Source organism: Hydrogenophaga sp. (assembly GCF_011390835.1).
Classification (GTDB): domain Bacteria; phylum Pseudomonadota; class Gammaproteobacteria; order Burkholderiales; family Burkholderiaceae_C; genus Hydrogenophaga.
The window spans coordinates 1-57,671 of record NZ_JAABRQ010000004.1 but is presented as its reverse complement, the minus strand read 5'-3'; the positions used below and the strand labels follow the sequence as shown (position 1 = coordinate 57,671).

General features: G+C 66.0%; 43 protein-coding genes (1 of these 43 running past the window's edge). 22 read left to right on the top strand and 21 right to left on the bottom strand.

What is annotated here, in order from left to right; genetic code table 11:
* Window positions 1-596, top strand: partial view of a carboxyl transferase domain-containing protein gene (locus tag GPT34_RS04200; protein ID WP_363356298.1) — the end only. The gene continues 1,243 nt to the left of window position 1, outside the view; the window shows 596 of its 1,839 coding nt (coding positions 1,244-1,839); its start codon lies beyond the left edge, outside the window; it ends in the stop codon at window positions 594-596.
* Between the two features lie 41 nt (window positions 597-637).
* Here GPT34_RS04200 and GPT34_RS04195 read toward each other — a convergent pair whose 3' ends face one another.
* From GPT34_RS04195 to GPT34_RS04185, 3 genes are read right to left on the bottom strand one after another with little or no spacing between them, the layout of a single operon-like run.
* Entirely contained in the window at window positions 638-1,123 is a 486-nt protein-coding gene (locus GPT34_RS04195) for a response regulator (RefSeq protein WP_291009991.1), read from the bottom strand.
* Window positions 1,123-4,962 (bottom strand): PAS domain S-box protein, encoded by a 3,840-nt coding sequence (locus GPT34_RS04190; protein WP_291009989.1) that lies wholly within the window; start codon window positions 4,960-4,962, stop codon window positions 1,123-1,125. Before GPT34_RS04190 ends, GPT34_RS04195 begins: the two co-directional genes overlap by 1 nt.
* 51 nt (window positions 4,963-5,013) lie before the next feature.
* The gene (locus GPT34_RS04185; protein WP_291009987.1) at window positions 5,014-6,516 is read right to left on the bottom strand and encodes an FAD-linked oxidase C-terminal domain-containing protein; all 1,503 of its coding nucleotides are present in this window, start codon (window positions 6,514-6,516) and stop codon (window positions 5,014-5,016) included.
* 221 nt (window positions 6,517-6,737) lie between these two features.
* Between GPT34_RS04185 and GPT34_RS04180 the strand changes: the two genes are divergently transcribed.
* The gene (locus GPT34_RS04180; RefSeq protein ID WP_291009985.1) at window positions 6,738-7,160 is read left to right on the top strand and encodes an Hsp20/alpha crystallin family protein; all 423 of its coding nucleotides are present in this window, start codon (window positions 6,738-6,740) and stop codon (window positions 7,158-7,160) included.
* Between the two features lie 177 nt (window positions 7,161-7,337).
* On the opposite strand, the gene GPT34_RS04175 is transcribed toward GPT34_RS04180, so the two are convergent.
* A complete protein-coding gene (locus GPT34_RS04175) occupies window positions 7,338-8,207 on the bottom strand; it encodes a LysR substrate-binding domain-containing protein (protein WP_291009983.1) in 870 nt (289 codons plus the stop codon).
* Between the two features lie 109 nt (window positions 8,208-8,316).
* Window positions 8,317-9,165: a formyltetrahydrofolate deformylase gene (gene purU, locus GPT34_RS04170; RefSeq protein ID WP_291009982.1), complete on the bottom strand. Its 849-nt coding sequence runs from the start codon at window positions 9,163-9,165 to the stop codon at window positions 8,317-8,319.
* 107 nt (window positions 9,166-9,272) lie between these two features.
* Between purU and GPT34_RS04165 the strand changes: the two genes are divergently transcribed.
* On the top strand, window positions 9,273-10,613 hold the full coding sequence (locus GPT34_RS04165) for an aminotransferase class III-fold pyridoxal phosphate-dependent enzyme (RefSeq protein ID WP_291009980.1): 1,341 nt from the start codon (window positions 9,273-9,275) through the stop codon (window positions 10,611-10,613).
* 24 nt (window positions 10,614-10,637) lie between these two features.
* On the opposite strand, the gene GPT34_RS04160 is transcribed toward GPT34_RS04165, so the two are convergent.
* Complete coding sequence (locus GPT34_RS04160; protein WP_291009978.1) at window positions 10,638-11,441, bottom strand: ChaN family lipoprotein; 804 nt, start codon at window positions 11,439-11,441, stop codon at window positions 10,638-10,640.
* A 107-nt stretch (window positions 11,442-11,548) separates the two neighbouring features.
* Between GPT34_RS04160 and GPT34_RS04155 the strand changes: the two genes are divergently transcribed.
* The gene (locus tag GPT34_RS04155; RefSeq protein WP_291009976.1) at window positions 11,549-12,619 is read left to right on the top strand and encodes an AbrB family transcriptional regulator; all 1,071 of its coding nucleotides are present in this window, start codon (window positions 11,549-11,551) and stop codon (window positions 12,617-12,619) included.
* Window positions 12,620-12,755: 136 nt separating this feature from the next.
* On the opposite strand, the gene GPT34_RS04150 is transcribed toward GPT34_RS04155, so the two are convergent.
* The 3 genes from GPT34_RS04150 to GPT34_RS04140 form a co-directional block, all read right to left on the bottom strand.
* The gene (locus tag GPT34_RS04150) at window positions 12,756-13,040 is read right to left on the bottom strand and encodes a DUF3567 domain-containing protein (protein WP_291009974.1); all 285 of its coding nucleotides are present in this window, start codon (window positions 13,038-13,040) and stop codon (window positions 12,756-12,758) included.
* A gap of 161 nt (window positions 13,041-13,201) precedes the next feature.
* Entirely contained in the window at window positions 13,202-14,470 is a 1,269-nt protein-coding gene (locus GPT34_RS04145) for a DUF3108 domain-containing protein (RefSeq protein ID WP_291009972.1), read from the bottom strand.
* Window positions 14,467-15,357 (bottom strand): IclR family transcriptional regulator, encoded by an 891-nt coding sequence (locus GPT34_RS04140; RefSeq protein WP_291009970.1) that lies wholly within the window; start codon window positions 15,355-15,357, stop codon window positions 14,467-14,469. The genes GPT34_RS04145 and GPT34_RS04140 overlap by 4 nt, the downstream gene beginning before the upstream one ends.
* Window positions 15,358-15,596: 239 nt before the next feature.
* Between GPT34_RS04140 and GPT34_RS04135 the strand changes: the two genes are divergently transcribed.
* The gene (locus GPT34_RS04135; RefSeq protein ID WP_291009968.1) at window positions 15,597-16,610 is read left to right on the top strand and encodes a fumarylacetoacetate hydrolase family protein; all 1,014 of its coding nucleotides are present in this window, start codon (window positions 15,597-15,599) and stop codon (window positions 16,608-16,610) included.
* Window positions 16,611-16,623: 13 nt separating this feature from the next.
* On the opposite strand, the gene GPT34_RS04130 is transcribed toward GPT34_RS04135, so the two are convergent.
* The 4 genes from GPT34_RS04130 to GPT34_RS04115 all read right to left on the bottom strand — a co-directional run bounded on the left by GPT34_RS04130 (window position 16,624) and on the right by GPT34_RS04115 (window position 19,367).
* Complete coding sequence (locus GPT34_RS04130) at window positions 16,624-17,781, bottom strand: ABC transporter substrate-binding protein (RefSeq protein WP_291009966.1); 1,158 nt, start codon at window positions 17,779-17,781, stop codon at window positions 16,624-16,626.
* A 230-nt stretch (window positions 17,782-18,011) separates the two neighbouring features.
* A complete protein-coding gene (locus GPT34_RS04125; RefSeq protein WP_291009964.1) occupies window positions 18,012-18,455 on the bottom strand; it encodes a VOC family protein in 444 nt (147 codons plus the stop codon).
* Window positions 18,456-18,503: 48 nt separating this feature from the next.
* Window positions 18,504-18,953 (bottom strand): hypothetical protein, encoded by a 450-nt coding sequence (locus GPT34_RS04120; RefSeq protein ID WP_291009963.1) that lies wholly within the window; start codon window positions 18,951-18,953, stop codon window positions 18,504-18,506.
* 27 nt (window positions 18,954-18,980) lie between these two features.
* Window positions 18,981-19,367 carry a TraR/DksA family transcriptional regulator gene (locus GPT34_RS04115; RefSeq protein WP_291009961.1) on the bottom strand — a complete coding sequence of 129 codons (387 nt, stop codon included), beginning with the start codon at window positions 19,365-19,367 and terminating at the stop codon, window positions 18,981-18,983.
* A gap of 135 nt (window positions 19,368-19,502) precedes the next feature.
* Here GPT34_RS04115 and GPT34_RS04110 point away from each other — a divergent pair, with 135 nt between their 5' ends.
* From GPT34_RS04110 to GPT34_RS04100, 3 genes are read left to right on the top strand one after another with little or no spacing between them, the layout of a single operon-like run.
* Complete coding sequence (locus GPT34_RS04110; RefSeq protein WP_291009959.1) at window positions 19,503-20,342, top strand: enoyl-CoA hydratase/isomerase family protein; 840 nt, start codon at window positions 19,503-19,505, stop codon at window positions 20,340-20,342.
* Between the two features lie 49 nt (window positions 20,343-20,391).
* Window positions 20,392-21,531, top strand: coding sequence for a PhaM family polyhydroxyalkanoate granule multifunctional regulatory protein (locus GPT34_RS04105; protein ID WP_363356225.1), 1,140 nt, complete (start codon window positions 20,392-20,394; stop codon window positions 21,529-21,531).
* 42 nt (window positions 21,532-21,573) lie between these two features.
* Window positions 21,574-22,887: an FIST N-terminal domain-containing protein gene (locus GPT34_RS04100; protein WP_291009957.1), complete on the top strand. Its 1,314-nt coding sequence runs from the start codon at window positions 21,574-21,576 to the stop codon at window positions 22,885-22,887.
* A gap of 23 nt (window positions 22,888-22,910) precedes the next feature.
* Here the strand turns inward: GPT34_RS04100 and GPT34_RS04095 are convergent, their stop codons facing one another.
* Together GPT34_RS04095 and GPT34_RS04090 are read right to left on the bottom strand one after the other, a co-directional pair.
* A complete protein-coding gene (locus GPT34_RS04095; RefSeq protein WP_291009955.1) occupies window positions 22,911-23,678 on the bottom strand; it encodes a ProQ/FinO family protein in 768 nt (255 codons plus the stop codon).
* 208 nt (window positions 23,679-23,886) lie between these two features.
* A complete protein-coding gene (locus GPT34_RS04090) occupies window positions 23,887-24,618 on the bottom strand; it encodes a helix-turn-helix transcriptional regulator (RefSeq protein ID WP_291009953.1) in 732 nt (243 codons plus the stop codon).
* A 291-nt stretch (window positions 24,619-24,909) separates the two neighbouring features.
* On the opposite strand from GPT34_RS04090, the gene GPT34_RS04085 reads away from it, so the two are divergent.
* Window positions 24,910-26,868 carry an MFS transporter gene (locus tag GPT34_RS04085; protein ID WP_291009951.1) on the top strand — a complete coding sequence of 653 codons (1,959 nt, stop codon included), beginning with the start codon at window positions 24,910-24,912 and terminating at the stop codon, window positions 26,866-26,868.
* Between the two features lie 667 nt (window positions 26,869-27,535).
* Entirely contained in the window at window positions 27,536-33,955 is a 6,420-nt protein-coding gene (locus GPT34_RS04080; RefSeq protein ID WP_291009949.1) for a hypothetical protein, read from the top strand.
* Window positions 33,956-33,994: 39 nt separating this feature from the next.
* Here the strand turns inward: GPT34_RS04080 and GPT34_RS04075 are convergent, their stop codons facing one another.
* Window positions 33,995-35,056 (bottom strand): NAD(P)-dependent alcohol dehydrogenase, encoded by a 1,062-nt coding sequence (locus GPT34_RS04075; RefSeq protein WP_291009947.1) that lies wholly within the window; start codon window positions 35,054-35,056, stop codon window positions 33,995-33,997.
* Window positions 35,057-35,258: 202 nt separating this feature from the next.
* On the opposite strand from GPT34_RS04075, the gene GPT34_RS04070 reads away from it, so the two are divergent.
* Entirely contained in the window at window positions 35,259-36,557 is a 1,299-nt protein-coding gene (locus tag GPT34_RS04070; protein ID WP_291009945.1) for an FAD-binding oxidoreductase, read from the top strand.
* A 176-nt stretch (window positions 36,558-36,733) separates the two neighbouring features.
* Here the strand turns inward: GPT34_RS04070 and GPT34_RS04065 are convergent, their stop codons facing one another.
* Complete coding sequence (locus tag GPT34_RS04065; protein ID WP_291009943.1) at window positions 36,734-37,687, bottom strand: alpha/beta hydrolase; 954 nt, start codon at window positions 37,685-37,687, stop codon at window positions 36,734-36,736.
* 55 nt (window positions 37,688-37,742) lie between these two features.
* Here GPT34_RS04065 and GPT34_RS04060 point away from each other — a divergent pair, with 55 nt between their 5' ends.
* Together GPT34_RS04060 and GPT34_RS04055 are read left to right on the top strand one after the other, a co-directional pair.
* Window positions 37,743-38,543 carry a FadR/GntR family transcriptional regulator gene (locus GPT34_RS04060; RefSeq protein WP_291009941.1) on the top strand — a complete coding sequence of 267 codons (801 nt, stop codon included), beginning with the start codon at window positions 37,743-37,745 and terminating at the stop codon, window positions 38,541-38,543.
* Between the two features lie 203 nt (window positions 38,544-38,746).
* Window positions 38,747-39,730, top strand: coding sequence for a tripartite tricarboxylate transporter substrate binding protein (locus GPT34_RS04055; RefSeq protein ID WP_291009939.1), 984 nt, complete (start codon window positions 38,747-38,749; stop codon window positions 39,728-39,730).
* Here GPT34_RS04055 and GPT34_RS04050 read toward each other — a convergent pair whose 3' ends face one another.
* Window positions 39,731-40,543 (bottom strand): alpha/beta hydrolase, encoded by an 813-nt coding sequence (locus GPT34_RS04050; RefSeq protein WP_291009937.1) that lies wholly within the window; start codon window positions 40,541-40,543, stop codon window positions 39,731-39,733. It lies immediately after the preceding gene.
* The gene (locus GPT34_RS04045; RefSeq protein WP_291009935.1) at window positions 40,540-42,138 is read right to left on the bottom strand and encodes a benzoate-CoA ligase family protein; all 1,599 of its coding nucleotides are present in this window, start codon (window positions 42,136-42,138) and stop codon (window positions 40,540-40,542) included. The genes GPT34_RS04050 and GPT34_RS04045 overlap by 4 nt, the downstream gene beginning before the upstream one ends.
* Before the next feature lie 81 nt (window positions 42,139-42,219).
* On the opposite strand from GPT34_RS04045, the gene GPT34_RS04040 reads away from it, so the two are divergent.
* The 4 genes from GPT34_RS04040 to boxA all read left to right on the top strand — a co-directional run bounded on the left by GPT34_RS04040 (window position 42,220) and on the right by boxA (window position 48,020).
* Window positions 42,220-43,143, top strand: a complete 924-nt coding sequence (locus GPT34_RS04040) for a helix-turn-helix transcriptional regulator (RefSeq protein WP_291009933.1) — start codon at window positions 42,220-42,222, stop codon at window positions 43,141-43,143.
* Window positions 43,144-43,254: 111 nt separating this feature from the next.
* Window positions 43,255-44,937: a 2,3-epoxybenzoyl-CoA dihydrolase gene (boxC, locus tag GPT34_RS04035; protein ID WP_291009931.1), complete on the top strand. Its 1,683-nt coding sequence runs from the start codon at window positions 43,255-43,257 to the stop codon at window positions 44,935-44,937.
* 92 nt (window positions 44,938-45,029) lie between these two features.
* Window positions 45,030-46,457, top strand: a complete 1,428-nt coding sequence (gene boxB, locus GPT34_RS04030; protein WP_291009929.1) for a benzoyl-CoA 2,3-epoxidase subunit BoxB — start codon at window positions 45,030-45,032, stop codon at window positions 46,455-46,457.
* A 288-nt stretch (window positions 46,458-46,745) separates the two neighbouring features.
* The gene (boxA, locus tag GPT34_RS04025) at window positions 46,746-48,020 is read left to right on the top strand and encodes a benzoyl-CoA 2,3-epoxidase subunit BoxA (RefSeq protein ID WP_291009927.1); all 1,275 of its coding nucleotides are present in this window, start codon (window positions 46,746-46,748) and stop codon (window positions 48,018-48,020) included.
* Between the two features lie 185 nt (window positions 48,021-48,205).
* Here the strand turns inward: boxA and GPT34_RS04020 are convergent, their stop codons facing one another.
* Together GPT34_RS04020 and GPT34_RS04015 are read right to left on the bottom strand one after the other, a co-directional pair.
* On the bottom strand, window positions 48,206-48,832 hold the full coding sequence (locus GPT34_RS04020; RefSeq protein ID WP_291009925.1) for a ZIP family metal transporter: 627 nt from the start codon (window positions 48,830-48,832) through the stop codon (window positions 48,206-48,208).
* 161 nt (window positions 48,833-48,993) lie between these two features.
* On the bottom strand, window positions 48,994-49,503 hold the full coding sequence (locus tag GPT34_RS04015; RefSeq protein ID WP_291009924.1) for a DUF1269 domain-containing protein: 510 nt from the start codon (window positions 49,501-49,503) through the stop codon (window positions 48,994-48,996).
* Window positions 49,504-49,798: 295 nt separating this feature from the next.
* On the opposite strand from GPT34_RS04015, the gene GPT34_RS04010 reads away from it, so the two are divergent.
* The 5 genes from GPT34_RS04010 (at window position 49,799) to fdhF (ending at window position 57,384) form a co-directional block, all read left to right on the top strand.
* Complete coding sequence (locus tag GPT34_RS04010) at window positions 49,799-50,254, top strand: hypothetical protein (protein ID WP_291009922.1); 456 nt, start codon at window positions 49,799-49,801, stop codon at window positions 50,252-50,254.
* 1 nt (window position 50,255) lies between these two features.
* Complete coding sequence (gene asd / locus GPT34_RS04005; protein ID WP_291010096.1) at window positions 50,256-51,107, top strand: archaetidylserine decarboxylase; 852 nt, start codon at window positions 50,256-50,258, stop codon at window positions 51,105-51,107.
* 361 nt (window positions 51,108-51,468) lie between these two features.
* A complete protein-coding gene (pcaF, locus tag GPT34_RS04000; protein ID WP_291009920.1) occupies window positions 51,469-52,677 on the top strand; it encodes a 3-oxoadipyl-CoA thiolase in 1,209 nt (402 codons plus the stop codon).
* A gap of 4 nt (window positions 52,678-52,681) precedes the next feature.
* The gene (locus tag GPT34_RS03995) at window positions 52,682-54,478 is read left to right on the top strand and encodes an NADH-ubiquinone oxidoreductase-F iron-sulfur binding region domain-containing protein (protein ID WP_291009918.1); all 1,797 of its coding nucleotides are present in this window, start codon (window positions 52,682-52,684) and stop codon (window positions 54,476-54,478) included.
* On the top strand, window positions 54,475-57,384 hold the full coding sequence (fdhF, locus tag GPT34_RS03990) for a formate dehydrogenase subunit alpha (RefSeq protein ID WP_291009916.1): 2,910 nt from the start codon (window positions 54,475-54,477) through the stop codon (window positions 57,382-57,384). Before GPT34_RS03995 ends, fdhF begins: the two co-directional genes overlap by 4 nt.
* Window positions 57,385-57,671: the final 287 nt, after the last annotated feature.

Below are 57,671 nucleotides of genomic sequence, written 5' to 3'. Positions count from 1 at the left end.
CGGTTGGCCTCCTGGCCAACAATCCGTTGCACCTAGGGGGTGCGATCGATGCCGACGCGGCCGACAAGGCGGCGCGCTTCATGCAACTGTGTGACGCGCATGGCCTGCCGCTGGTGAGCCTGGTGGACACGCCGGGCTTCATGGTCGGTCCCGACATCGAGGCGAAAGCCCAGGTGCGCCATGCAAGCCGGCTGTTTGTGGTGGCGGCGCACTTGCGCGTGCCGGTGTTTGCCGTGGTGCTGCGCAAGGGCTACGGCTTGGGCGCCATGGGCATGACCGCGGGTGGCTTTCACGCGCCCATGTTCACGGTGGCCTGGCCCACCGCCGAGTTTGGAGCCATGGGGCTGGAAGGCGCGGTGCGCCTGGGCTTTCGCAAGGAGCTGTCGGCCCTGCCCGAAGGTGCAGAGCGCGATGCGCTGTTTCAGCGGCTGGTCGCCGAGCAATACGCCCGCGGTGCGGCCATCCCGATGGCAGAGGGGCTGGAGATTGATGCGGTGATCGACCCAGCAGACACGCGCCAGTGGCTGGCCCGGGGGCTGGCGTCGGCCAGTCATTCCAGCGGTGTTTGCGGGGACCGCTTCATCGATCCCTGGTGAGTGGGAAGGGCCGACGGCGTGATGGCGGTTAGTCTGCGTGCTCAGGTCAGTTCGCCGAAGCCTGACACCCTTGCGGCTGCGCTGGGCGACTGCGGAGCGGTCTGGTTGATGTTCAGCCAGAATTCGCACACATGCTTCATCGCGCTGAGAAATTGCGAGAACTCAGTTGGCTTGGCGATGTAGGCATTGGTGCCTGCCTCGTAAGCGCGAAGCAGGTCGCTGGGCTCGGTGGACGAGGTGAGCACCACGACCGGGATGTTGCGCAGCTGATCTGAGCCCTTGATTTCCTTGAGCACGCCGATGCCATCAAGCAGTGGCATCTTGAGATCGAGCAGGATCAGCGTGGGATTACCCCCGGCGCGGTTGGCAAAACCGTCGCGGCGATAGAGGTAGTCCAGCGCCTGCATGCCGTCGGACACGTGCGTCACGCGTCCGTCCAGGCCATGGCGGGCCAACGCGAGCCGGGTGAGCTCGGCGTCGTCAGGGTTGTCTTCAACCAGGAGAATGGTGTCGGCGTTCTTGTTCATCAGGTGAGCGCTCCATACCCCGATTCACGCACAAAATCGGCGGATTGGAAACTTTCAAAAGGTAGCGAAAAGTAGAAAACACTGCCCTCACCCGGTTGGCTTTCCGCCCAGATGCTGCCGCCGTGCCGCTCGACGATCCGGCGTGCAAGCGCCAAACCAATCCCAGTTCCTTCAAACTCGGTCGCACGGTGCAGGCGCTGGAAGACGCCAAACAACTTATGTGAGTATTTTGTATCAAAACCGACCCCGTTGTCACGCACGAAAAATGTGTAGCCCACGGCGGGATCCACGCTCCAGCCCACCTCGATGCGGGCCCGTTCGCGCGGTCGGCTGTACTTGAAGGCGTTGCCGAGCAGGTTGGCCCAGATTTCGCGCAGCAACAGCGCATCGCCCTGAACCACTGGCAGATCGGGCGCCACCACCCAGTCAACCACCCGGCCTTCGGTGTCGTGCGCCAACTGGGCCACCACCGTGCCTACGAGGAGATTGAAGTCCACCGGCGTGATGTTGACAGCAGCACGGCCGAGGCGCGAAAACGCCAGCAGGCCGTCGATCAGCTGGCTCATGTGGCGCGCCGAATTGCCGATTGTGCCGAGGTAGCGCGAGGTGACCTCGTCGCTTGCTTCGCCTAAATGCTCCTGGAGCAGGCTGACGAAGCTGGAAATGTGGCGCAAAGGCGAGCGCAGATCGTGGGAGACCGAGTAAGAAAAAGATTCTAGATCCTTGTTGGCGGCCAGAAGCTGCTCGGTGCGCTCGGCGACCCGGTTTTCCAGCTCGTCGTTGATGTTGCGCATGAGGTCGTCCAGCCGCTTGGTGTCGCTCATGTCGCGGTTGATCTTGGCAAAACCACGCAACTCACCGTCGTCATCGCGCAACGCGATCAGCAACGAATGGGCCCAATAGGTGGAGCCGTCTTTGCGCTGATGCCAAGTGTTGACTTCATGCTGGCCGCGTGAAGCGGCCAGGCGAAGCAGCTTCTCGGCTTGATCGCGTCCGCCACCGGGGTGCTCGATTTCAAACAGCACACCGTAGTGCTGCCCCAGCATTTCTGTGGGGGAGAAGCCGTCCATGCGCTGAGCGCTGTCGGTCCAGTCGGTGATCTGGCCCCCGGCATCGAGGAAAAACACCGAGTACTCGCGCAAGTTGTCGACCATTAGCCGGAAGCGCTGCTCGCTTTCGAGCAACTCGGCCGAGCGCTCGCGGATGCGCACCTCGAGCTCGGCATTGAGCTCGTTCACCCGTTCTTCGATGCGCTTGCGCTCGGTGATGTCGACAATTTGAACAAAGATGCCCTTGACTTGGTCCTCGAGCACATCGGGAATGTAGTTGGCGCTGATGAACATGGGCTGGCCATCTACCGTCTTGCGCCAAGCTTCGAAATGTTGTGGCTCACCCGCCAGGGCGGCCCGCAAGCGAGGTGCGACGTCTTGCCACATCTCGGCCGTCACACAGTTGCGCAGATGCTGACCCATGATCTTGGCCGGGTCCATGCCGTAGATCCTCAGGTGCTCAGCATTGGCAAAGCGGAACCTGAGCTCGGTGTCGAGGTAGGAGATCAGGCCGGGCACGTGGTCGGTGACGGCTTGCACGAAGCGCTCATTGGTCCGCAGGGCCCTCTCGGCAGCGACGCGGTCGGTGATATCGACCACCGTGGTGTTGCTGTGCAGGTAGTTGCCATTCGCGTCCCGCACAGCTGTGGAGGACACCAGCGCCGGGAAGACACTGCCGTCCCGACGGCGCATCTCGTATTCGGCTGGCTCGACCACGCCATGGCTCATCAGGCGCTGTAGGCGGCCTTTCAGCAACTCTGCGTTCTTCGGCGCCATGAGATCCTGGTAGGTCATCTTGCCGACCACTTCGTCCCGCTCATAGCCCAGCCAGGCCAGCTCCGTGTCGTTGATGGCCACATAGACGCCACTGGGATCCACGGAGTGGTAGCCGCACGGCGCCTGGTTGTAGAGCAATTGAGACTCTGCCAGTGCCGACTCCAGCGCCCGGTTGGCCCGAGACACTTGGTCTTCCGAGGCTTTACGGCCGCTGATGTCCAGCATCTGGATGAAGATGCCTTGCACGGCGCCGTCTTGCCAGTAGGGCGTGTACTCAATACTGGCGTAAAACGGCGGCCCGCCCGGGAAGGCGCGTTCGCCCTCGAAACGCTGTACCTCGCCGCCCAGCGCGGCCTTGAGATGAGGCAGGGCGCTGGCATAATTTTCTGGCCTGGCGATCTGGCTGAGGTGCAGACCGATCAGGCGTTGCGGATCTTGGTTGAGCCAGCGCCCGTAGCTGGCGTTGGCAAAACGGCAGATCAGGCCGCTGTCAAAAAACGCCAGCTGCACCGGCACACTGTTGGTGATGGTTTGCAGGAAACTGCGTTGTGCGGACAGCGCCGCCTCGGCGCTATGGCGAGCGGTGATGTCCACCAGGGTGTTGTTGGTGTGGAGAAACCGCCCCTGCGCATCGTGCACGGCGGTGCTGCTGAGCAGCGCAAAAAGGATGCCGCCACCGCGCCGGCGCAAGCGAACCTCGATCGGGTCGAGTGCTTCGCCCTGCTTTAGCTTGCTCAGGCGCTGCTTGACAGTCTCAACCTGGTCGGCCATGACCATATCTCGGAAACGCAGGCGCCCGAGGACCTCTTCGCGCTGGTAGCCCAGCCAGTCGAGTTCAGTCTGGTTGATGCGCACGAACAGGCCCTCGCCGTCCACCGAGTGGTAGCCGCAGGGCGCTTGGTTGTAGAGCGACTGCGCATCGTCCAGGGTTTCGCGAATGCGCTGGTTGGCCAGCGCCAGTTCTTGGGTGCGCTGCTGTACCCGTGCTTCCAGCCCCTCGTTGAGCGAGCGGATTTCTTCTTGTTGGCGGTGCCGCTCGCTGATGTCTCGTGATACCACCAGCAACATCACGGTCTGGCCATCCGCGTTGCGGATCGGGGTGATGGCGGTGTCCCACCACTTGGGCGTGCCCTTGAAGGTCGGACCGTAGGCGACAAAGCGGGTCATCTCGCCACGCGCCGCCGTCTGGAGTGCGGTGCGCGCCTGGGACGTGCCTTCGTCTGGCCACCACGCGGTCCAGTCGCTGTGGCGCACCGCTTCAAAATCGTCGACCTCCACCAGCTGGCAACCTTGTGCCGTCATCTGGAGCACGCGTCCCTGCAGGTCGAGCACCTTGGTGCAGTCGGGGCTGTTGGCGATGATCTGGCGGTTGAGTTCTTCCTTAAGCTTGGCATCGGCCTCAAGTGCACGCAACTCGCTGATATCCTGCACGAATCCGATCTGGCCGGTAAGCAGACCCGCCGGGTCATGGGTGGGCGTGTTGCGCACCAGCAAATTGGCCACCGCACCGTCGGCGCGCTGCAGACGGAACTCCAGGCTTTGTGACTCGTCGCGCAAGACCGCTTCTGCCCAGCGCTGCTGAACCATGGCCCGGTCGTCGGGGTGCACCGCCTTCAGCCAGCCGAAGTTCGCGAAGCCGGAGCGAGGCAACCCCATGATGCGCTGCAGGCCGTTGTCCACATGTGTGAGCAAGCCCGCTGAATCGGTGCGAAACACACCGATCGGAAACACCTTGCCGAGGGCGGCCAGCAGGCCGTCGTACTCCACCTTGGAGGTCGTGTGTTCGCCGCCGCTGTTCCCGAAGTCAAATTCGATCGGCAGCCCGCCAAAATTCGCTTCGGCCTCGGCGCCTGGGGATCTCGTGAGCTGCCTGGCCAGTGCTAGGCGCAGATGCTCGTTCTCGGCTCTCAGTTCTTCCAGCGCTTTGCGCAGATCCGGCTCGCGTGCAGAATCGCCCACCTCAGGCGGGTGGACAGCACGCAGGCTGGCGCTGAACGGGCGGGAAAAACTCATCGTTCCCCACTGTACCGCAGGGACCCGAAGGGTCTGCGTGAAATATGACCCTCAAAAGCGGGGCAGTTCCGGGTGTGCCAGACGACCGCCGCGCACCAGCATCTTGCCGTACTCAGCACATCGTTGCAGTGTCGGGATCACCTTGCCCGGGTTCAGTAGCTCTTTGGTATCAAAGGCCCGTTTCACGCCGAACATCAAGGCGTTTTCCGCTGCGGAAAACTGCACGCACATGCTGTTGAGCTTTTCCACGCCTACGCCATGTTCTCCGGTGACGGTACCCCCCATCGCCACGCTGGTCTCCAGGATGTCTGCACCAAACAGCTCGCAGCGGTGCAGTTGATCCGGGTCGTTGGCATCGAACAGGATCAGCGGGTGCAGATTGCCATCGCCCGCGTGGAAGACGTTGGCGCAACGCAGCTGGTATTTTTTCTCCATCTCGCCAATTGCGATCAGGATGTCTGCCAGGCGCTTGCGGGGAATGGTCGAGTCCATGCACATGTAGTCGGGGCTGATGCGGCCAGAGGCAGGAAAAGCGTTTTTGCGCCCGCTCCAGAAACGCAGGCGCTCCGCTTCATCCTTGCTCACCGCGATCGCGGTGGCTCCGCACGCGCGCAGCACATCGCTCATGCGACCAATCTCTTCTTCCACCTCCTCCGGCGTGCCGTCGCTCTCGCACAGCAGGATGGCGGCGGCGTTCAGATCGTAACCGGCGTGCACGAAGTCTTCCACCGCCGCGGTCATGGGCTTGTCCATCATCTCCAGTCCGGCCGGGATGATGCCGGCGGCGATGACCGAGGCCACCGCGTCTCCGGCTTTCTGGATGTCGTCGAAGCTGGCCATGATGCAGCGCGCCAGCAGCGGCTTGGGCACCAGCTTGACCGTGACCTCGGTCGTGACGGCCAGCATGCCTTCGCTGCCGATGACGAGTGAGAGCAGGTCCAGCCCTGCGGTGTCCAGCGCATCGCCACCCAAGGTGATGGCTTCGCCTTCGATGGTGTAGCCACGCACCTGCAGAACGTTGTGCACCGTAAGGCCATATTTCAGGCAGTGCACACCGCCGGAGTTCTCGGCCACGTTGCCACCAATGGTGCAGGCGATCTGGCTGCTGGGGTCGGGCGCGTAGTACAGGCCGTGCGGCGCGGCGGCCTCGGAGATCGCCAGGTTGCGCACGCCGCCTTGCACCACCGCCGTGCGGGAGCGCGGGTCGATCGACAGGATGCGGTTGAACTTGGCCAGCGACAAGGTCACCCCCATGGCGTGGGGCATGGCACCTCCCGACAGGCCGGTGCCCGCGCCGCGCGCAACCACCGGGACCGACATCGCGTGGCAGGTGCGCAGCACCGCCGCCACCTGGGCTTCGGTTTCCGGCAGGGCCACCACCAGCGGACGCTCGCGGTAGGCGGTCAGGCCGTCGCATTCGTAAGGCACGGTGTCCTCCGATTGCCACAACAGGGCGTGCGCAGGCAGCTCGGCTTGCAGAGCAGCGACCACCTCGGCCTGTCGCGTGGCGCGGCTCAGCTGGGCGGTCTGGATGGAGGTGGCGGGTGCGTTCATGGCGGGCGTCCGGAGGGTCGTCAGGGTCGATACGGGCAAGGCACCAGATCGACGATCCAGTGTAGGCCAACACGCCTGGCGCTGCATGAAGAAACTTGCAGCAAGCTGTGAGCTCACCTGCATGGAGCGACAAAGCTCTCTTGAAATTGAGGGCCATCACCTCCAACTTCTGGTCAGGGCGCAATGCTCGCCCCCATTCACATCATCCAAGGAGTATTGTCATGAACAATCTGATTGCCCGTTCCGGTTTGTTTGACGACTTTTTCAAGGACGTCGCCCCCGGCTTTTACGTCAAACCCCTGCACGGCGACCCGCTGCCCGCGCAGATCAAGGTCGACGTGAAAGAGACGCCCACGGCCTACACCGTGCTGGCGGAAGTGCCCGGCGTACCCAAGGAAGACATCCATGTGACCGTCGAAGGCAACGTGGTCACTTTGCGCGCCGAGATCAAGCAGGAAGACCGCCAGAGCGAAGGCGAAAAGTTGCTGCGCAGTGAGCGCTATTTCGGTACCGTTTCTCGCAGCTTCCAGATGCCGGTCGATATCGACGATGCCGCGGCCAAAGCCAAGTGCGAGAACGGGGTGTTGCACCTCACACTGCCCAAGAAGGCGGCCGTGGCAGGCCAGCGTTTGACCATCGAGTGATCGCCGCCTCCCTCCTGCGACGCTGAGGGCTGCGACCCGCGTAGCGGCGGAGCCGCGCGTCACATCGGCAAGATGTGCTCGCGAGGGGGCAGCGATCTGGCGCTGGGCCGTCCTAAGCCGGATCAGCCCCCCGGAGCAGCGACCCGCGCAGCGGCGGACCGTAGGGACGCAGTTTCCTCAGCCCACCGCCTTCTTGAGCCAGTCCGAAAACGCAGTGCATTCCCAGCGCTCCATGGTGCCGGTGCGCCAGCACAGATAGTGGGCGTGCGGACTGGGCACGTGGCGGTCGTACAGCGGCACCAGTCGTCCGCTCTCCAGCCAGGGCGCGGCCAGCTTCAGCCGCGCTAGCGCCACGCCCATGCCGCCTGCAGCGCCGTCGCTGAGCAACCCCATGTCGTTGAACTGCGACCCATCCACCGGCTCGGGCCAGTCCTGGCCGTGGGCGGCAAACCAGGTGCGCCACGGCTCCAGCGGGCTGCGCAGCAGTGGCACGCCTTCCAGGTCTTCGGGCGTCTCAAAGGGGCCGTGCTCGCGGGCGAAGCCGGGTGAGGCCATGGGCGTCACCTCGTCCTTCATCAGGCACAGGTGCTCCACATCGGCATAGCGCCCAGTCCCGAAGCGGATCATGAGGTCGGCGTCTTCGGCCACCACGTCCAGCAGCGGGATGCTGACTTGCAAGGTGATGTCGATTTCGGGGTAGGCCTCGTTGAACTGCTTCAAGCGAGGCAGCAGGATGGAGCGCGCAAATGTGGGCGTGACCGCCAGGCGCAACTTACGGCGCCCCGGCGCGGCATCGCTGCTAGGAAACTTCTGCAGTGTGGCCAAGCCTTCGCGCACATGGGCCAGGTACTCGCTGCCATCGGTGGTGAGGGAAAAATCCGCCCGGCCGAACAGCTTGGTGCCGAGAATCTGCTCGAGCTGCTTGATCCGGTGGCTAACCGCGCTGGGCGTGACACACAGCTCTTCGCTGGTCTGCGTGACGCTGCGAAGCCTCGCCAGTGCCTCGAAAGTCAGCAGGCACTGGATGGGGGGGATGCGCAAGGTCATGGGCAGAGAGTAGGGAGGATACGGCCGGCCGCCGGGCAGCCCCAAGGCAGGCCCAGCCCCCTCGGGGGGCAGCGATCCGCGCAGCGGCGGAGCGTGGGGGCCACATCCATCACTTAAAAACCACCGTCTTGTGCCCGTTGAGCAGCACGCGGTGCTCGCTGTGCCATTTAACCGCGCGCGCCAGCACCTGGCTTTCGGTGTCCCGTCCCCGTGCGGTCAGGTCCTCCACCGCATCGGTGTGGTCCACGCGGGCCACATCCTGCTCGATGATCGGGCCTTCGTCGAGGTCGGTCGTTACATAGTGCGCGGTGGCGCCGATCAGTTTGACGCCACGGTCGTGCGCCTGATGATAGGGCTTCGCGCCCTTGAAACTGGGCAGGAAGCTGTGGTGGATGTTGATGGCCTTGCCTGCGAGCTCGTGACAAAGGCCGTCGCTCAGGATCTGCATGTATCGAGCCAGCACCACCAGCTCGGCGCCTTCGCTGCGAATGACTTCGAGTTGCCGCGCCTCTGCCTGCGCCTTGGTGGCGGCGGTGATCGGAATGTGGTGAAACGGCACGTTGTAGCCAGCCGCGAGCTGGTAGAAGTCGCGGTGGTTACTGACGATGGCTCGGATGTCCAGCCGCAGCAAGCCGCTCTTCCAGCGGAACATCAGGTCGTTCAGGCAATGGCCGTCCTTGCTGACGAAGATCACTGTGGGCATGGGCTGGGCCAGTGGGTGCAGGCTCCACTGCATGGCCATCGGCTCGGCGAACAGACGCAGGTGGATGCGCAGATCGTCGGGCGTCAGCTGGCTGCAGGTGAACTGCACCCGCAGAAAAAACAGGCCGGTGCCGTGGTCGTTGTACTGGGCGGCTTCTTCGATGTTGCCGCCGCGTTCGAGCAGAAAGCCCGAGACGGCGTGCACGATGCCCGGGCGATCAGGGCAGCTCAGGGTGAGGACATAGCTGTGGTTCATAGCGAGGGCATTGTCGCAGGTGGGCCGGTGCGCGGCTGCTGCAGTGGCTCCTGCCCTCGGGCGGACGAAGTGACAAAATCCAGGGTCAGCCCTCTAGGAGACGCCGCATGGCCTACAACGACCTTCGCATGGACAACCAGTGGTTGCCCTTCACGCCCAATCGCACGTTCAAGGACGACCCGCGCATCTTTGTCGCCGCCGACGGCATGCACTTCACCACGCACGACGGGCGCCAGGTGATCGATGGCATTTCCAGCCTGTGGTGTGTGGGCGCAGGCCACAACCGACGCCCGATCAACGAAGCGATCAAGCAGCAGCTTGACACGCTGGACTACGCCACCGCTTTCAACGTCAGCAACGACCAGGCGTTTCGCGCTGCCGAGAAAATCGCGGCGCTGGCGCCGGGAGACCTGAACAAGGTGCTGTTTTGCAACTCGGGCTCGGAGGCGGCCGACACCTCGCTCAAGGTGGCGCTGGCCTACCATCGGGCGCGTGGTGAAGGGCACCGCAACGTCTTCATCGGCCGCGAGCGCGGCTACCACGGTGTTGGCTTCGGTGGCATGAGCGTGGGCGGCATTCCGGCCAACCGCAAGGTGTATGGCACGGCGCTGCTGCCGCGCGTCGATCACCTGCGGTTCATTCACGACCCGGTCCACCATGCCTACATCCACAACGCCGAGCCGGTCTGGACCGAAGACCTGTTGCTGGAGCTGGAAAACCGCATCCTGCCTCTGCATGACCCGAGCAACGTCGCGGCCGTCATCGTCGAACCCGTGGCCGGTAGCGCGGGCTGGTACATCCCGCCCCAAGGCTACCTAAAGCGTCTGCGCGAGATCTGCGACAAGCATGGCATCCTGCTGATCTTCGACGAGGTCATCACCGGCTTTGGCCGCCTGGGCACCCCGTTTGCATCCGATTTCTACGGCGTGCAGCCCGACATGCTGAACTTCGCCAAGGCGGTGACCAATGGCGTGATCCCGCTGGGTGGCGTGGTCTGCAGCGATCGCATTTACGACGCGATGATGGGCGCGCATGGCAGCGCGCCTGGCCACGCGATCGAGTTCTTCCACGGCTACACCTACTCTGGTCATCCGGTCGCCTGTGCGGCGGCCCTGGCCACGCTGGAGTTGTTCGAGCAGGAGCAGCTGTTTGAACGGGCCGGCCAAATGGGCACGGTGCTGGGCGACGCCATGCACAGCGCGCTCAAGGGTTTGCCCAACGTGGTGAGCATCCGCAGCCTGGGCCTGGCGGCAGCTGTCGAGCTGGCGCCGGTGGCGGGGCAGCCTGGCAAGCGCAGCTTCGACATCTTCATGGAGTGTTACCACCGCGGCGTGCTGGTGCGCAACGCAGGCGAGAACCTGGTGTTTGCGCCGCCCTTCATCGTCGAGGCCTCGCACATTAATCAGATGGTCAGCGTGCTGGCCGACGCGATCAAGAAACATGCCTGAGGCCTGGCGCGTGGCCAGCCGGCCTCAGCGCTTCATCTGCTGCTTGAACTCGGCGCAGTAATCGCGCGGCGCGCGCGGCGGGCTGATCCAGACCCGGTCGGCGGGACTGGCTGGCGTTGCGCTGGCATCGGCATCCGCCACCGCCATCAACACCCGCGTCTCCAGCCCGGAGCTCAGGTGCACCGGCACGCCCAGGTCGCGGCGCACATGCTGGTTGCCGGCGATCAGAACCGCGACCCGGCGCGGATGGGCCGCGTTGGCCAGGGTGCGCGCCATCGTGAGATCGCGAGCGATCTGCACGCGGGTCATGGGCGCCATCTGGCTTTCGGGCAGCAGACCACAGTGACCGTCCCGCATATTGTCTTGCTGTTGGCGCAGGGCTTCTGCGGGCAGCCGTGGGTCGAGCGACGCGTCCTGCATCGCGCTGCGCACTTGCGAAGCGGGCAGGTTGCCTCCCAGCACCGGCACGCCGCCGCGCACCGCTGCCATGATGCTTGGCCCGTAGGCCGACCAGGGCCATTGCTGCGGGTTCTGTTGCCACTGCAGGCGCGCCTGTACCTCGTCCTCGCTGGCCCCTACTGAGAGGCCCTGTGTGGTCTGGCCGGCGTCCGCCATTTCCAACACCAGAGCGCCCAACCGGCCGGCCTCTGCTAGCTGGCGCACCAGCTCGGTCTGCAAGGCCTGGTGCTCGGGCGCGTCGTGCTGCTCCCCCACCAGCAGCAGCGTGGCGGGCAAGAGCTGCTGCAGTGCCTGGCGGGCCTCATCGGCCACCGGTCTGGGCGTAGCCGGCACCGCGCAGCCGGCCAGCGCTGCGGCGCAGAGGGTCATGCTGGCGACAGAGCGCCTGAAAGCGGTTCGACAATTCATCGCAAGATACTAGGTCTTCTTCGGCGCTCCGCACTGTGGCGCTGCCCATACCTGACTGGTTCACCCCTTTGCCCACCGCTGACGCCTGGCGCCGGATCGCGCTGACTCTGCTGCTCTCGTTGGCCGCCGCTGGCCTGTGTGTCTGGCTGGGCACGCCCGTGCCCTGGATGATCGGGCCCTTGCTCGCCACCTCGCTGCTGTCGCTGGCAGGCGCGCCCGTGGAGAGCTGGGTACTGCTGCGAAACACCGGCCAATGGGTGATCGGGGCGGCGCTGGGCCTGTATTTCACGCCCGAGGTGGGTCACCTGGTGGTGGGCCTGTGGTGGGCAATTGCGCTGGCCATTGCCTGGGCCTTGCTGCTGGGCGTGGTTTTCGGCGCCTGGTTGCGGCGCGTGCACGTGGGGCGTATCGCGGGTCTGACGCCCGCCCAGGTGGGTAGCACCATGTTCTTCGCTGGCGCCATCGGCGCTGCGTCCGAGATGACGCTGATTTCGGAGCGCCATGGCGCGCGCACCGATCTCGTGGCTGCCGCGCACAGCCTGCGCCTGCTGCTCGTCACCTTGACGATTCCGTTTGCCTTGCAAGCCTGGGGCGTGCACAGGCTGGAACTGGGACTGGCGGGCGTGCAGACGGTGCAGCCCCTGGGCTTGGCGGCGCTCGCTGCGGCAACGCTGGCGGGCGTGGTCGTCATGCTGCGGCTGGAGCGGGCGAATCCGTGGTTCATCGGCTCGCTGGTGGTGGCCATGGTGCTGACGCTGTTGGGCCAGACCTGGTCGGCGATCCCCGGCTGGATGACGGCTGCTGCGCAGCTGGTGATCGGCGTGAGCTTGGGCGTGCGCTTCACACCCGCTTTTCTTCATACCGCGCCGCGATGGCTGATCTCGGTGGCGCTGGCCACCGTGTTCATGATGGCGGTGAGCGCGGTCTTTGGCTGGGGCATGGCCCAGCTCACCGGCCTTCACCTGGCCACGCTGGTGCTGGGCACGGCACCTGGCGGCATCGCCGAAATGGCGATCACCGCCAAGGTGCTGCAGCTCGGTGTGCCGGTGGTGACCGCGTTTCAGGTCTGTCGCCTGGTCGCGGTGCTGGTGCTGGTGGAGCCCCTCTACCGCTGGCGGCTGCGCCCGGCCCCTGCCTGAAGCGCGCACAAAAAAGCCTGGCGATTGCCAGGCTTTTGATCAGAGGGGAAGTGATCCAGAACGCCGCGGAACCGGCTTTGCCGGGCCGCCAGCACTGCCCTCTGGAGAGCGCGCCGAGAATGGCGGGGGAGCTGCCCTAATGCATGACCACTGGCATCTGGGCCAGCGACGCATAGCCTTCCAGCGTGTCTTCCACCTCCTCTTGCGACGGCATGTTTTGCTGCCAGGCGGTGATTTGCAGCTGGAACATCTCGGCCCAGGAGCCGTCGAGGTATACCTCTTTGCCCGAGCGCTTGTCGACGATTTCGAAACCGTGGCGGGGGATTTGTGGGCCTTGCGCCACTGGCACTTCGCCTTCGACTTGCGCGTTGGCGAGGATGTGGACGACAGCAAAGGCATCCGAGTCGTAAAGCATGTGCATGACTGAACTGTCCTTTAATGGCAGAAACCTGTGTTTCTGATGAACCTTATATCGGCAAAAGATGGCTGCACTGCAGCCCAACATGGCTTTTAGATGGGCCTCAGGGCGGAAGATTCAAGATGCGTGCCATTTTTGGCACACTTCTTCACTTCACGCGAGCCTCAGGGTAGGGTACTGAGGCGCTGGTCAACCACGTCACCGTTGTCCTGCGTGATGCGGATGCGCACCGGCAAGTGGCCCAGGCTGGGCGCCAGCCAGATGTCGACCCGGGTGTCGTGAGCCTGGCGCGGTTCGCGCACCAGGTGGCGGGCGATCAGCTCGCCAGCCGGCAGATTCAGTGATTCCAGTCCCTGCACCTCGAAACGCCACAGCTCGGACCCCCCTGTGCCAGCCACCGGCATGGCCACGCTCTGGCCCTCGGCGTAGGCCTCAGGGCGGGCATTGAGCAGGCCAGCAAGCTGGAAAAAGACGCTCAGGCGGTCTTGCGCGCCCGGCAGCAACTCGGCATCGGGCGCGTTGTTGCTGAAGCGCACGCGTCCCAGTGCCCTGTCGAAATGGGCGGCGCGCTCGCTGCGACTCTTGTCGCCAAAACGCTCGGGCTGCAGGCCGCTGGCAACCAGGGCACCCCGACTGGTCTGCACCCGGCTGCCGAGCAGAAAGACGCGGATCTCCATGCGCGCGGTGTAGGCCGTCGGGTTGGCGGCCCAGTCGAGCCGGCCGGTGGCGGAGTACTCGATGCTCTTGGCTTTGCCGGTGACGGCGTAGTTCAGCTGGGCGCTGGCTGGGGGCTGGGCGGGGGGCAGCTGTGCTTCGCCTGTGGCGGGGCGCGACGGGCGGGCCGCCGCGAGCTGAACGCTGTCTTCCGCGGTGCTGGCGGCCGGATCGGACGTGGGCAGATTGACTTGCGATACAAGTGGCTCAATCGGGCGGTTGGCTTCGCTGAGCGCTGCGCTGGCGACGGGTGGCTCGGACATGGGTTCGACGGAGGCGGTTGGTGTGCTGTTGTCGATGATCGCGGAGGCGTCGATCGGCGGCGCTTCCGGATTCGCTAGGGGGGTTTGCTCAGGGTCTGGTTGATCGGCCACAGGCTCCGAGGCGACTGGCCTGGTTTTGGGGGTGGGCTTGGCGGCCAAGCGGGACAGGGGCGCCTCGACCAGGGGTGCCAGCGGTGCAGTGGGGGGCGCCAGCCACCGCACCGTGCTCAGGCCCGACGGACCCTGCAGGGCGGTCGGGGCATCGGCGGGCAAGGCCAGCGTCTGCAAGGTGACCTCTTGGGCGGTCCCGGATCTTGCCGCATGAGGTGATTCGGTCAGGAAGCTGGGCAGACCGCCGGTGAGCAGCAGCGCATGCACTCCCAGCACCACCCCGCTCAGGGCAACGAGTGCCAGCCAGCTGGGGCGGGTGTGAGCGGGCGTGGCGGGGGTGGTCACGTCGGGGCTGGCTGGCCCAGATCGGCGCTGAGTCGCCGGGCACAGTGCAACAAGGCGAGGGCGGGCGGGCTGTCCCAGGCGGTGTCCAGGGTGGTCACCGAGCCCAGCACCACGAGGCCCAGGGCCAGGTGGCCTTGTGCATCGAACACCGGTGCGCAAAAGCCGCCAACGCCTGGCAGTAGGCTGTGCACAACACGAGCCAGGCCGTGTTGGCGGGTCTCGTCCAGCAGGATCTGCACGGCTTGCGGGGTTTGCGGCAGATCGGATGTGATCAGGTCGTGGCGCGGCAGTTTTTTCAGCTGCGAAAGTTCTTCGCGCACCATGGCGCTGAGGCGTTGGGCGTCTCGCCCTTCCTCGCCCATGAAGGCGGCGAAGCAGCGGCCGGTGGCCGAAGTGAGCAGTGGCATCACGTCGCCCAGCCGCAGGGTCACCGGCACGGTCTGGGGCGCTTCGGCCCAGTGCACCATAGTGGGTCCCTGGTTGCCCCACACCGCGATCGCCACCGTGTGGCCGGTCTGCGCCAGCAGCGCGGGTACCCGTTCGCGGGCCAGTTTTACCGCGTCCACCCGTGCGAGGCCGGCCAGGCCGATGCGCAGCGCGGCCGGCCCCAGGTCGTAGCGCGTGCTCACCGAGTCCTGCATCACCAGTCCCATACGCTGGAAACTCACCAGGTAGCGGTGGGCCTTGGCCGCGCTCATGTGGGCGGCGGCGGCCAGGTCGCGAAGCATCAGGGCGCCGGGCGCGCTGGCCAGCGCATCGAGCAGCTCAAAACCGACCTCGACCGACTGAATGCCCGCGCGCTGGTGGTCCGCCGTGTCGCCGGACGGAGCGCTGGTGGACGGGCGCGGGGTGGTGCTGGGGGTGCGGGTTGGGGAGACTGCAGGCATGGGCGTGAACGATTGGAGCGCGGTTTCGCGGGGCGGGTTCCTGGCTTGACCGCAGCACCCGGGGTCGGGCACCATGGCCTAGAATATAGCGTTTACGGATAGAGGAATCAATTTCACTATTCGTAACGATAAAATGCCGTCCCCTTGAGGGGCGCTCGCTGGGGGTGTTGCGCACCACGGGGGCGATGGCGCTACCTCTCCATTCACCCGCCCAGGGCGCGAGGCCCGAAGGAACCACCATGAAACTCGCCACTTACAAAGACGGATCTCGCGATGGTCAGCTGGTAGTGGTCTCGCGCGACCTGTCGACCGCGCATTATGCGACCGGTATTGCGCACCGCCTGCAGCAGGTGCTGGACGACTGGAACTTCTTGGCGCCGCAGCTTGAGGACCTTTACCTCACGCTCAATCAGGGCAAGGCGCGCCACGCCTTCCCGTTCGATCCCGCCTTGTGCATGGCGCCGCTGCCTCGCGCCTACCAGTGGGCCGACGGCTCGGCCTACATCAACCACGTGGAGCTGGTGCGCGCGGCGCGCAACAGCGAGGTGCCCGAGACCTTCTACACTGACCCGCTGATGTACCAGGGCGGCAGCGACGACTTCATCGGCCCGCGTGACGACGTGATCGTGCCCAGCGAAGACTTCGGCATCGACTTCGAGGCCGAGATTGCGGTGGTCACCGGAGACGTCGCCATGGGCTGCACTCCCGAGCAGGCGATCGACAGCATCCGCTTGCTGATGCTGGTCAACGACGTGTCGCTGCGCAACCTGATCCCCGCCGAACTGGCCAAGGGCTTCGGCTTTTTCCAGAGCAAGCCAGCCAGCGCCTTCGGCCCGGTGGCGGTCACGCCCGACGAGCTGGGCGACGCCTGGCAGGGCGGTCGGGTGCATTTGCCGGTCGCCAGCATCTGGAACGGTCGTCAGGTTGGCCTGTGCGATGCCGGTCCCGAAATGACGTTTCACTTCGGCCAGCTGATCGCGCACATTGGCAAGACGCGAAACGTGCGCGCCGGCTCGGTCATCGGCAGCGGCACGGTGAGCAACCGCGGCATCGAAGCCGATGGCAGGAAAACCTGGCCCAAGGGCTACAGCTGCATCGCCGAGAAGCGCTGCATCGAAACCATCGTCAATGGCCAGCCCAGTACCGAATTCATGAAGTTCGGCGACACCATCCGTATCGAGGTGAAAGGCAAAGATGGCCAGAGTGTCTTTGGCGCCATCGACCAGAAGATCGCGCCGCTAAAGCCGGTCTGAACCCGCGCCGGGCTCAGCTGCGGATCTTGCCGCCAGCGGTGATCATCGACAGCTCGGCGTAGCTCGACGCCACGTGGTTGCTCGGGCTGAACGACACGTTGAAGCCACCCATGGACCAGCCGCGGATGCTCTCCAGGCCGGCAATCAGGGTGTCGCGCGAGAGCCGCCCGCTGGCGCGTCGCGCGCCCTCTGCCATCAGTTTGGCCGCCATAAACCCTTCCATGCTGGAGAAGTTGGGCTGCACCTTGTTGCCCCCTTCGTTGATGGCGGCGAGGAACTCGCGTGTGATGGGGCGCGAGGCGCTGTAGGGCGTGGGCACGACCTGGCTGATGGCCACGCCGGCACCTTCAGGGCCCAGCGTATCGGCCAGTGCCTGCGTACCGACAAAGGACACGTTGTAAAAGGTGCCACCAAAACCCGCCTTGCGCGCTGCGCGGATGTAGGCCGCACACGACGCGTAGGCACTGATCTGCACCACCGCATCCGGCCTGGCGGCGTTGATGATGTCCACCGCTTGCGCCACGTCAACCGTGTTGCGCTCCACCGTGGCTGTGGCCACCGGCTTGAGCGAGCGCGCGGCTAGCGCCAGTGTCACGCCGTCCAGACCCGCCTTGCCATAGGCGTCGTTCTGGTGGAACACCGCGATCTTGTTCAGGCCCAGGTTGGTCAGCTGCCGCACGATCAGCGCCGTCTCGTCGTTGTACGAGGCGCGCATGTGGAAAGCAATGCGGTTGAACGGGTTGCGCAGGCCCATAGCGCCAGTGAAGGGCGCGAAAAAAATCGTTTCGGCCTTGGTCGCCAGCGGTAGCGCGGCCACGCTGGTGGGGGTACCGATGTAGCCGAACAGCGCAAATACATCGTCGGCCAGCAGCTTGCGGGTGTTTTCGGCGCAGCGGTCGGGCTCGTAGCCATCGTCGAGCTGGCGAATCTCGATGCTGGTGCCGTTCAGGCCACCCTTGCCGTTGAGCTGATCGAAATACAGCTTGGCCCCGGCGTGGAACTGGATACCGAGCTGGGCGGCTGGGCCGGAGAAAGCGGCCGACTGGCCCAGCACCAACCGGTTGCCCGACTGCGCGCGCAAGCTGGGCGCACCGAGCACCGCTGCGCCGGCGATCAGGGCTGTGAAGCGACGACGGGAAACCGGAACCTGGGGTGTTGAAACTGCGGGCATGGATCGATCGAATGGGCTGCAAACGCCTCTGGTCTCAGCCAACGCGGGATGCGTGGCAGACCCACCGGGCATGGAACTGCGATGCTATCGCCGTGACCCTTGATGTGCCGGCTCTCTGGCCGCTGAATGGCGCCGTTTGTCGAACCGCTGGTTCTCTGGTGCGGCTGGTTAAGACCTAGGTATTCGTTTGGCGCCGCTCGCTGCTCGCCTTTGTGCCGTAGGCACCGTGCTCAGTGCGCAAAGATGGCTTCGGTCGAGGCATAGCCCTTGATCTCGATCGGGTTGCCAAAGGGGTCGCAGAAGAACATGGTCCATTGCTCGCCCGGTTGCCCCTCGAAACGCACCTGGGGCGGCAGCACGAACTCGGTACCCGCTGCCTTCAGGCGTTCGGCGACGGCCTGCCAGGCGGGCAGCAACAGCACCAACCCAAAGTGGGGCATGGGCACCAGGTGTTCCCCGACACGACCGGTGCGCGTGGTCTTGAACGGTTCCCCCAAATGCAGCGAAATCTGATGGCTGAAAAAGTCGAAGTCGACCCAGGTGTCGGTGCTCCTGCCTTCGGTACAGCCGAGCACGCTGCCATAAAAACGCCTCGCCTCGTCCAGATCGGTGACGTGGAAGGCGAGGTGAAACAGGCTTCGCGCCGGCAGTTCGGTGGGAGAGGTCGCGTTCATTGGCGCAGGATATCAAACCCACCGATTGCCACGGGTATTGGCGCGGCCTCAGCGCTGGGACGGATCGGCTGCGCGTTGGTCGTACTTCAGGAAGTACTTGCGCGCCATCGCCACCAGCTGAGGATCGCTCGGATGGTCGCAGGTCACCACGTCCACGATAGCCTGATCCACTGCCTTGTCGTGTCGTTGGCAGTGCGCGCGGAATTCGGTTTTGGCCTCGGCGGGCCCGGTGACCAGCACCTCGTGCACCCCGACCAGTGCCTGCGCGACCGAATGGTAGAAGTCCTCGTCGGTGTTGTCGTGGCCGCCGCTCCCGGAGTGGTGGCCGGTGGCCGACGGTCCGCGACCGTGTTTCATCCCATGCGATCCGGCATGGCCGCCCGTGGCGACGTGATGGCTGCGCGATTTGATGCGCTGCGATTCCACATGTTCACGATCGAACATCAACACATGGGCTTCTCGGCGGTCGATCCAGACAATGGCGTGGTAGGTGGTCATGTGATGCCTTTCAGTCGTTGCAATTCTTCAATAGGTAGCGGTGTGTGAGCCGCCTTGCGCCTTCTCCAGCTTTTCCTGGCAGGCCACGCAGCGCATTGCCGTGGGGTTGGCGTGCAGGCGCGCGGTGCCAATGTCGACACCACAGTCCAGGCAAAGGCCAAAGCTACCGTCGGCCACGCGCTTGAGCGCTTCGTCGATGGCCACCAGCTCGGCGGACTCTCGCTCTTCCAGCGCAATGCTCAGGTCACGCTCCGCATCAGCCTTGGCCCAGTCGTCGCTCTGTTGTTCACGAGCTTCGGCGGCCGCCTCCGCGCGGCTGATCGCGCCACCACGTTGCTCGCGCAATTGCGCGAGCACATCGATGCGCATCTGTCGCAGTTGCTGGGCAAAAGTGTCTGAAATGGGCTGGTTCATGCATATCTCCTAGTGAATCAAACTCAACTTTATGGTGCGCCTGACCGCTGGTTGGCGTGTTGACGCACATCAAGCCCAGGACCCCACCGGCCACGCGGCAGAATGGTTGGCAACGATTCACTCTTGGAGACCTTGATGACCGCCGTCGACTACAGCCGCTACCAGACCTTGCACATCACCCGCCGCGGCCCGCCCGTGAACGGGGTACCCAGCGTGCTCGACATCCAGATGCGGGCAGATGGTCCCGGTGGCAACGGCAAGCTGCCGACCGCGGGTCATGAGGGCCACTGGGAGCTGAGCGAGATCTGGCGCGATGTGGGGCGCGACGACACGGTGCGTTGCGCCGTGCTGCGTGGCAGTGGCCTCGGCTTTTCCGGCGGTGGTGATCTCGCGCTGGTGCAGGACATGGCGAGCGACTTCGAGGTGCGCACGAGGGTCTGGAAAGAAGCGCGCGATCTGGTCTACAACGTGATCAACTGCGACAAACCCATTGTCAGCGCCATGCACGGCCCGGCGGTGGGCGCGGGCCTGGTGGCAGGACTGCTGGCCGACATCTCGATTGCCGCGAGGAGCGCCAAGATCGTCGACGGCCACACCCGGCTGGGCGTAGCCGCGGGTGATCATGCTGCCATCGTGTGGCCGCTGCTGTGTGGGCTGGCCAAGGCCAAGTACTACCTGATGCTGTGCGACCCCATCAGCGGCGAAGAAGCCGAACGCATCGGCCTGGTCTCGCTCGCGGTGGACGAAGACCAGCTCATCGACAAGGCCTATGAAGTGGCCGACCGCCTGGCCAGCGGCAGTCAGACTGCCATTCGCTGGACCAAGTACGCGCTCAACAACTGGCTGCGCCAGGCCGGCCCGGCGTTCGACACCTCGCTGGCGCTGGAGTTCATGGGTTTTGCCGGTCCCGACGTGCACGAAGGTGTGGCATCCTTGCGTGAAAGGCGTACCCCGCGCTACGGCGTGGATGGCTGATCCCGGCGCGCCGGCAGATCCATCACAAGACCCACCAGGAGACTCCCCCATGAGCGACACACCCGGCAGCGGTTTCGGCAAGTTTGTGCCCGGCTTCGAATTTCTGCAAAACCTGGCTGGTCAGGCCGCCAGCGGCGTGGCGCAAGGCCTGGGCAACAGCCTGCCGCAGCTGCCCAACCTGGGTCACTGGGTTGCGCCCACCTTCAACGTGGAAGACCTGGAAAAACGCATCGAAGAGCTCAAGGCGGTGCATTTCTGGCTCGACCAGAACGCCAAGGCCCTGGGCGCCACCATCCAGGCCCTGGAGGTGCAGAAGATGACGCTGGCCACGCTGCAAGGCATGAACTTCAGCCTGGGCGATGTGGCCAACGCACTCAAGATCAAGGCAGCCGACACGGTGGCCGGATTCACGGGTGCCGCGGTGCCCGCACCGAGCAACTTTGCGGGTCTGGAAGTGCCCGCTCGCACCTACGGCAGTTCGCCGGTGGTCGGATCACCTCAGATGCCGCAACCCAGCCCACCGACCCCCGCACCAGCCGAAAGGGCCGCCCCCCGCAAGACCAGCGGCAGCAACAAGGCCGCAGCCGTGCCGGCCGGTGGCGTTGTCGATCCCCTGCAGTGGTGGGGAGCGCTGTCACAGCAGTTCCAGCACATCGCCACCAATGCCATGAAAGACGTGGCCAAACAGACGGCGCTGGATGGCACGCGCAACGCGGCCAGCGGTCTCACCAGCCAGGCGGTGAAGACCGCCACCGGCGTGGCGGGCGCGGTCACTCGGGGCATCACCGGCACCGTCTCGCGCAACGTCGGCGCCGCCGCTGGTCTGGGCCAGGCCGCAGCGCGCGCCGTCACCAGCCGCCGCGCCCCGGCCAGCCCGGCCGCGCCTGTCAAGAAAGCTGCCAGCAAGAAAAAGGCGCGGGCCAAGAAGGCGCCAGCGCAGGAATCGCCTGCGGCCGCGCGCCGTGCCCGCTCGGCACCGACCCAGCCGCTGGGCAAGGGCGAGTGGCCGCTGCCCACCGCCTTCTTCCAGGTGCCGGGGTTCAACCTCGGTGGCGCTGGCGACGATGCGCCGGCCCGTCCTGCTGTCAAGAAAAAACCCGCGGCCAAGCCCCGCAAGGCGGTCGCCAAAAAATCGGCCACCACGAAATCCCCTGCGCGCAAGACCTCCACCGCTCGCGCGAGGCGCTGACGCCGGCACGAACCTTCCGGACCCGCTGTGGTCCGATCCTGAATGAACCTGTTTTCTCACGCCCACGCCACGCACCCGCAGTGGCGCATGGCCGCCGCCATGGTGCTGGCCCAGCTTCGCGCCCAGATGGCGCTGCCCGATCACGCCGCATCGCCCCCGCTGGCCCTGCTCTACATCACCGACCACTACGCGGATGAGGCTCAGGCCATCCTCGAACACCTGAGCGCCGAGCTGCCCGAGGTGACCGACTGGGCGGGCACGGTGGGTGTCGGCATCGCGGCCAACAACGTGGAGTATTTCGACGAGCCTGCCATGGCCGTGATGCTGTGCGACCTGGCGCCTGATCAGTACCGCGTGTTCAGCGGCGTGGCGCCGCTGTCGGCCAGCGGGCGCGAGGCCGGCAGCGACGGCTTCGAGGCCCACACTGCGCTGGTCCATGCCGATGGCGGCACACCCGAAGTGGCCGAGCTCATCGCCGAGGTCGCCGACCGCACTACCAGCGGCTATGTGTTCGGTGGCCTGTCGAGCAGCCGTGGCGCAGTGGCGCAGTTCGCGGTCGGTAGCGTCGGCACGCTGCGCGGCCAAGGTGCCGCCAGTGGCGTCTTCAGAGGCGGGCTCAGCGGCGTGGCGTTTTCGGCTTCGGTCGGCATGGTATCGCGGGTGACCCAGGGCGCACAACCGGTGGACCGCGAGCGCCGCATCACCGAGGCCGAGGGCAACCAGGTGTTCAGGCTCGACGGCGAGCCGGCGCTTGACGTGTTGCTCGATCGTTTCGAGCTCTCGCTCGACCGCCTGCCACAAACCGTGGAGCGCCTGCGCAGCCTGCTGGTGGGGCTGCGCGAGCCCGAAGAGCCGAGCAACCGCCCCGGCCCGCGACCGGCGCTGCGGGTGAAGGGCCAGTTCGGGGCCGATGTGCTGGTGCGCCACATCATCGGCCTGGACCCCACGCGCCGCAGCATCGCCGTGGCCGAGCGGGTGCCTGAAGGCGGCTACCTGGCGTTTTGCGAGCGCCACGCGCAGGCGGCCCGGGCCGACCTGATGCGCGTTTGCGCCGAGGTGCGCGAGGAGCTGGAACCCGAAGAGCTGGGCATGACCCTGGCCACCGCCATGTCGGCCAGCGAATCAGATGCCACGCCGCAGGGCGCGCGGCGCATGGTGGGTGCGGTGTACGTCAGCTGTGCGGGACGGGGTGGTCCGCACTTTGGTGCACCCAGCGCCGAAATGCAGATCGTGCGCCACGCGCTGGGTGACGTGCCCCTGGTGGGCTTTTTTGCTGGTGGTGAGATCGCCCACCACCGGCTCTACGGCTACACCGGCGTACTCACGGTGTTCACCGCCCCAGTCGAAGCGGCCTGAACACCCCCATCACCTCAGCGGGATCAGGTCTGCGGTTTGATGCGCGCCCGCGCCCGCGCCCGCTCCAGCGTGCGGTTGGCGTCGAGCACGTGCAAGCCGTACATGTCGGCGAACTCGGCCAGCGTCTTGCCGCTGGCTTCGAAGGCGCGCAGCAGGGCTTCATCGCGCGCGCTCTGGCCGACCGCAGCCTCCAGCGCGTCGTGGGTGATCTGGTTCACCTCCTCGTCGCGCCCGTTCACGCGCTCGGCATAGGCCTCGCGCGACAAGCCACTGGCTTCAAACGCCTGCGCGATGCGCTGGCGCAGCTTGGGCCGCAGATCTTCGCGGCTGCGCGCGCCGCGGCGGCGAAACACCTCGATCAGCGCGTGGTGCACCTGCTCGGGCGTGAGGTCTTCCACCGGCTGGCCGCTTAGGTCGTGACGCGGCTGGCCCGAGGCCACCACGGTGAGGTAGCGGCTGGAGCGGGCGTGTTGCGCCAGCGCGGCCTTGAGCTCGTCGCGCGTGAGCACCTCGGGGTGGGCGGCGAGCAGGTCTTCAAAGATGCCCCGCTTGAGCGGGCGCAGGTTCTCACCGAACAGTGCGGGGTAAAGCGTGGCAAGCTGGTCGAGCAAGGGGTGATGCCGCGCCGGCGCAGGCCCTGCCGCGCGCTGTGTGCGGCGCCCCGCAGGGCGGCCACCCTTGCCGGCTTCGGCCTGGCGTGGCGCGTGCTCGGCACCAGCAGACTCTGAAGCTGGGTTCTCGGCGGGTGCCGGTGCGGCGTTGTCGGGCGTGTCGTTGGCGATGGCGTTCATGGCGGAGCAGAAAGAAGAGAGGCCCATTTCCCGGGCAAGCCCGACATCATGCCAGCCTGCGCGATCGACGTTCAATGGAGATCCGGTGGCCATGGCGGGTGCAACGCCGCAGCCCGAGCAGGCGAGCCCCGCCAAGGCACCGCGGAATCGGCTCCGCCAAGCCGCCAGTGCCGCCCCACTTGGGGAGCGACGCGACGCGGCGCGAGGGTCACCTTCTGATCGCTGTGAAGGCTTCAAATTCCCAGCTGCGCATGCCCAGCACCAGCGTGTAGCCCTCGCGGTCCTTGTCGGCCAGCTTCTGGTCGGTCTGGTGCTGCTGCGCAAAATCTTGTGCCACGCGCTGCAACCGCTCCATGAACATCGGCGCCAGCGTGCGGCTCACCGAGCCGTGCACCAGCAGCAGGCCTTCGCCCTTGCCGTCAAAGCCGCCAGCGAAATAGTCGAGCAGGGCGTGGTCGCGGAAGTAGTTCATGACGGCGCCGTGTGGGCGCCAGCGGAAGGTCTTGGCGAGTTTGAGACGGTAGCGATTGAGCGCGCGCAGCTCGATGATGCCGATTCGGTCCAGCTGCACCAGGTACTTCACGCACTCGGCCTCGCTCAGTCGGTACTGCGCGGTGATCTGCTCCAGCGTCCATTGGCTCAGCACGCAGATGGCCACCAGCAGCAGCTTTTTGTCGGCCACCACCGCGCGCTCCTGCTCGGCGGTCATTTCGGTGAGCAGGGGCTGCGCGTCGGCCACGCGGCGGGCGAGTTCGGCGAAGTCGAGCTTGAGTGCGCGGCAGATGGCGTCGACCCGCGAGAGCGACATGTCGCCCTTGGCGAGCATGCGCTTGACGCTGGACTCAGCCATGTCCAGCGCCAGCGCGAGGTCGGCGTAGGTCATCTGCGCGGCCTTGAGCTCCTTTTTGATCGCGGTCACGAGGTCGGTGGTGGTGCTCATGGGGGAAACGCAGTTTCGGTATCGGATGGCGATACCCGGGGTGGATGATGAGCCCACTGTATCGGATCGAGCGACCCGATCCCCGCGCTGCCGGGCAGACTGCGGCGCATGTCATCCAGCTCTGAGCACGCTTGTGCGTCGTGCCCGACCGCCAGGCCGAACCCCGCTGCCACGCCGTCGCCCGCCTCTGGCACGCGCGCGGCCATCCGTCAGAATGCGCGAGCATGGGCGGGGTCTGCGGTTCGCCAGGTCTTCACCACCCACCCCATCAAGCCACCGGAGAAACCAACCATGAGCCAAGCCAGCGTCAGCGCCGCGGCCACCCACGGCGCCAGCGCCGCCCAAGCACACGAAGGCGGCCAGTTCGCGCTGATGAAGCAGCGCCGGTTTGCGCCGTTTTTCTGGACCCAGTTTCTCGGTGCGGCCAACGACAACCTGTTCAAGTTCGCCTTCACCGTGCTGGTGACCTACCAGCTGCAGGTGCAGTGGCTGCCGGCCGATCTGGCGGGGCTGGTGATCGGTGCGCTGTTCATCCTGCCGTTTCTGCTGTTCTCGGCCACCAGCGGCCAGCTGGCCGACAAGCTCGACCGGCGCGACATGATCGTGTGGCTCAAGCGCGCCGAGATCGGCATCATGGCGCTGGCCGCCTGGGCGTTTTTTGTGCAGAACATCCCGCTGCTGCTGGCCAGCATCTTCTTCATGGGCCTGCAGTCCACCGTGTTCGGTCCGGTGAAGTTTGCCTACCTGCCGCAGCACCTGAGCGAGCGAGAGCTCACCGGCGGCAATGGCATGGTGGAGATGGGCACGTTTGTGGCGATCTTGCTGGGCAATGTGGCGGGCGGTCTGATCATTGCGGTGCCCGAGATCGGCGCGCACCACGTGGGTTTCACCTGCGTCGGCCTGGCCATCGTGGGACGCCTGGCGGCGCACTACATTCCGGCTTCACCGGCGATGGACCCGGCCCTCAAGATCAACTGGAACCCGATCACGGAAACCTGGGCCAACCTGAAGCTGGCGCACGAAACACCGGTGGTGTTCCGCTCGGTGCTCGGCATCAGCTGGATGTGGTTTTTCGGCGCGGTGTTTCTGAGCCTGTTCCCGGCCTTCGCCAAAGACGTGCTGCATGGCGACGAGCAGGTGGCTTCGCTGCTGCTGGTGGTGTTCTCCATCGGCATCGGCACCGGCTCGCTCTTGTGCGAGGTGCTCTCGCGCCGCCATGTGGAGATTGGCCTGGTGCCAGTGGGTGCCATCGGCATGACGGTGTTTTCGGTCGACCTTTATTTCGCCACTCGCGGCCTGCCGCCTGCCAGTGGCCTGGGTCTGGAGGCTTTTCTGGCCGACGCGGCGCACTGGCGCGTGCTGGCCGATCTGGCCTTGCTCAGCCTGTTCGCCGGTCTGTACAGCGTGCCCATGTACGCGCTGATCCAGATGCGCAGCCAGCCCACGCACCGCGCGCGCATCATCGCGGCCAACAACATCCTCAATGCTCTGTTCATGATCGCCAGCGCGGTGATCGCCGGCGCATTGCTCCAGGCCGGTTTCACCATCCCGCAGATGTTCCTGTTGGTGGGGCTGGCGAATGCGGTGGTGGCGTTCTACATCTTCCTGCTGGTGCCCGAGTACCTGCTGCGCTTTGTGGCCTGGGTCGCCTCGCGGCTGGTGTACCGCTTCAAGGTCAGCGGCGACGCGCACATCCCCACCAGGGGCGCGGCGGTGCTGGTGTGCAACCACGTGAGCTTTGTCGACGCGGTGCTGCTCATGGCCGCCAGTCCGCGCCCGATCCGCTTCATCATGGACCACCGCATCTTCAAGGTGCCGGTGCTCGGCTGGTTGTTCAAGTTGGCCAAGGCGATCCCGATCGCGCCGCAGAAAGAAGACCCGGCGGCCTACGAAGCCGCGTTCGACGCCGCTGCCCAGGTGCTGCGAGAGGGCGACCTGCTGGCCATCTTCCCCGAAGGCGGCATCACCCGCGACGGCACGCTGCAGCCTTTCAAGGCCGGCATCATGAAAATACTGGAGCGCGCCCAGGCCGATGGCGTGCAGCCCCCGGTGATCCCCATGGCGCTCACCAACCTGTGGGGCTCGTTTTTCAGCCGGGTGGAAGCGCGCGACGGGGAGCCTACCGCCATGGTGCGGCCGTTTCGCCGCGGGCTGTTCAACCGGGTAGGCTTGAACGTGGATGCGCCGGTGGCGGCGTCTGCGGTCACGCCCGAAGGCCTGCGCGAGCGGGTCGCGGGACTGATGGCTTGAACTTACCTGCACGGGCCACCGCTTCAGCGCGCGCAGCGCTCGGTGAAGTGGTGGGTGTCGATTCCTCCCTCTGAATCGCGGATTCGGCAAGTCCGCAATTACCCAGGGGAGCATCCCTGTTACACATGTTACCTTGTGTGTCCGCAGTTCAGATTGCGGTGAACAGTTTCAGGGCTTGAATGCCCCGTCTGTGTTGGCTGATTGATCGGGATCCAGTCCCGTTTCTCGCGCTGACCTGTTTGAAGCATTCGGGTTGCCTGTGTTGTCCGGGCTTGGTAAGCGGCGTCAGCAAAGGCGCAGCCCTCCCAAGGCCCCTGATTGGCGCATGGACTCTTCTAGAACGCCATCAGGGGTGCAGATGCCAGTTTCAAAAAAATCCAGTTCGGTCCATGTTGCTTGGGCTGCCACCGCACCAACGGCGGGCGTCACACGCCATGCGCTGACGTGTTGCGCCCGCGGCGCCATCGCTCTGCTGCTGACTCATGGAGCGGCGGCCCAGGCGGGGTGTACGGAGACGCTGGACTCGATCAACACGATTGATTGCAGTGGCGATCTCTCGGCTGGCGTTCCGTATGCACTCGTGGGCGGCCGTCGGCTTGTGGATGTGGAGGGCTTTCCCTTTCCAATTTCCTGGTACTTTTCTTCACAGGAGCTGGTCGTCCAGGGAATGACGACGACGTTGCGGCCAGCGACCGGAGTGCCAGGCGTCTTTCTTTACAGCAGCGGCTTAGACGGGCCCGATGGCGGCGCATGGCAGAACGGAGATCCCGGTGGTACGCCGACCCCGATCACGGTCCGGCGCAGTGGCGGCTCCATCGTCACCTCGGGCCAGCAGGGCATCGCAGCGCTGAGCGTGGGCGGCAGCGGCGGAGACGGCGGCGGCGGTGCGGGCGCCAACTCTGGTCATGGCGGGAATGGCGCGGCCGGTGGCGCGGTGAAGGTGGTGAACTTTGGCGACATCACCACCTCGGGGGACCTTTCCAACGGCATCCTGGCCGCGAGCATCGGCGGCGATGGCGGCGACGGTGGTGGCGCCTATGTGGCCGGCTCACCGGGGCGCGGCGGCCTGGGCAGCTATGGCGGCGAAGTCAATGTGGCTCTGGCAGGCGGCACGATCACCACCACCGGCGCGAAGTCGGCCGGTATTCGCGCGGTGAGCTGGGGCGGGAGCGGCGGCCAAGCAGGGAGCTGCGGCGGCCTGTGCTTCACAAGCCCCAGCGGTGGCGGCACCCAGGCGGGTGGCAAGGTGGGTGTGGTCACCTTCTCGCTCAGCCAGATCCATACCTCAGGCATTGGTGCCTACGGCGTCTACGCGCAAAGCCTGGGTGGGCGGGGCGGTGCTGGGGGCAGCATCAGCCAGCTCGGTCTGTTCGGATACGGAACCGACGGCGGCGGTGGCGGCGACGGGGGTCTGGTGGACATCACGACCCGTGGCACCATCACCACGACCAACCACTTCGCGCACGGCATTTACGCCAACAGCGTGGGCGGTGGCGGCGGCAATGGCGGCGACAGCGACAACTTGCTGTCATCGCTGGGTGGCAACGGTCTGGCCGGTGGCAACGGCGGTGAAGTGAAGGTGACGAACAGCGGCGCCATCACCACCGGGGGCATTTGGTCGCGTGGCATCTACGCCCACAGCGTGGGCGGCGTCGGTGGCAATGGTGGTGACACGTTTGGCCTGGCATCCCTGGGTGGCAGTGGCGGAGGTGTGGGGACCACCTGCGTACTGGCCGGTGCCTTGTGCTGGCCCGGTGGCGCGGTCGATCTGGGCAAGGGCGGCCAGGTCACGGTGGACAACACCGGCAACATCCGGACCACGAATTACGGCGCCAACGCCATCTTCGCCCAGAGCGTGGGCGGCGGTGGTGGCAGTGGCGGCATGAGCCTGGGCTTGCTCTCCATTGGCGGCAGTGCCTCGGGCGGGGGCAACGGTGGGCAGGTGACGGTGCGCAACAACAGCCAGACGCTCAACACCGGTCTGGCGGATGCCGCTGCCATTTACGCACAAAGTGTGGGCGGCGGCGGTGGCCAGGGCGGTGACAGCGTGGCTGTAGGCCCTTACATCAGCTTGGGGATCGGTGGCCGCGGCGGCGCAGGCGGCGATGGTGGTGCGGTGGACGTGCAAAGCGGCACCGGCTCGATCACGACCACGGGCGACCGGTCGGCCGCCATTTTTGCGCAGAGCGTGGGCGGTGGCGGTGGCGATGGCGGCTTTGCCATCAGCGCCGCCGCCGGCAAAGAGTTTTCGTTCAGCGTGGCGCTGGGCGGCGACGGCGCGGGTGGCGGCAACGGGGGCGCGGTCCAGGTGCGCAGCGCCAGCAGCATTGCCACTTTTGCCGATGACGCGGCGGGCATTCAGGCGTCCAGCGTGGGCGGCGGCGGCGGCAATGGGGGCTTCAGCATTGCGGCATCGGCGTCGCTCGGCTACAGCTTTGGCGTCAGCATTGGTGGCTCAGGTTCCGCAGGCGGTACCGGTGGCGCGGTGGCGGTGGGCCTGGAAACGGAACAGGTCACCGGCACCATCAAGACCTACCAGGAGCGCTCTGCGGGCATCAAGGCGGTGAGCGTGGGCGGTGGTGGCGGCGACGGCGGCTTCAGCATCGCGGCGGGCGCGGCCAAGGCCGGGGCCTTCACGTTCAGCCTGGGTGGCAGCGCCGGCGCTGGCGGCATCGGTGGCGCGGTCGACGTGTTCAGCGCGGCCGACATCACCACCAAAGAAATCAGCTCCTACGGTATCTTGGCACAAAGCGTGGGTGGCGGTGGCGGCGTGGGCGGCTTCAGCGTGGCCGGTGGGTTTTCAGCCGGGCCGACGGTCAACGTGAGCATTGGCGGCGCCGGTGGCGACGGCGGCACGGGTGGCGCGGTCAACGTGGGCACCGGTGTGGCACCGATTGCGGGCAACATCACGACCGAAGGCAAAGGGTCGTCGGGCATTCAGGCCGTTAGCCAGGGTGGCACCGGTGGCGCGGGCGGTTTCAGCGTGGCCGGCGGCATGAGCAAGGATTCCGGCAGCATCAGCTTCAGCAAGGGCGGCACGGGCGGCAACGGCGCCACCAGCGGTGAAGTCTGGGTGGTCAGCGAGGCTGTCATCAACACCCGCGGCACCGACGCCTCGGGCATTTTTGCCCAGAGCCTGGCCGGCAACGGCGGCAATGGCGGCTTCAGCGTGGCTGGCGGCCTGACCAGCAAGGGCGGCATCAACGCGAGCTTCGGTGGCGACGGTGGCGCGGGCGCACAGGCCGCTTTGGTGCTGGTGTCCAACCGCGGCACCATCACCACCGCGGGACAAAACGCCAAGGGCATTGACGCCAGCAGCATCGGCGGCAACGGTGGCAATGGCGGCTTCAGCGTGGCTGGCGGCCTGAGCTTCAGCGGCGCGGCCAAGAACATCGAAGCCTCGTTTGGCGGCGGTGGCGGCGACGGCGGCTTGGGCGCGCAGGTCCTGGTGCTCAACAACGGTGTGATCAGCACCACCGGTGAAGACGCCAGCGCCATCCATGCCCAGAGCATCGGCGGCAACGGCGGCAGCGGCGGTTTCAGCGCGGCGGGCGCGCTGGCCTTCGGCAGCGAGAACCCGCAAGATCGCCGGATCAACCTCGCCTTCAGCCTGGGCGGCGGCGGCGGCAACGGCAACGTGGGCGGCGCGGCCAGCGTGCTCAACAACGCTGGCCTCAACACCAGCGGCGACAACGCCCACGGCATTTATGCCGAAAGCGTGGGCGGCGGCGGTGGCTCGGGCGGCAACAGCCTGACGGCGCTGATCGGTGCGTCCGGCACCGCCAAGGCCCAGACCATCAACCTTAGCACCGCCATTGGCGGCAAGGGTGGCGAGGGCAACAACGGTGGCGTGGTCACCGTCAGCAGCCAGAAGGCGGTGGCCACCACGGGTTACGGCGCCCACGGCATTTACGCCCAGAGCATCGGCGGCGGCGGCGGTGACGGTGGCAAGGCCAACACCTTGTCGATGGTGCTGGACCAGCCGTGCGGGTTCGACAAAGCCTGCAAGAAAACGGCCAAGGCCAACGAGGCAAACAACATCAATGTGCAGGTGGCCGTGGGCGGCAACGGCGGTGGCGCCAGCGACGGCAACCTGGTGCACGTCATCAACTCGGGCACGATCACCACGCAGCGCGCGGGTGCCAACGGCATCATGGCCGAAAGCATTGGCGGCGGTGGCGGCAACGGCGGTAGCGGCACCAAGGGGCTGGGCATCACCGAAGTCGACGTGGCCCTCGGTGTTGCCGAACTGGCGGGTGGACGCATCGGCAAGGTGCAGGACATGAACGTCCAGGTCGGTGGCAACGGCGGCGCCAGCGGCAATGGCGGCGAAGTCCGCATTCAGAACACCGGCGCCCTCACCACGCACGGCAGCGTGTACGTGATCAATGAAGACGAGGCGGTGGAGCAGACGCGCGAGGGCGGCTACGGCATCTTCGCGCACAGCGTGGGCGGTGGCGGTGGTTACGCCATCATCGACGGCCTGCTGGTGGCTTCGGGGAACGGCGGGGCTGCGAATTCGGGCGCCACCGGCAAGGTGGGCGTGGGCGGCGCAGCAGGGTCGGCCGGCAATGGTGGCACCGTGACCGTCGCCACCTCGGGCGCCATCACCACCTCGGGCAGCGGCGCGCACGCCGTCTGGGCAGAGAGCGTGGGCGGTGGCGGCGGTGTGGCCGGCAACGTGAACCGCTTGGCCATTCCTGTGGCGCTGGGCGAAGTGTTGCCCAGCGCTCTGAGCGAAACCACCTTCGGGCTGGGCCTGGGGTTTGGCCGGGGCGGTGGCAACGGCGGCAACGGCGGCGATGTGGCGGTGGTCAGCGGGTCGGCCATCACCACCCACGGCCTGGGCGCCTACGGTATCTTCGCGCACAGCGTGGGCGGCGGCGGCGGCGCGGCGGGCGATCCGGGCAATTTCGGCATCAGCAAGGTGTTCTACGGCAGCACCGGCGGCCTGGGCTCGGCCGGTGTGGTGGATGTGCAGCAGACCGGCGACATCACGACCTCGGGCGCCATAGCCCACGGCATCGTGGCGCAAAGCGCCGCTGGCACGGCCGGCTCCATGGTCAAGAAGGTCTGGGTCGATTTCAACCCCTTCGACGCCCCCAACTCGGGTGGTTTCTTTGACACCGGCCTGACCCACGACTTCAACGGCAAAGGCGGCGCAGTGAACGTGACGCTCAATGGCAACGTCACCACCTCGGGCCTGAACGCCATCGGCATCCTGGCCCAGTCCATAGGCGCAGAGTCGGCGGGCAACATCACCATCAACGTCGAGGGCGGTTCGGTCAACGGCGGCAGCGGCGTGGGCGCCGGCGTGGCCTTCATGGACGGCAACAACAATGTGCTGACCAACCGCGGCAGCATCGCCGCGCTCAGCGGACTGGCTGTGCGGGGTGAGGTGGGCAATGAGCGCGTGGACAACTTCGAATTGGTCACCGGTTCGGTCGACCTTGGCACGGGCAGCAACGCCTTCAACAACGGCACCACCGGCCTGTTCAATTCGGGCAGCAACGTGGCACTGGGCGCGGGCAACCTGCTGCGCAACCAGGGCACGATCGCCCCGGGCGGCATGGGTGTGGTGCAGCGCACTGCTGTCGTGGGTAATTATTTCCAGGCCTCAACGGGTGTCTATGCGGTGGATCTGGACCTGGCTTCCCTCACCGCGGACAGCATGACGGTCACGGGCAACGCACAGCTCGCGGGCGCGGTCAATGTGGGCATCGTCAACCGCGTCGTGCTGCAGCCAGGCGCGCACAGCTTTGCGCTCGTTACCGCCGACGGCGGCTTGAGCGGCAACTTCTCGACCGCGAACCTGCCCACGGCGACCGCCGTGCTCAGCTACGGTCTGGACTACACCGCCAATGCCGCGCAACTGCAGGTCACGGCCCAGGCTTTTGATGCCGTGCTGGCGCCCGGCACCACCTCGGTCGTGGGTGGCGTGCTCAGCGGCATCGATCCCGCGTCGATGTCGGCCGACCTTCAAAGCGTGTTGATCGAACTGCAATCCTTGCCCGATGCCCAGTCGGTCGGCAACGCGCTCAAGACCCTGGGCCCGGAGGCGCACGACAGTGTGACGCGGGCCACCTCCATCGGTCTTGACGCCAACAGCAGCCAGCTGTCCTCCCGCCTGGGTGGGCTGCGCACCTCGCGCTCGGGTGCGACGCGCTCGGCTGATGCCTTCGTGCCGGTTGTTCTGGCCGCCACCGGCGATGTCAATTCGCTCATGGATGGTGCCAGCAAGGCCGTTGCCCCCCGGCATGGGCTGTGGCTTGAGCCGTTCGGCAAAACGGGTACCCAGGCCGATGAGGCGGGTGGCTTCACGGGGTTCAAGCTGCGCTCTAACGGTCTCACCGTGGGCTACGACCAGGCACTGGGCGAGCACTCGGTGGTGGGCGCCGCATTCGGCTACGCGCGCACCCGGCTGGACTTCAACGGGCAAAGCGCCCGGGGCGAAATCGGGAACCACGCGCTCTCACTGTATGGCAGCTGGGACAAGGACGGCCAGTACGTGCAGGGCATTCTTTCCTATGGCAACGTGAAGTACGAGCAGAGTCGCACTGTGATCGTGGGCGGCATCAGCCGGGTGGCAGTCAGCCAGCACAGCGGCAAGACCGTGGCGGCGGACCTGGAGGCGGGATTCATGTCTCCGTCGGGCAACTGGAGCCGCGGTCCCTATGCCGCTGCGCGCTTGGCCTCGATCCGCGAGGAGGCCTTCAGCGAAACCGGCGCAGGTGGTCTTAGCCTGCTGATGGCGGGCAAGAACACGGACACCCTGAATGCTGAGCTGGGCTTTCGCGCCGAGCACGCCAGCGCCGCGGGCAACGGGGATCTGGTGGTGGGCTTGACGGCTGCGTGGCTGCATGATTTTGCGATTGATGACCGGACGCTGTCAGCTTCGTACGACGGTGCGTTGGGCAACGCCTTTGCAATACCCGGGCTGCCAGCCGCTCGCAACGGCGCAAAGTTGGGCGCCTCGCTGAGCTATGTGGACCAGGCCGGATGGATGGCCGCGTTGCGCTACCAGTTCGAGGTGCGCGAAGGCTTCCGCAGCCACGGGCTGGCCGGGGAAATGCGCCTCAGCTTCTAGCCCCCAAACAGGCCTGCATCAGCAGGCCTGTTTAAGGCTTCAGGCGATGGCTTTCAGCGACGCCATGTCGATCACGAAGCGGTACTTCACGTCGCTCCTGAGCATGCGCTCGTAGGCTTCGTTGATCTGCTGGATGGGGATCATCTCGACGTCGGCCGTGATGCCGTGCTGGCCGCAGAAGTCGAGCATGGCCTGCGTTTCGGCGATGCCGCCGATGAGCGAGCCGGCGACCGCCTTGCGCCTGAGCACCATCGGCCCGGTGTTGAGGGCCGGATCGATCGGGCCCAGAAAACCCACCAGCACCAGCGTGCCGCCGGTGGCCAGCGTGGGCACGTAGAGGTTGAGGTCGTGCGCGTAGGGCACGGTGTCGATGATGAGCTCGAACCGGTTGGCGGCCGCGATCATCTGCTCGGCGTCGCCGGAAAGCACGATTTGGTCGGCCCCGAGCCGGCGCGCATCGGCCTCCTTGCTCGCCGAGCGGGTGAACAGCGTGACCTCGGCGCCCATGGCCTTGGCCAGCTTGATCGCCATGTGGCCCAGGCCGCCCAGGCCCACCACCGCCACGCGGCTGCCCGGTCCCACCTGCCAGTGGCGCAGTGGCGAGTAGGTGGTGATGCCGGCGCACAGCAGGGGCGCAGCGCCCGCCGGATCCAGACCTTCGGGCATCTTCAACACGAAGTCTTGCGCCACCACCACGTGGTCGGAGTAGCCGCCGTAGGTGGGGGTGCCGTCCTGGCGGTCGACGCCGTTGTAGGTGAAGGTGGACCCGCTCTCGCAGTATTGCTCCCAGCCCTTGCCGCAGGCGGCGCAGGTGCGGCACGAATCCACCATGCAGCCCACGCCCACCAGATCACCTGGCTGGAAGCGGGTGACGGCTTCGCCCACGCGGCTCACACGCCCGACGATCTCGTGCCCCGGCACCATGGGGTAGTTGGCCCGGCCCCAGTCGTCGCGGGAGTGGTGGATGTCGGTGTGGCAGACGCCGCAGAAAAGGATGTCGATCACCACGTCGTCGGCGCGTGGGTCGCGGCGGACAAAGTGGAACAGGCCGAGGGGCTGGGTGGCGGCATGGGTGCCGAAGGCGCGTGCGGGTGTGGTCATGGAGTCTCCTAGGCCCCATGGTCGCTGATTTTTCGCCTAGGGCCGGTCGCGCGCTTGTCTGGGGCCAGTGGGTGTCTGACTTGCGTGCTCAGTGGCCCCGTCTGAGGCCACCGCTTGCGACCATACTGCCCCATCGCCAGGCGGAACGCCTCATTCAGCTCGTCCCGCCAGGCCACATTGCCCAATGATTTCCGGAGAACCCATGGTCGCCACTGCCCACGACAACACAGGCCACGCCCCGTCGTATTACGCCCACTCAGCCAACGCGGCGCCCGAGCGCCCCAGCCTGCAGGACAACATCGAAGCCGACGCATGCATCGTGGGCGGTGGTTATACCGGCCTGTCTGCCGGCATTGCGCTGGCCGAGGCCGGCATGAAGGTGGTGATCCTGGAGCGGGCGCGGGTGGGCTGGGGGGCGTCCGGGCGCAACGGCGGTCAGATCGTGCACAGCTTCTCGCGCGACATCGACGTGATCGAACGCAGCTACGGCCATGCCGTGGCCGAGCCACTCGCTCGCATGATGTTCGAGGGTGCACAGGTCATTCGCGAGCGCGTCGCCAAATACAGCATCGATTGCGACTTGAAAGACGGCGGCATCTTCTCCGCCATCAGCCCGCGCAAGGCCAAAGGGCTGATCGAGCAGAAGGCGCTTTGGGAGCGCTGGGGCCACCCGGGGCTGACCCTGGTGGACAGCCCGGACGAGGTGCGCCAGTGGGTGAACACCGATCGCTACAGCGCCTTGCTCATCGACCCCACCGGCGGGCACTTCCACCCGCTCAACCTGGCGCTGGGTGAGGCCGCCGCGTTGGAGAGCCTAGGCGGTCGCATCTACGAGCACTGCGAGGTGGTGAAGATTGAGCGCGGCGAACCAGCCGTGGTGCGCACCACGCAGGGTCAGGTGCGTGCGCGGTATGTGATCGTGGCCTGCAACGCCTACATCGGCGACCTGGAGCCGGCGCTGGTCGCCAAGTCCATGCCCTGCGGCACGCAGATGATCGCCACCGAGCCGCTGGGGGCGCTGGCCGATGAACTGATCCCGTCCGACCACTGTGTGGAAGATAACAACTTCCTGCTCGACTACTTCAGGCTCTCGGCCGACAAGCGCCTGATCTACGGTGGCGGCGTGGTCTACGGTGCGCGAGATCCCAAGGAGGTGAAGTCGCTGATCCGGCCGCAGATGCTCAAGACCTTTCCGCAGCTGCAAAACGTGGGCATCGAGTTCGGCTGGACCGGCAATTTCCTCCTCACGCTCTCGCGCATGCCTCAGGTGGGCACGCTATCGCCCAACATTTATTACTCGCAAGGCTGCTCTGGCCACGGCATCACCTTCACGCACCTGATCGGGCGCGTGTTGGCCGAAGCACTCAAGGGCGACGCCAGCCGTTTCGGCGCCTTTGCGCGCCTGCCGCACCACCCATTCCCGGGTGGTCGCGCGCTGCGCGTGCCGTTCACCGCCATCGGTGCGCTCTGGTACCAGATGCGAGACCAGCTGGGTGTGTGACACAGCGGGGCTGGCGGCATGTGTGAAGGCTTTGTTTTGGCGCAACCCCGACACGCTTGCTTGCACGACGGCACTGTCGTGGATGTGCCGCTTTTGACGGTGTGAAGCCCTCTCGATTGCCCGACCCAAGCAGGGGAAAGGCACGGAGTCGGCCTTGTCCCTGAGCCGGTCGAAGTTCAATCGCTCGACTTCCCGGCAAACTCCCCCCGTTCCACCCGCGCGCACCAGTCGCGAATTTCAGCCCCCAGCCGGTTGTGCGGGGTGTTGAACTGCGCCATCACGCTGTAGTGGTTGTGATCGGGCAGCTGCAGCACGCGGGGCATGGGGCCGCCTCGGGTGTCGTGGATCTGCGCCAGGTGGTGCGCGAGCTCCAGCGCATAGACGTCGATCAGCGGGTTCTCGTACTGGGCCAGTGCCACGAAAGTGGGCGGGGCGTCGGGCCTGGCATGCAACAGCGGTGCGCGGTCATCGAACTGGGCGGGATCGTTGCCGAAGTAGGCGGCGACGCCGGCGGCGTTGATGTTGTCGGGTCGCAGATCGGCGCGCACACGCGGGCTGGCGAGGATGAGGCCGGCCAAGGGCAGGGCGTGGCCAGCAGGGCGCAGGCGCTCGTCCCACACGGCGCTGGCGACGTGGGCGCAGCCTGCGGAATGGGCAAACAAGAAGATGCGCCGCGGGTCGCCACCCTGTTCTGCCGCGTGGTCGTGCACCCACTTCAGGGCGTCGCGCACGTCCTCGGCGCCCGCCGGCCATGTGGCATGGGGGGCGAGCCGGTATTCGACGTTGATGCCCAGCCACCCAACGGCTGCGAACTCGTGCAGCACGTTGGCAAACAGGCCGCCGCCCTGGTCTTTGTCGCCGCGCACAAAGCCGCCGCCGTGAACGAACATCATCACCGGCCTGGCCTGTGTCGCGCGGGGGGGCGCATAGACATCGAGCACCTGCCTCGGATCGGCGCCGTAAGGGAGGTCCAAGTGCACCTGCACGCCAGCGGGCGCAGAGGCGGGAAGCAAGGCGGCGTAGGCGGGGAACATCGCGTCGCGCGCGGCGGGCAGTTCGGTTTGCCAGCGAGGGCCCCAATGGCGCAGCAGATCGAGGAGCGGTGAGGGCAGGGTGAGAGGGGCATTCATGGCGTGTGCGCAGTCAGTTGGGCGAGGTGGCCCGAGATTACAGACAATGGGGGCCATGCGTACACCTGCTCCTCTGCCTGCCGCCACCGGCTTGATGGCCCCGGCGACCCGCTTGTCCGAGCGGGTGGCATCCCAACTCTCTGACGAAATCCGCTCGGGCCGCATCGCGCCGGGTGGGCGGCTGCCGACCGAAGCCGCGCTGGCGACGGCCTACGGCGTGAGCCGTACCGTGGTGCGCGAGGCGGTCACGCGGCTCAAGTCGCAGGGGCTGGTGACGTCGCGCCAGGGCAGTGGCGTGTTCGTGGTGGATGTGGCCTGTGTGCCGCTCAGCTTCGATGCGCGCTCGGCGCAGTCGCTGCAGGCGGTGGTGCAGATGGTGGAGGTTCGCCGCGGGCTGGAAGCCGAGGTGGCGGCGCTGGCCGCGCAGCGGCGCAGCGAGGCCGACCTGCAAGGCATTCGCCAGGCGATGCAGGCGCTGGACGAGGCGGTGCGCGACGGCGGCGACGGTGCCGAGCAGGACGTGGCCTACCACCGCGCGATCGCGCTGGCGGCCCAGAACCCGTTTTTGATCAGCACGCTGGACTACCTGCGGCAGTTCTTGCGTGGCGTGACGCGAGTGACGCGCGCCAACGAAGCCCGGCGGCGCGACTTTGCGCGCCAGGTGCACGCCGAGCACGAAGCCATTGCCCAGGCCATCGAAGCGGGCGACGCGGCCCGCGCGCGCCGCGCAGCGACCCGCCACATGGACAACGCCATTGCCCGCATCCAGCAGGCCGATCCGGCGTTCTGGCAACAAGAGGGTGACCGCCTGGCCAGCGCGCTCACCGCGGCAGCCGGCAGCGGACCGGCCGCCTAGTCCACATCTTTCACGGGCGCGAGTGACGAGGGCAATGCGCCTTCGAGCGGGGGAAAACCCGGTCTTGTCAGGCAGGCTTAACTTGTATGATGACTGCACAACTTGTTCGCTGGCGTGCGTGTCGTCCAGCGCCTGTCCGTCGCTCCGGTGGAGACTGCCAAGGGCCGTCGCCGGTTCACCTTTCCATCTCTCTTGAGGTTCCCATGAAGCTGTCTTTGAACGCCTTGTCCCGCCGCCAGGCTCTGTTGATCGGTGGCGCGGCCCTGGCCGCTCCCAGTCTGGCGCTGGCCCAGGCCTGGCCGGCACGCCCGATCCGCCTGGTGGTGCCATTCCCGCCCGGGGGCCTGATCGACAACATGGCCCGACTGATCGGCCCGAAACTGGCCCAGGAGCTGGGTCAGCCGGTGGTGATCGAGAACAAGCCCGGCTCGGGCGGCAACGTGGGCGCGGCCGACGTGGCGCGCGCCCAGCCGGACGGCTACACCTTCCTCATGGCCTCGCCGCCGCTCACCATCAGCCCGGCGCTGTATGCCTCGCTGCCTTACAAGCCGGAGCAGATCGTGCCGGTGTCCCTGCTGGGCCGCGTGCCCAATGTGATGCTGGTCAACCCGAAGTCGGGCATCAACAGCGTGAGCGACGTCATCGCCCGCGCCAAGCAGGCCCCGGGCAGGATGAACTACGCCTCCAACGGCAACGGTACCTCGCTGCACCTGAGCGCTGAGCTGTTCAAGAGCAGCACCGGCGCCTTCATCACCCACATCCCCTACCGCGGCGCGGCGGCGGCCATCACTGGCCTGATCGCCGGCGAGGTCGACATGATGTTTGAGAACCTGCCGTCGGCTCTGGGCCAGATTCAGGGCAACACCGTCAAGGCCCTGGCCGTGACCACCCGCCAGCGCAGCAAGGCGCTACCCAACGTGCCCACGCTGATCGAGGCTGGTGTGAGCGATTTTGACGTCAGCTCTTTCTACGGCGTGGCCGCCCCCGCGGGCACACCCGCCGACGTGATGAGCCGCGTGGAAAAGGCGCTGGAAAAGGTGTTGGCCATGGCCGACGTGACCCAGGCGATGGAGTCGCGCGGGGCCGATGTGGGCTTCCTCAACGCCAAGGCCATGGGCGAGTTCATGGCGGCCGACGCGGCCAAGTGGAAGCGAGTGGCCAACTTCGCCAAGATCACCCTGGGCTGATCAACCCGGGTGGACAAAGCGCTGCACCGCGGCGATCAGCGCTTGTGGCTGGTCGCGGTGCGGTGAGTGGCCGCAGTGGGGCATCTCCAGCAATTCGGTTTGCGGCGCGGCGCGGGCGATGCCGCGGATCTGCTCCAGTGTGCCGTACTCATCGTTCTCGCCCTGCACCGCCAGCAGCGGACAGCTGAGTCGAGGCAACTCGGCTGTCAGCGACCAGCTGCGAAACTCGGGCGAGAGCCACGCGCCGTTCCAGCCCCGGAAGGCCGAGTCCGGGTCGTCGTGGTGGCGCGCGAGGCGCGTGCGCAAATCGCCTTGCTCAAAGGCGAGGCGGGCGGCTTCGATGCTGCGCACCGACATGTCTTCTACAAAAATGTGCGGCGCCACCACGATGCTCCCTGCCACTCGTTCGGAGAAGTGCGCGGCATGGATGAGAGAGATGGAGCCACCATCGCTGTGGCCGAACAGCCAGGTAGGCTCTCGCCTGCAGTCGATGCCGAGCGCATCGAACAGTGCGGGCAAGACCTCCAGCGCCTGCTGGTGCATGAAGTCGGGTGCCCAGTGTTCGTCGGATGCGCGCGGCGTGGAGCGGCCATAGCCCGGGCGCGAATAGACCAGGCCGCGCCAGCCGAGTGCGTCACACAGCCTGGCCGGAAAGTCGCGCCACATCGAGACTGAGCCCAGGCCTTCGTGCAGAAACACCATCAGGGGTGCCTCATTGCGCTCGGGGGCGATCCACTGGTGTTCGATCTGCACCGTGCGTCCCCGCCAGGCCACAGCGCACAGGTCCGAAGCGCCGGCTTCGGCGGCCGTCATGCGCTGCCGGCCTCCTGCTCGCGCAGCTTGAAGCGCTGGATCTTGCCGGTGGCTGTCTTGGGCAGGTCGTCTACGAAAGCAATCTGGCGCGGGTATTTGTAGGGCGCCAGCTTGTCTTTCACGAAATTTTTCAGCGTGGTCTCATCCGCATGCTCACCGTCCTTGAGCACGACAAAGGCCTTGGTCTTGGTCAGACCATCGGCGTCGATCACGCCGATCACCGCGGCCTCCAGCACCGACGGGTGCTGCACCAGCGTGGCCTCGACCTCGAACGGGCTCACGTAGATGCCGCTGACCTTGAGCATGTCGTCGCTGCGTCCACCGTAGGTGTAGCTGCCGTCGGCGTTGCGGATGTATTTGTCGCCGCTCTTGGTCCAGCCGCCCTGAAAGGTGTCGCGTGTTTTGTCCACGTTGCCCCAATACATCATGGCGGCCGAGGGTCCCTGGATGTAGAGGTCGCCCGGTTCGCTGGAGCCGTCATCTTTCAGGGGCAGGAGTTGCCCGTCGTCGCCACGCAGTTCGATCTCATAGCCGGGCACCGGCCAGCCGGTGCTGCCGTAGCGAACCCGCTCGGGTCGGTTGGATAGAAAGATGTGCAGCATTTCGGTGGAGCCGATGCCGTCGACGATGTCCACGCCAAAGTGGGCCTTGAACCGCTCACCCAGCTCCGCCGGCAAGGCCTCGCCCGCCGATGACACCAGCCGCATCGCCACCGCGCCCTTCGCCGGCAAGGCCGGGTGGGCCAGCATGCCGGCAAAGCCGGTGGGCGCGCCGTAAAACACCGTCGGTTTCAAGCTGGCGACGCCACCGGTCCAGCGCTTGAATACCGCCTCTGGTGTGGGCCGCTCGGCCATCAGCAGCGTGGTGGCGCCCACCGCCATCGGGAAGGTCAGGGCATTGCCCAGACCGTAGGCGAAGAACAGCTTGGCGGCGGAGAAACACACGTCGTCTTCGCGCAGGCCCAGCACCCGCTTGCCGTAGAGCTCGGCCGTCCAGTAGGGGTTGCCGTGCGAATGCACCGTGCCCTTGGGGCGGCCGGTGGAGCCCGATGAATAGAGCCAGAAGCCGGGATGGTCGGGACTGGTGGCTGCGGGCCGGGCGGCGGGCGAGTGCAGATGCAAACAGGCTTCGAAGTCAGCCTCTGCCGGATGCAGTGGCGCTTGCGGGTGCGAGACGATGACCTTCTTTACCTCGTGGTCCGACTTCACCAGCGCCGCCGTGAGCATGGGCAACAGCGCGCCCGAGACCAGCACCGCCTGCGCGCGCGAGTGCTCCAGCATGTAGGCGTAGTCGTCAGCCGTGAGCAGCGTGTTGACGGCCACCGGCACGATACCGGCGTACATCGCGCCCAGAAAGCTCACCGGCCAGTGGTTGTTGTCGTGCATGAGCAGCAGCACGCGCTCCTCGCGTTTGACGCCAAGCGCCAGCAGGGCGCTGGCCATCTGCTGCACGCGGCTTGCCAGCTCGCCATAGGTCAGGCTGCCGTGGTCATCAACAAAAGCCGCCTTGTCGGAGCGTCCGGCATTGGCTTCGAGCAGGTGCTGGGCGAAGTTGAAGGTCTCGCCAAGTGCGGGTACGTCGCTGGGCAGGCTCATGGGGTGTCTCCTCGGGCGGCTTGCTGTTTGTGCCGACATGAAATATCGTGCATGCATTGCAGATTAACAAGAACAGCGCGTATGTCAAGCAATATATTGCATGTTTCTGAGCCGGCCAAGGCCGCCAGCGCAGGGCCTGACAAGCATCCCTTTCTGGTGGCGCTGGGTGATCGGGTGCGCAGCTTGCGCGCGCGTCGGGGCATGACGCGCAAGGCGGTGGCGCTGGCTGCCGACGTGTCCGAGCGCCACCTGGCCAACCTGGAGTACGGCGAGGGCAATGTGTCCATCCTGTTGCTGCTGCAGGTGGCGCAGGCGTTGCAAAGCCCGCTGGCCGAGCTGCTGGGCGACGTGACCACCCAGTCGGCCGAATGGATGCTGATCCGCGAACTGCTGCAGGGCCGCGACGAGGCGACACTGCGCCAGGCGCGCATGACACTGGCCGACCTGCTGGGCACCGGTTCGTCGACCGGGCCGCGCAGCCACTGCGTGGCGCTGATCGGCCTGCGCGGCGCCGGTAAATCTACGCTGGGCCAGATGCTGGCCGACGACCTGGGCTACCCCTTCGTGGAGCTCAGCCGCGAAATCGAAAAGTTCGCCGGTTGCAGCGTCTCGGAGATTCAGGGCCTGTACGGGCAAAACGCCTACCGGCGATACGAGCGGCGAGCGGTGGAGGAGGCGATCCAGATCTACCCCGAGGCGGTGCTTGCCACGCCCGGTGGCATCGTCTCCGACGCCGCCACCTTCAACCTGGTGCTCGGCCACTGCACCACGGTCTGGCTGCAGGCCGACCCGGAGGACCACATGAACCGCGTGCGCGCGCAGGGCGACATGCGGCCCATGGCGGCGAGCCACGAAGCGATGGAAGACCTCAAGACCATCCTGGCGGGGCGCTCGGCTTTCTACGCCAAAGCCCATGCTCAGGTGAACACCAGCGCGCAACCGCTGGCCGACACCTTTGCCTTGTTGCGCGTGGCGGTGCGCTCGGCACTTTCGCTCCCGGCCTGACCCTCCAGCATGCAAAGGATTGCTTGACATCAGGGATGCATGCAATATGATGCATGTCATCGAGCTGATTCCCGGTGCCGATCTGCCGCAGCTCCCACCAGGAGACATTTCATGAACGCACCCGCCTCGCTGCACGCCGTGTTGCCTGAACAGGTTGACTACCGCACCGACCCCAGTCAGTACCGCCACTGGTCTTTGAGTGTGGACGGACCGGTCGCCACGCTGAAAGCCGATTTCGACGAAGACGCAGGCCTGCGCCCAGGCTACAAGCTCAAACTCAACAGCTACGACCTCGGTGTGGACATCGAGCTGAACGACGCGATCCAGCGCATCCGCTTCGAGCATCCCGCCGTGCGCACCGTGGTGATCACCAGCGCCAAAGACAAGGTGTTCTGCTCTGGCGCCAACATCTTCATGCTCGGCGTCTCCAGCCACGCCTGGAAGGTGAACTTCTGCAAGTTCACCAATGAGACGCGCAACGGCCTGGAAGACACCTCGAAGCACAGCGGGCTGAAATTTCTAGCCGCGGTCAACGGTGCCTGCGCCGGCGGCGGCTACGAGCTGGCCCTGGCCTGCGATGAAATCATCCTCGTGGACGACCGCAGCAGCGCGGTCAGCCTGCCCGAGGTACCGCTGCTGGGCGTGCTGCCGGGCACCGGTGGCTTGACACGCGTGACCGACAAGCGCCGGGTGCGTCACGATCTGGCCGACATCTTCTGCACCACCAACGAAGGCGTGCGTGGCCAGAAGGCCAAAGACTGGCGCCTGGTCGATGACATCGCCAAGCCAGCACAGTTTGCCGCCAAAGTGCAGGAGCGCGCCTTGCAACTCGCCGAGCAGAGCGACCGCCCAGCCGATGCAAAAGGCGTGGCGCTCACCCCGTTGGCGCGCCGCATCGACGGTGACGCACTGCACTACGAACACGTGAGCGTGGTCATTGACCGCGCCAAGCGCACCGCCACCTGGACGGTGAAAGCGCCCAGCGGCGCGCAGCCCACCGATGTCGCCGGCATCGAAGCCGCCGGCGCTGCGTGGTACCCGCTGCAGATGGCGCGCGAGCTGGAAGACGCCATCCTGCACATGCGCACCAACGAGCTGGAAATCGGCACCTGGCTCATCAAGACCGAGGGCGACGCCGCCGCCGTGCTCGCCGTGGACGCCACCCTGCTGGCGCACCAGGCCCACTGGCTGGTGCGCGAGACCATCGGCCTGATGCGCCGCACCTTCAGCCGCCTCGATGTGTCCTCGCGCAGCTTGTTTGCGTTGATCGAAGCCGGTTCCTGCTTTGCTGGCAGCCTGCTGGAACTGGCCCTGGCTTGCGACCGCAGTTACCACCTAGCCTTGCCGGATGATGACGCAGCCGCGCCTAGGATCACCGTCGGCGAGATCAATTTCGGCACCTTTCCCATGGCCACCGACCAGAGCCGCCTCGAGCGCCGCTTTTACGGCGACAAGACCGAACTCGACGCCGTGCGGGCACAGATTGGCCAGCCGCTGGACGCCGACGCCGCGTTGGCGCTGGGCCTGGTCACCGCGAATCCCGACGATATCGACTGGACCGACGAGGTCCGCATCGCCATCGAAGAGCGTGTCGCCATGAACCCCGACGCACTGACCGGCATGGAGGCCAATCTGCGCTTCAATGGGGTGGAAACCATGGCAACCCGCGTGTTTGGACGACTCACCGCCTGGCAGAACTGGATCTTCCAGCGCCCCAACGCGGTGGGTGAAAAAGGCGCACTCAAGGTCTACGGCAAAGGCGACAAAGCCGCTTTCGACTGGACCCGCGTTTGATTTTTTGAGTCTGTTGTGCGGTGGGTCTCCCGGTGGAGCCAGCCGCAACCCCATGTCAGTCCACCGACCGTTTAGCCCGCAGGAAAAACAGCATGTCCACCATCGACTACAGCGACAAGATCCCGAACAACGTCAACCTGAGCGAAGACCGTACGCTGCAGCGCGCGCTCGAACAGTGGCAGCCCAACTACCTCAAGTGGTGGGACGACATGGGCCCGGACGGCTCGCAGAACTTCGATGTCTACCTGCGCACCGCCACCAGCGTGGACCCGCAGGGCTGGGCGCAGTTTGGCCACGTGAAGATGCCCGATTACCGCTGGGGCATCTTCCTCAACCCGGCCGAGAAAGACCGCAAGATCCACTTCGGTGACCACAAGGGCGAAGACGCTTGGCAAGACATCCCTGGCGAGTACCGCGCCAACCTGCGCCGCATCATCGTGACGCAAGGCGACACCGAGCCGGCATCCGTCGAGCAGCAGCGCCACTTGGGGCTGACCGCGCCCAGCATGTACGACCTGCGCAACCTGTTCCAGATCAACGTGGAAGAAGGCCGCCACCTCTGGGCCATGGTCTACCTGCTGCACAAGTACTTCGGCAAGGACGGCCGCGAAGAAGGCGAAGCCCTGCTGGAGCGCAACAGCGGTAACGCCGACAACCCGCGCATCCTCGAAGCCTTCAACGAAGAAACGCCGGATTGGCTGAGCTTCTTCATGTTCACCTACTTCACCGACCGCGACGGCAAGTTCCAGCTCTGCGCCCTGGCAGAAAGCAGCTTCGACCCGCTGGCGCGCACCACAAAGTTCATGCTGACTGAAGAGGCGCACCACATGTTTGTGGGCGAGTCGGGCGTGAGCCGCGTCATCAACCGCACCTGCCAGATGATGAACGAGCTCAAGACCGACGATCCGAAGAAGCTGCGCGAAGCCGGCGTGATCGATCTGCCGACCATCCAGCGTTACCTGAACTTCCACTTCTCGGTCACCATCGATCTGTTTGGCGCCGACGAATCCAGCAACGCCGCCACGTTTTACTCCACTGGCCTCAAGGGCCGCTACGAGGAAGGCAAGCGGGCTGATGACCACCAGTTGCGCGGCCAGTTCTACAAGGTGCTCAACGTGCAGAACGGTCAACTGGTCGAAAAAGAAGTGCCGATGCTCAACGCGCTCAACGAGGTGCTGCGCGACGACTACATCAAGGACAGTGTGGGTGGCGTGGAGCGCTGGAACAAGGTGATCGAAAAGGCGGGCATCCCGGTGCGCCTGAGCGTCCCCCACAAGGCTTTCCACCGCAACATCGGTCTGCTCAAAGGCGTGAAGGTCGCACCGGATGGCCACGTGGTCTCCGAGGCCGAGTGGAACGCCAAGCGAGACAGCTGGCTGCCGAGCGAGTCGGACCGCGCCTTTGTCGCCAGCCTCATGGGCCGCGTGGTCGAGCCAGGCAAGTTTGCCAACTGGATCGCGCCGCCGGTCATGGGCATCAACCGCCAGCCGGTCGACTTCGAATACGTCAGGTTTGGATGACCCCCCGCGCCGCCTTCGGCGTCACCCCCCAGGGGGGCAATGCCTGCAGGCCGGGAGACCCGGACCCGCGGCATTCTGGCTTGAAGGCACGCGCTGCGGATCGGTACAGGGATGCAAAGGTGTTTCTCTGGCCTTTCCTCGCCAACAAGCATGGGATGAGCCGGCAGACGCAGTGAAGTAAGGGAGGAGCCAGCCGAAGGTCGGCGGGGGACATGAACGAAGTGTGCCGGCCCAGCCCGTGCGCTGCCACCACGAAGTCAACCGAACAGAAGCCGAAGAGAAACCAAGATGAACGCATCCGCTGAAGCCGCCGTGATCCAGCAGCACCTGATCGATCCCGAGATCTGCATCCGCTGCAACACCTGCGAAGCCACCTGCCCGGTGGGCGCGATCACGCACGACGACCGCAATTACGTGGTCGACGCCGAGAAGTGCAACCTGTGCATGGCCTGTGTGCCGCCGTGCCCCACCGGCTCGATCGACAACTGGCGCAGCATGCTGAAGGTGCGAGCCTACTCAGTGGCAGAGCAGCTGACCTGGGACGAACTGCCTGCCGAGTTGCCGCCCGAGGCATTGGCCGATGCGGGTGAGGCGGGCCCAGAGCCCACCGCCACTGCGCCGGCCCGCCCCGCCGCAGTGGACCCCGAACCGGTTTTCCACAGCGCGCAATTCGGCGCCACGCTGCCGCCCTGGTCGGCCGCACACGCTTACACCAACCTCTACGGCCCCAAGGCAGCCGAAAAGTGCATCACGGCCACCGTCACCGGCAACTTCCGCGTCACCGAAGTGGGCAGCGACTACGACACCCATCACCTCGTGCTCGACTTCGGCACCATGCCGTTCCCGGTATTGGAAGGCCAGTCGATCGGCATCGTGCCGCCCGGGGTGGACGCTCGCGGCAAGCCGCACGTGGCACGCCAGTACTCGGTAGCCAGCCCGCGCAACGGCGAGCGCCCCGGGTACAACAACGTGTCCCTCACCATCAAGCGCGTGCTCGAAGACCACCAGGGCCAGCCGGTGCGTGGTGTCGCGAGCAACTTCATGTGTGACCTCAAGGTGGGTGACAAGGTCCAGGTGATCGGACCGTTCGGCGCCAGCTTCCTGATGCCCAACCACCCGCGCTCCAGCATCGTGATGATCTGTACCGGCACTGGCAGCGCGCCCATGCGCGCCATGACCGAGTGGCGCCGCCGACTGCGCGCCACGGGCAAGTTCGAAGGCGGCAAGCTCATGCTGTTCTTTGGCGCCCGCACACAGGAAGAGCTGCCCTACTTCGGCCCGCTGCAAAACCTGCCCAAGGACTTCATCGACAGCCACTTCGCCTTCAGCCGCACCCTGGGTCAGCCCAAACGTTACGTACAGGATCTGATGCGGGAGCGCGCTGCCGATCTGGCGCCGCTGCTCAAAGACCCCAACAGCTATTTTTACGTCTGCGGTCTCAAAGCGATGGAAGAGGGCGTGGTGCTGGCGCTGAAGGACATCGCCACCGGCGCTGGCCTGAACTGGGACGAGGTTGGCGCCACGCTCAAGCGCGACGGCCGGCTGCACCTGGAAACCTACTGAGCAGGCGGCCTCTGGTCTGTGGCCGGATAGACACTGCGCCGCGTGCTCTGGGATCGGTGGTGTTCAACATCTGCGTCGGGTGAGTGAAAGCGGCTTGAACAACCGCGTTCGATGTGAACTGCCTGACTGACAGAAAGATGCGTTGACGGGGCCTCGGTCAGAGTCCATCTGCAAAAGGCGCCTGTTTACTGCGCGTGGCGCATCCACCCGATGGTGGAAATCCCGGCGATCAGCAGTGCCAGCTGCAGGAGCGACTGCATTGGGTTTGTTCGCCGATGCAGCGAAGGCACAAGGTCTGCCAGAGCGATGTAGATGAAACTTGCTGCCGAGAGCGCAAGAATGTAGGCGATAGCCTCCTCCATCTGACCCAGCCAAAAGTAGCCAGCCAAAGCACCGGGCAAGGTGGCGGACGCAGACAGGATGTTGAGCCAGAATGCCTTGGCGCGACTGTACCCACCGTCTAGCAGAATGGCGAAATCGCCCACCTCCTGGGGCACTTCATGGGCAATCACAGCCACTGCCGTGGCCACGCCCAGCGGAATCGAAACCAGGAATGCAGCCGCGATGACCACGCCATCAACGAAGTTGTGAAATGCATCCCCCACCAGGACCAAAGGGCCCGCCTGGCCATGGACTGCACAACTTTCGTCATGGCAATGGCGCCATAGAACCATCTTCTCCAAGATAAAGAACAACACCAAACCAATCAGCAACGCGGGAAGGATCTGGCTTGCATCAGCGCGCGACAGCGCGGTGGGAATCATCCCCAGAAAGGCGGCGCCGAGCATCACGCCTGCGGCGTAGCTGATCAAGGCCGGCACGAGTGCATGGCGGATCGCTTGTGGGAAAGCCAGCAACAGCGCAGCACCGGCAGCTGCACCCACACTGCTCAGGAGCGAGAAGGTGATGATCCAGAGCAGCGTCAATTGAGCATGGGCAAGTCGGAAAGGAATCAGGGCTGCCTGACAAGGCGTCAGGGGAACAGAGGGATGTTGGGGTCAACGCCCTCGAGCTCTGCTTCCGCATGATGGCGGGTGACAAGCGACTCAACCTCTTCTACGCGTGCGGCAGGTACATCAATCATCATCAGCAACTCGCCGTTGGCGATCGCTTGTTGGAATTGCTCGATGCGACTGCTCGGCATACCAACACCCACCATGCCCGCCATCCACGCTCCGAAGCCAGTACCAAACGCGATCGTGCCAAGCAATGCACCGCCCCCGAACACCAGTCCCGCGGGCGGGAAAGTGACCCCGATCAGTCCCGCGAGCAAACCAACCAGACCCCCCGCAGCGATACCCCGTTCCATCGCCGGAATGATGTCCGTGCGTTGGGCCACACCCGCTTGTGGCAAGTCGCCCAATGGCGTGTTGTCTCGGGCCACGACGTGGATGTGGTGTTCATCAACGTGGTTCAGCAACAACTCCTCCACGATCGAACGGGCCGATGTGACCGTCGGGAGAAGGAAATAGATTCTGCGCATACGAATTCTCCAAGAGAGTGAGGTGGTTTCCAGTGACGTTTACCCATCACTGCCTCAGCCAGAGGCATCAATGTGAGGAAACTCAAACCTCAGTTTCAGTCTAGCGACCATGTATTGCCTGACCGTTGAGGTATGTCAATGGCCGGGCAACACATGGCCTCAGAATCAAAAAACGCATCCTGAGCGAGCAGCTTGGGCTCAGCGCCCTTCCAGGGTCAAGGCCACTAGCATGTCAAGGGCTGCACAGGGAGCCTGAGTCTGCATCGCTACCAACATCTTCACTGAAAACCAGTCTATGAACCCACTCACCGACATCGAAATCCAGGTGCTCCATGAGGCACTGGATGATGAATACCAAGCCTGGGCCACCTACGACCAGGTCATCGCTGACTTCGGCGAGGTCCGACCATTCATCCGGATCCGCGAAGCAGAAGCGCGCCACATCGAAGCGCTTCGCGGCTTGTTTCAGCGTTATGGAATTCCGGTGCCCACCAATACATGGCCAGGAAAGGTTGAGCGCTACGCTAGCTTGCAATTGGCCTGCGAAGCGGGAGTGGTTGCCGAAACTGCGAATGGGGAAATGTACGAGCGCCTGTTGTCGCAGACCCACCGCAGCGACATTCTCATCGTGCTGCGCAATCTGCAGGCGGCGTCGCAACAGCGCCACCTCCCTGCCTTCAGGCGCTGCACGCAGCGCGGAGGTGGAGGTGGCGGCAGATTGGGCGCAGGGCGCCACCGTGAAAGTGTCTGATCTGATTGACCGGCTGGCCGTTCTGCCACAGTACCTGCTGCCCAAGCAGCTGTTGACCGTCATCGCAGGCGCAGGTGCCGCCTCCCGCGCAAAGTGGTGGACGCGCGCCGTGATTCCCTGGTTCATTGCTCGCTATGGCGTGAACATGGCCGAGGCGGCCGATCCTGGGCCCGCTGGCTACGCCTGTTTCAATGACTTCTTCACGCGAGCGCTGAGAGAGGGTGTGCGCCCGCTCGCGCAAGCTGACTTTGTCAGTCCAGTGGACGGCGCTATCGTCCAGTGCGGCTCCATCGAGGGCGGGAAACTGCTTCAAGCCAAAGGCCACCACTACAGTGCCCAGGCGCTGCTTGGTGGTGACGCCCGACTCGCTGCCCAGTTTGATGATGGCGAATTTGCAAGTCTGTACCTGAGTCCGAAGGACTACCATCGCATCCACATGCCCTGCGACGGGCGCCTGGTCCGCATGATCCATGTGCCAGGCCATCTGTTCTCAGTCAACCCGACCACTGTGCGTGGTGTGCCCGGATTGTTTGCGCGCAACGAGCGCGTGGTCTGTGTCTTCGAATCGGATCGTGGTCCGTTCGTGCTGGTGCTGGTCGGGGCCACCATCGTTGGCAGCGTGGCAACGGTCTGGCATGGGGTGGTGAGCCCGCCCCGGTTTGCCCGCGTGCGAGAGTGGCACTACGACGATCGCGCTGCCGTCTTGCGCCAGGGCGAGGAAATGGGGCGCTTCCTGCTTGGCTCTACCGTGGTCATGCTGTTCACCAGACACACGCTGGACTTCCCTTCCGACTGGGTTCGCGGGCGGGCCGTCCGCATGGGCGAAGCCATGGCCGTGTCGCTGAAAAAATGACGTACTTCCCTTAGGCGGTGTGACCGTGGTTGTCTTTGTCTGCAGGGCTTGGCGCGCAACCAGAATTCAGGGGATTTTGTGGCGATCCGCTGATCGTCAAAGCGCCCGCGCATCAAGCTGACTCAGCCGGCCAGTTGAGTGACACAGCTTGTTTCGCCAAGCTGCCTGAAACAAAGCGGGAGCCGCGCTCGAGCTCGACGGCGCCATGCACCCGGAAACCGATTGAGCCGGTCTTTCGCGCGCGCGACGCACGATCTGGTGTCGTCGGTCGTATGCTCTGTCCTGTGAATGTGGTGGCCTGGTACCTCCCCCTCCCAGGCCGTTGATTTTCCTACCTGTCGCTTCTCAAACACCCGATCCTATGCCTGCTGCCCAAGCCTTCATCTGTGACGCCATCCGTACCCCCTTCGGCCGTTACGGCGGCGCTCTCTCCAGCGTGCGCACCGACGACCTGGGTGCCATCCCGATTCGCGCACTGATGGCGCGCAACCCCGGTGTCGACTGGGAAGCCGTCGCCGATGTGCTCTACGGCTGCGCCAACCAGGCTGGCGAAGACAACCGCAACGTGGCCCACATGAGCAGTCTGCTCGCCGGTCTGCCGCTGGCTGTGCCCGGGGCCACGCTCAACCGGCTTTGTGGTTCGGGGCTGGACGCCGTGGGCACGGCGGCGCGCGCCATCCGCGCCGGAGAAGCCGGGCTCATGATCGCCGGTGGTGTGGAGAGCATGAGCCGTGCGCCCTTTGTGATGCCCAAGGCCGACACCGCGTTTTCGCGCGCCAATGCGGTCTATGACACCACCATCGGCTGGCGCTTCATCAACAAGCTGATGAAGGCGCAGTACGGTGTCGACTCCATGCCGGAGACGGCGGAGAACGTCGCCACCGATTACAAGATCGAGCGCGAAGCGCAGGACCGCATGGCCCTGGCCAGCCAGACCCGGGCGCTGGCCGCGATCCAGGCCGGTCACCTGGCGCGCGAGATCACGCCGGTGAGCATCGCGCAAAAGAAGGGCGACGCCACCGTGGTTGACACCGACGAACACCCGCGCGCCACCACCCTGGAGGCGCTCGCCAAACTCAAACCCATCGTGAAACCCGATGGCACCGTGACCGCGGGCAACGCCAGCGGCGTGAACGACGGCGCCTGCGCATTGCTGCTGGCCGACGAAGCCAGCGCGTCGAAAAACGGGCTCACGCCCAAAGCGCGCGTGGTCGGCATGGCCACGGCTGGTGTGCCGCCGCGCATCATGGGCATCGGCCCCGCGCCCGCCACGCAGAAGGTGCTGGCGCTGACTGGCCTGAAGCTGGAGCAGCTCGACGTGATCGAGCTCAACGAGGCGTTTGCCGCCCAGGGCCTGGCGGTGTTGCGCGAGCTCGGTTTGCAAGACGACGATGCGCGCGTGAACGCCTGGGGCGGCGCGATCGCGCTCGGTCACCCGCTGGGCGCCAGCGGCGCGCGCCTGGTCACCACCGCCGTTAACCGCCTGCACGCCACCGGTGGCCGCTACGCGCTGTGCACCATGTGCATCGGCGTGGGCCAGGGCATCGCGCTGATCGTCGAGCGGGTCTGAGGCGATGGACAAGGTCCTGGGCACGCCCGAGGCCTTGCGCGCCACGGCCAGACAACCACCACGTCAGCAACCCCGTTCAAGGCCGAAAGGCCGGGCGGTCGATGCCGAAGCCCTCGCGCAGGTGCAGGGTCTCATCGGGTCGGCGCCGCTTGACGGCCATGCCCGCGATGGGCTGATCGAATTCCTGCACCAGCTCAACGACCATTTCAACGGCCTGCGCGATACCCACTTGGTGGCGCTGGCGTCCGAGATGCACCTGTCGGTGGCCGAGGTGTTTGAGGTCGCGAGCTTCTACCACCACTTCGAGATCCTGCGTGACGGCGCCGCCTCGCCCAGCCTCACGGTTCGGGTGTGCGACGGCCTGTCCTGTCAGCTCGCGGGTGCCGCACCGCTGCTGGCCGATCTGCAAGTCCGTTTGCCAGCCTTGCTCGGCCGTGACGATGTGCGCGTGATGCCCGCGCCCTGCGTGGGCCGTTGCGAACAGGCGCCGGCGGCGCAGGTGGGCCAGTGGCCGCTGGGCAGCGCCACCACCGACACCGTGGCCGCTCTGGGAGCCGAGGCCCCTGCGCGGTTTGAAGACGCCATCTGGGCGTTGCCCGAAGCGGCGAAAGCCTGCGTGGCGCCCGAGCCGATTGACTTCACCGCCTATTGCGCGGAGGGCGGCTATGCCTTGGCTGCTGCAGTCGCCAGCGGCGAGCGCAGCGGTGAGGCTGTGATCGAAGCCCTGGAACACGCTGGGCTGCGTGGCCTGGGGGGCGCTGGTTTTCCCGCCGGGCGCAAGTGGCGCATCGTGAAAGACCAGCCTGCACCGCGCCTGATGGCGGTCAACATCGACGAAGGCGAGCCCGGTACCTTCAAGGATCGCTGGTACCTGGAGCGCGATCCCCACCGGTTTCTCGAAGGCATGCTGATCGCGGCGAGCGTGGTCGGCTGCGAGGCGGTCTACCTCTACCTGCGCGACGAATACCACCATGCGCGCCGCCTGCTGCAGCGCGCGCTGGCCGAGCTGCAGGCGAATCCGCCGTGTGCCTTGCCGCGCATCGAACTGCGGCGCGGTGCGGGTGCCTATATCTGCGGCGAAGAGTCGGCCATGATCGAAAGCATCGAGGGGCAACGGGGCCTGCCGCGCCTGCGTCCGCCCTACATCGCGCAAAGAGGCTTGTTCGGCCGGCCCACGCTGGAGCACAACTTCGAAACCCTGTACTGGGTGCGCGAGATCGTGGAGAAAGGCGGCGCCTGGTTTGCCAGCCAGGGGCGCCACGGACGCCAGGGGCTGCGCAGCTTCAGCGTGAGTGGCCGGGTGAAGCAACCCGGCGTGAAACTGGCGCCTGCCGGCATCACGCTGCGTGAACTGATTGACGAGTTCTGTGGCGGCATGGCCGAGGGCCACACGCTCTACGCTTATCTGCCCGGTGGCGCCAGCGGCGGCATCTTGCCGGCAAGGCTGGCCGATGTGCCGCTGGACTTCGACACCCTGCAGCCGCACGGCTGCTTCATCGGCTCTGCGGCGGTGGTGGTGCTCAGCGAACACGACAGCGCGCGCGAGGCGGCGCTGAACCAGATGCGCTTCTTCGCCCACGAGAGTTGCGGTCAGTGCACGCCCTGCCGCACCGGCACCGACAAGGCCGCGCGCCTGATGGAGCGCGCGCAATGGGATGTGGCCACGCTGCAAGACCTGTCTACCGTGATGGCCGACGCGTCCATCTGCGGCCTGGGCCAGGCCGCGCCCAACCCGCTGCGCTGCGTGATCGAATTCTTCCCGCATGAGATTGGCCTGGCCCCATCGGGAGACGTCGCATGAACGCCCGCGTGCCCAGCGCTGTCTGGCCCGACGGTGTGCGCCGCCACGGCACCCACACGCCCGCCGCTGGCGATGCCACCGTCGCCTTCACGCTCGACGGCCAGCCCGCGCTGGCGCGCGAGGGCGAGTCCATCCTGCACGCGGCGCAGCGCCACGGCGTGCAGATTCCCCACCTGTGCCACAGCGACGGCTTGCGGCCCGACGGCAACTGCCGCGCCTGCATGGTCGAGGTCGCAGGTGAGCGCGTGCTGGCCGCGAGCTGCTGCCGCGCGGTCACCGCCGGCATGGACGTGAAAGCGACCAGCAAGCGCGCGCGAAGTAGCCAGCGCCTGGTGCTGGAGCTGCTGGCGGCCGACCTGCCGCATCCCGAGCAGGCCAGCGAACTCAGCGCGTGGCTGACGCAAGCGGGTGTGACGGTGCGGCCCACGCTCGCCGCCCTGCAGCGCGAGCAGCCCGCGCCCGACCTCAGCCACCCCGCCATGGCGGTGAACCTCGACGCCTGCATCCAGTGCACCCGCTGCGTGCGCGCCTGTCGCGAAGAGCAGGTGAACGACGTGATCGGCATGGCGCAGCGCGGCGCCCACACGCAGGTGGTGTTCGACCTCGCCGACCCCATGGGCGCAAGCAGCTGCGTGGCCTGTGGTGAATGTGTGCAGGCTTGCCCCACGGGTGCGCTCAGCGTGAAGGCGCCCGGTGCTGCCCTGCTGCCCAACGGGCAATTGAAAGTGGACCGCGAGGTCAACAGCGTGTGCCCCTTCTGCGGCGTCGGCTGTCTGCTCACTTACCAGGTGCAAGACGCCACGGCCGAGGCGCCCGAGCGCATCGTCGCGGTGCAAGGTCGCGACGGCCCGGCCAACGGCGGGCGGCTGTGCGTCAAGGGCCGTTTCGGTTTTGACTACGTTCACCACCCCGAGCGCCTCACGCGCCCGCTGATCCGTATCGCAGGCCTGGCCAAAGACCCCACGCACATCACCGCACCGCCCGACTGGCGCAGCGTGTTCCGCGAAGCCAGCTGGGACGAAGCGCTGGCGCTGGCCGCTGGCGGACTCAAAGCGCTGCGCGACCAACATGGACCGGCTTCGCTCGCGGGCTTTGGGTCGGCCAAGGGCAGCAATGAAGAGGCCTACCTGTTTCAGAAGCTGGTGCGCACCGCTTTTGGCAACCACAACGTCGACCATTGCACGCGCCTGTGCCACGCCTCCAGCGTGGCCGCGCTGCTCGAAGGCCTGGGCTCGGGCGCGGTGAGCAACCCGGTGAGCGATGTGGAGCACGCCGACTTCATCCTGCTGATCGGCGCCAACCCCACCAGCAACCACCCGGTGGCCGCGAGCTGGATGAAGAACGCGGCCCAGCGCGGCGCGCGCATCGTGCTGGCCGACCCGCGGCGCACCGACATCGCCCGCCACGCCTGGCGCACGCTGCAGTTCCGCCCCGACACCGATGTGGCCCTGCTCAACGCCTTGCTGCACGTGATCTTTGAAGAAGACCTGGTGGACGCCGCGTTTGTGGCCGAGCGGGTCGATCAGGTGCAGGCGGTGCGCGAGGCCGTACGGGCGTTCAGCCCCGAAGCCATGGCGCCGGTCTGCGGTATCGACGCGGCCACGCTGCGCGAGGTGGCGCGCGCCTACGCCACCAGCGAGCGCGCCATGATCCTCTGGGGCATGGGCGTGAGCCAGCACATCCACGGCACCGATAACGTGCGCTGCCTGATCGCGCTGGCCAGCCTCACCGGGCAGATCGGTCGCCCCGGCACAGGCCTGCACCCGCTGCGCGGGCAGAACAACGTGCAGGGCGCGAGCGACGCCGGCCTCATCCCCTTCATGCTGCCCAACTACCAGCCGGTGGACCAGGCCGAGGTGAAGCGCTGGTTTGAAGACTTCTGGGGTGCCCCGCTCTCGGGCGTGCCCGGCCTCACCGTGGTGGAAATCCTGCGCGCGGCCGAGCGGCCGGCCGACGACCCGGCCCGCATTCGCGGCCTTTACGTCATGGGCGAAAACCCTGCCATGAGCGACCCCGACCTGAACCACGCGCGCCACGCCCTGGCCAGCCTCGACCACCTGGTGGTGCAAGACATCTTCCTCACCGAAACCGCCTGGCTGGCCGACGTGGTTCTGCCCGCCACCGCCTGGCCCGAGAAGACCGGTACCGTCAGCAACACCGATCGCATGGTGCAGCTGGGTCGCCAGGCGATCGATCCGCCGGGCGATGCGCGGGCCGACCTGTGGATCATCCAGCAGCTCGCACAGCGCATCGGTCGCGCCGACGGGCAGGCCATGGGCTGGGCCTATGATCAGCCTGGTGCAGAGCACCACGGCGTGGCCGCTGTGTACGAGGAAATGCGACAGGCCATGCACGCGGCCATTGGCGGCATCACCTGGGCGCGGCTGCAGCGCGAAGGCAGCGTGACCTACCCCTGCCTGAACGAGGACGACCCCGGCCAGCCAGTGGTGTTTGCCGACCGTTTTCCCACCGCCGACGGCCGGGTGCAGTTGAAGCCCACCACCCTCATCACCGCCGACGAGCAGCCCGATGCCGACTACCCACTGGTGCTCATCACCGGTCGCCAGCTCGAACACTGGCACACCGGCAGCATGACGCGGCGCGCTAGCATGCTCGACGCCATCGAGCCTGCGCCCACCGCGTCCATGCACAGCGCCGACCTCGCCGCGCTCGGCGCGCAGGCTGGCGATCGCCTGCGCGTGCGCTCCCGACGCGGCGAGGTCGAGCTCACTGCCCGTGTCGACGACGGCATCCAGCGTGGCGTGGTCTTCATCCCCTTCGCCTACGTCGAAGCCGCCGCCAACCTGCTCACCAATGCGGCGCTCGACCCCCTAGGCAAGATCCCGGAGTTCAAGTACTGTGCGGTGCAGGTGGAGCGTGCTGGAGGCGCACCGGTACGGGGCTAGCGATGGAGGTGGAATTGCGGTGCTGTAGGCCAAATGCAGCCGGACACCCCGGCCCGGCATCTGCTCTCTTCACACACACAAGCGACATTCGGCTGTCCAAGCTTGTTCCTCCAAAGCCGTCCTTCATCCCACGGCTTCACGGACAGCAACAGGGTGGTGATTTTTGCCCAAACGAGCAATCTCCAAGGGCCACAGCCTGCCGCCACCCAGGAAAAAAATTCAGCAACGCAAACGGCTGGTAGCGCATCAGGTACTGGTCGCTCGATTCTGTTGGGAGCCAACTCATC

Coding starts and splice junctions, on each gene's coding strand:
- GPT34_RS04195 (WP_291009991.1), bottom strand. CDS start 1,123: ATGAACAAGAACGCCGACACCATTCTCCTGGTTGAAGACAACCCTGAC.
- GPT34_RS04190 (WP_291009989.1), bottom strand. CDS start 4,962: ATGAGTTTTTCCCGCCCGTTCAGCGCCAGCCTGCGTGCTGTCCACCCG.
- GPT34_RS04185 (WP_291009987.1), bottom strand. CDS start 6,516: ATGAACGCACCCGCCACCTCCATCCAGACCGCCCAGCTGAGCCGCGCC.
- GPT34_RS04180 (WP_291009985.1), top strand. CDS start 6,738: ATGAACAATCTGATTGCCCGTTCCGGTTTGTTTGACGACTTTTTCAAG.
- GPT34_RS04175 (WP_291009983.1), bottom strand. CDS start 8,207: ATGACCTTGCGCATCCCCCCCATCCAGTGCCTGCTGACTTTCGAGGCA.
- purU (WP_291009982.1), bottom strand. CDS start 9,165: ATGAACCACAGCTATGTCCTCACCCTGAGCTGCCCTGATCGCCCGGGC.
- GPT34_RS04165 (WP_291009980.1), top strand. CDS start 9,273: ATGGCCTACAACGACCTTCGCATGGACAACCAGTGGTTGCCCTTCACG.
- GPT34_RS04160 (WP_291009978.1), bottom strand. CDS start 11,441: ATGACCCTCTGCGCCGCAGCGCTGGCCGGCTGCGCGGTGCCGGCTACG.
- GPT34_RS04150 (WP_291009974.1), bottom strand. CDS start 13,040: ATGCACATGCTTTACGACTCGGATGCCTTTGCTGTCGTCCACATCCTC.
- GPT34_RS04140 (WP_291009970.1), bottom strand. CDS start 15,357: ATGCCTGCAGTCTCCCCAACCCGCACCCCCAGCACCACCCCGCGCCCG.
- GPT34_RS04135 (WP_291009968.1), top strand. CDS start 15,597: ATGAAACTCGCCACTTACAAAGACGGATCTCGCGATGGTCAGCTGGTA.
- GPT34_RS04130 (WP_291009966.1), bottom strand. CDS start 17,781: ATGCCCGCAGTTTCAACACCCCAGGTTCCGGTTTCCCGTCGTCGCTTC.
- GPT34_RS04125 (WP_291009964.1), bottom strand. CDS start 18,455: ATGAACGCGACCTCTCCCACCGAACTGCCGGCGCGAAGCCTGTTTCAC.
- GPT34_RS04120 (WP_291009963.1), bottom strand. CDS start 18,953: ATGACCACCTACCACGCCATTGTCTGGATCGACCGCCGAGAAGCCCAT.
- GPT34_RS04115 (WP_291009961.1), bottom strand. CDS start 19,367: ATGAACCAGCCCATTTCAGACACTTTTGCCCAGCAACTGCGACAGATG.
- GPT34_RS04110 (WP_291009959.1), top strand. CDS start 19,503: ATGACCGCCGTCGACTACAGCCGCTACCAGACCTTGCACATCACCCGC.
- GPT34_RS04105 (WP_363356225.1), top strand. CDS start 20,392: ATGAGCGACACACCCGGCAGCGGTTTCGGCAAGTTTGTGCCCGGCTTC.
- GPT34_RS04100 (WP_291009957.1), top strand. CDS start 21,574: ATGAACCTGTTTTCTCACGCCCACGCCACGCACCCGCAGTGGCGCATG.
- GPT34_RS04095 (WP_291009955.1), bottom strand. CDS start 23,678: ATGAACGCCATCGCCAACGACACGCCCGACAACGCCGCACCGGCACCC.
- GPT34_RS04090 (WP_291009953.1), bottom strand. CDS start 24,618: ATGAGCACCACCACCGACCTCGTGACCGCGATCAAAAAGGAGCTCAAG.
- GPT34_RS04085 (WP_291009951.1), top strand. CDS start 24,910: ATGAGCCAAGCCAGCGTCAGCGCCGCGGCCACCCACGGCGCCAGCGCC.
- GPT34_RS04080 (WP_291009949.1), top strand. CDS start 27,536: ATGACGACGACGTTGCGGCCAGCGACCGGAGTGCCAGGCGTCTTTCTT.
- GPT34_RS04075 (WP_291009947.1), bottom strand. CDS start 35,056: ATGACCACACCCGCACGCGCCTTCGGCACCCATGCCGCCACCCAGCCC.
- GPT34_RS04070 (WP_291009945.1), top strand. CDS start 35,259: ATGGTCGCCACTGCCCACGACAACACAGGCCACGCCCCGTCGTATTAC.
- GPT34_RS04065 (WP_291009943.1), bottom strand. CDS start 37,687: ATGAATGCCCCTCTCACCCTGCCCTCACCGCTCCTCGATCTGCTGCGC.
- GPT34_RS04060 (WP_291009941.1), top strand. CDS start 37,743: ATGCGTACACCTGCTCCTCTGCCTGCCGCCACCGGCTTGATGGCCCCG.
- GPT34_RS04055 (WP_291009939.1), top strand. CDS start 38,747: ATGAAGCTGTCTTTGAACGCCTTGTCCCGCCGCCAGGCTCTGTTGATC.
- GPT34_RS04050 (WP_291009937.1), bottom strand. CDS start 40,543: ATGACGGCCGCCGAAGCCGGCGCTTCGGACCTGTGCGCTGTGGCCTGG.
- GPT34_RS04045 (WP_291009935.1), bottom strand. CDS start 42,138: ATGAGCCTGCCCAGCGACGTACCCGCACTTGGCGAGACCTTCAACTTC.
- GPT34_RS04040 (WP_291009933.1), top strand. CDS start 42,220: ATGTCAAGCAATATATTGCATGTTTCTGAGCCGGCCAAGGCCGCCAGC.
- boxC (WP_291009931.1), top strand. CDS start 43,255: ATGAACGCACCCGCCTCGCTGCACGCCGTGTTGCCTGAACAGGTTGAC.
- boxB (WP_291009929.1), top strand. CDS start 45,030: ATGTCCACCATCGACTACAGCGACAAGATCCCGAACAACGTCAACCTG.
- boxA (WP_291009927.1), top strand. CDS start 46,746: ATGAACGCATCCGCTGAAGCCGCCGTGATCCAGCAGCACCTGATCGAT.
- GPT34_RS04015 (WP_291009924.1), bottom strand. CDS start 49,503: ATGCGCAGAATCTATTTCCTTCTCCCGACGGTCACATCGGCCCGTTCG.
- GPT34_RS04010 (WP_291009922.1), top strand. CDS start 49,799: ATGAACCCACTCACCGACATCGAAATCCAGGTGCTCCATGAGGCACTG.
- pcaF (WP_291009920.1), top strand. CDS start 51,469: ATGCCTGCTGCCCAAGCCTTCATCTGTGACGCCATCCGTACCCCCTTC.
- GPT34_RS03995 (WP_291009918.1), top strand. CDS start 52,682: ATGGACAAGGTCCTGGGCACGCCCGAGGCCTTGCGCGCCACGGCCAGA.
- fdhF (WP_291009916.1), top strand. CDS start 54,475: ATGAACGCCCGCGTGCCCAGCGCTGTCTGGCCCGACGGTGTGCGCCGC.